Annotated in this window: 49 protein-coding genes, 3 tRNA genes and 1 pseudogene (2 of these 53 cut by a window edge); 34 read left to right on the top strand and 19 right to left on the bottom strand. The window is 45.9% G+C overall.

Annotated elements, in window-relative coordinates; translation table 11 throughout:
- Nucleotides 1-637, bottom strand: the 5' portion of a protein-coding gene (locus ACESPU_RS15400) for a DedA family protein (RefSeq protein WP_048928165.1). 11 nt of this gene lie to the left of the window's left edge; the window shows 637 of its 648 coding nt (coding positions 1-637); the start codon lies at nt 635-637; its stop codon lies beyond the left edge, outside the window.
- Between the two features lie 701 nt (nt 638-1,338).
- Here ACESPU_RS15400 and ACESPU_RS15405 point away from each other — a divergent pair.
- Nucleotides 1,339-2,280, top strand: a complete 942-nt coding sequence (locus tag ACESPU_RS15405) for a ribose-phosphate pyrophosphokinase (protein ID WP_008772599.1) — start codon at nt 1,339-1,341, stop codon at nt 2,278-2,280.
- 80 nt (nt 2,281-2,360) lie between these two features.
- Here ACESPU_RS15405 and mnmA read toward each other — a convergent pair whose 3' ends face one another.
- Nucleotides 2,361-3,437, bottom strand: coding sequence for a tRNA 2-thiouridine(34) synthase MnmA (gene mnmA, locus ACESPU_RS15410; protein ID WP_005868490.1), 1,077 nt, complete (start codon nt 3,435-3,437; stop codon nt 2,361-2,363).
- A 170-nt stretch (nt 3,438-3,607) separates the two neighbouring features.
- Between mnmA and ACESPU_RS15415 the strand changes: the two genes are divergently transcribed.
- The 13 genes from ACESPU_RS15415 (at nt 3,608) to ACESPU_RS15475 (ending at nt 15,989) form a co-directional block, all read left to right on the top strand.
- Complete coding sequence (locus ACESPU_RS15415; RefSeq protein ID WP_057326599.1) at nt 3,608-5,668, top strand: dihydrofolate reductase; 2,061 nt, start codon at nt 3,608-3,610, stop codon at nt 5,666-5,668.
- A gap of 3 nt (nt 5,669-5,671) precedes the next feature.
- Nucleotides 5,672-6,367: a DNA alkylation repair protein gene (locus tag ACESPU_RS15420; RefSeq protein ID WP_048928168.1), complete on the top strand. Its 696-nt coding sequence runs from the start codon at nt 5,672-5,674 to the stop codon at nt 6,365-6,367.
- A gap of 55 nt (nt 6,368-6,422) precedes the next feature.
- On the top strand, nt 6,423-6,884 hold the full coding sequence (locus ACESPU_RS15425) for a Fur family transcriptional regulator (RefSeq protein ID WP_048928169.1): 462 nt from the start codon (nt 6,423-6,425) through the stop codon (nt 6,882-6,884).
- A gap of 33 nt (nt 6,885-6,917) precedes the next feature.
- The gene (locus ACESPU_RS15430) at nt 6,918-8,189 is read left to right on the top strand and encodes an adenylosuccinate synthase (RefSeq protein ID WP_005858796.1); all 1,272 of its coding nucleotides are present in this window, start codon (nt 6,918-6,920) and stop codon (nt 8,187-8,189) included.
- A gap of 120 nt (nt 8,190-8,309) precedes the next feature.
- On the top strand, nt 8,310-8,996 hold the full coding sequence (locus ACESPU_RS15435; protein ID WP_005868492.1) for a zinc metallopeptidase: 687 nt from the start codon (nt 8,310-8,312) through the stop codon (nt 8,994-8,996).
- 175 nt (nt 8,997-9,171) lie between these two features.
- Nucleotides 9,172-10,527, top strand: coding sequence for a histidine--tRNA ligase (gene hisS / locus ACESPU_RS15440; protein ID WP_036618273.1), 1,356 nt, complete (start codon nt 9,172-9,174; stop codon nt 10,525-10,527).
- A 134-nt stretch (nt 10,528-10,661) separates the two neighbouring features.
- Nucleotides 10,662-12,092, top strand: a complete 1,431-nt coding sequence (locus ACESPU_RS15445) for a glycoside hydrolase family 30 beta sandwich domain-containing protein (protein WP_158532362.1) — start codon at nt 10,662-10,664, stop codon at nt 12,090-12,092.
- A gap of 188 nt (nt 12,093-12,280) precedes the next feature.
- Nucleotides 12,281-12,550 (top strand): co-chaperone GroES, encoded by a 270-nt coding sequence (locus ACESPU_RS15450; RefSeq protein WP_005858788.1) that lies wholly within the window; start codon nt 12,281-12,283, stop codon nt 12,548-12,550.
- Between the two features lie 41 nt (nt 12,551-12,591).
- Nucleotides 12,592-14,232: a chaperonin GroEL gene (gene groL, locus ACESPU_RS15455; protein ID WP_005858786.1), complete on the top strand. Its 1,641-nt coding sequence runs from the start codon at nt 12,592-12,594 to the stop codon at nt 14,230-14,232.
- Between the two features lie 143 nt (nt 14,233-14,375).
- A tRNA-Leu gene (locus tag ACESPU_RS15460) sits at nt 14,376-14,459 on the top strand.
- 18 nt (nt 14,460-14,477) lie between these two features.
- Complete coding sequence (locus ACESPU_RS15465; RefSeq protein WP_008777938.1) at nt 14,478-15,029, top strand: RNA polymerase sigma factor; 552 nt, start codon at nt 14,478-14,480, stop codon at nt 15,027-15,029.
- A gap of 47 nt (nt 15,030-15,076) precedes the next feature.
- Nucleotides 15,077-15,469 carry a hypothetical protein gene (locus ACESPU_RS15470; RefSeq protein WP_286757059.1) on the top strand — a complete coding sequence of 131 codons (393 nt, stop codon included), beginning with the start codon at nt 15,077-15,079 and terminating at the stop codon, nt 15,467-15,469.
- A 46-nt stretch (nt 15,470-15,515) separates the two neighbouring features.
- Entirely contained in the window at nt 15,516-15,989 is a 474-nt protein-coding gene (locus ACESPU_RS15475) for a hypothetical protein (RefSeq protein ID WP_005858783.1), read from the top strand.
- Nucleotides 15,990-16,099: 110 nt separating this feature from the next.
- Here the strand turns inward: ACESPU_RS15475 and mazG are convergent, their stop codons facing one another.
- From mazG to ACESPU_RS15490, 3 genes are all read right to left on the bottom strand, one after another.
- A complete protein-coding gene (mazG, locus tag ACESPU_RS15480; protein WP_122143983.1) occupies nt 16,100-16,885 on the bottom strand; it encodes a nucleoside triphosphate pyrophosphohydrolase in 786 nt (261 codons plus the stop codon).
- A 70-nt stretch (nt 16,886-16,955) separates the two neighbouring features.
- Nucleotides 16,956-19,043 carry a cytochrome c biogenesis protein CcdA gene (locus ACESPU_RS15485; protein ID WP_122143982.1) on the bottom strand — a complete coding sequence of 696 codons (2,088 nt, stop codon included), beginning with the start codon at nt 19,041-19,043 and terminating at the stop codon, nt 16,956-16,958.
- Nucleotides 19,044-19,064: 21 nt separating this feature from the next.
- Nucleotides 19,065-19,979, bottom strand: a complete 915-nt coding sequence (locus tag ACESPU_RS15490; RefSeq protein WP_122143981.1) for an RluA family pseudouridine synthase — start codon at nt 19,977-19,979, stop codon at nt 19,065-19,067.
- A 367-nt stretch (nt 19,980-20,346) separates the two neighbouring features.
- On the opposite strand from ACESPU_RS15490, the gene ACESPU_RS15495 reads away from it, so the two are divergent.
- The 7 genes from ACESPU_RS15495 to ACESPU_RS15525 all read left to right on the top strand — a co-directional run bounded on the left by ACESPU_RS15495 (nt 20,347) and on the right by ACESPU_RS15525 (nt 29,653).
- Nucleotides 20,347-22,968 carry a valine--tRNA ligase gene (locus ACESPU_RS15495; RefSeq protein WP_057326602.1) on the top strand — a complete coding sequence of 874 codons (2,622 nt, stop codon included), beginning with the start codon at nt 20,347-20,349 and terminating at the stop codon, nt 22,966-22,968.
- Between the two features lie 180 nt (nt 22,969-23,148).
- A complete protein-coding gene (locus tag ACESPU_RS15500; RefSeq protein WP_122380460.1) occupies nt 23,149-25,140 on the top strand; it encodes a sensor histidine kinase KdpD in 1,992 nt (663 codons plus the stop codon).
- Nucleotides 25,141-25,164: 24 nt separating this feature from the next.
- Nucleotides 25,165-27,021, top strand: a complete 1,857-nt coding sequence (locus tag ACESPU_RS15505; protein ID WP_233570176.1) for a sensor histidine kinase KdpD — start codon at nt 25,165-25,167, stop codon at nt 27,019-27,021.
- Nucleotides 27,022-27,092: 71 nt separating this feature from the next.
- Nucleotides 27,093-27,944, top strand: coding sequence for a sugar phosphate isomerase/epimerase (locus ACESPU_RS15510; RefSeq protein ID WP_008772587.1), 852 nt, complete (start codon nt 27,093-27,095; stop codon nt 27,942-27,944).
- Nucleotides 27,945-27,982: 38 nt separating this feature from the next.
- Nucleotides 27,983-29,017 (top strand): DUF6340 family protein, encoded by a 1,035-nt coding sequence (locus ACESPU_RS15515; protein WP_158532356.1) that lies wholly within the window; start codon nt 27,983-27,985, stop codon nt 29,015-29,017.
- Nucleotides 29,018-29,079: 62 nt separating this feature from the next.
- On the top strand, nt 29,080-29,541 hold the full coding sequence (locus ACESPU_RS15520) for a hypothetical protein (RefSeq protein WP_008772585.1): 462 nt from the start codon (nt 29,080-29,082) through the stop codon (nt 29,539-29,541).
- 39 nt (nt 29,542-29,580) lie between these two features.
- A tRNA-Thr gene (locus ACESPU_RS15525) sits at nt 29,581-29,653 on the top strand.
- Nucleotides 29,654-29,891: 238 nt separating this feature from the next.
- On the opposite strand, the gene ACESPU_RS15530 is transcribed toward ACESPU_RS15525, so the two are convergent.
- Nucleotides 29,892-29,968: transfer RNA gene (locus ACESPU_RS15530), tRNA-Ala, on the bottom strand.
- Nucleotides 29,969-30,054: 86 nt separating this feature from the next.
- Between ACESPU_RS15530 and ACESPU_RS15535 the strand changes: the two genes are divergently transcribed.
- Both ACESPU_RS15535 and ruvC read left to right on the top strand, forming a co-directional pair.
- Entirely contained in the window at nt 30,055-30,369 is a 315-nt protein-coding gene (locus ACESPU_RS15535) for a DUF4286 family protein (protein WP_005868538.1), read from the top strand.
- On the top strand, nt 30,366-30,923 hold the full coding sequence (gene ruvC, locus ACESPU_RS15540; RefSeq protein WP_005858764.1) for a crossover junction endodeoxyribonuclease RuvC: 558 nt from the start codon (nt 30,366-30,368) through the stop codon (nt 30,921-30,923). The genes ACESPU_RS15535 and ruvC overlap by 4 nt, the downstream gene beginning before the upstream one ends.
- Before the next feature lie 98 nt (nt 30,924-31,021).
- On the opposite strand, the gene gdhA is transcribed toward ruvC, so the two are convergent.
- A complete protein-coding gene (gdhA, locus tag ACESPU_RS15545) occupies nt 31,022-32,356 on the bottom strand; it encodes an NADP-specific glutamate dehydrogenase (RefSeq protein WP_005868539.1) in 1,335 nt (444 codons plus the stop codon).
- 195 nt (nt 32,357-32,551) lie between these two features.
- Here gdhA and ACESPU_RS15550 point away from each other — a divergent pair, with 195 nt between their 5' ends.
- A complete protein-coding gene (locus ACESPU_RS15550) occupies nt 32,552-35,506 on the top strand; it encodes a PEP/pyruvate-binding domain-containing protein (protein ID WP_005868540.1) in 2,955 nt (984 codons plus the stop codon).
- Between the two features lie 80 nt (nt 35,507-35,586).
- On the opposite strand, the gene ACESPU_RS15555 is transcribed toward ACESPU_RS15550, so the two are convergent.
- The 6 genes from ACESPU_RS15555 to ACESPU_RS15580 form a co-directional block, all read right to left on the bottom strand.
- Nucleotides 35,587-36,618 (bottom strand): endonuclease/exonuclease/phosphatase family protein, encoded by a 1,032-nt coding sequence (locus tag ACESPU_RS15555; RefSeq protein WP_373133488.1) that lies wholly within the window; start codon nt 36,616-36,618, stop codon nt 35,587-35,589.
- 15 nt (nt 36,619-36,633) lie between these two features.
- Nucleotides 36,634-37,371, bottom strand: coding sequence for a nucleotidyltransferase family protein (locus tag ACESPU_RS15560; RefSeq protein ID WP_005858756.1), 738 nt, complete (start codon nt 37,369-37,371; stop codon nt 36,634-36,636).
- Entirely contained in the window at nt 37,368-38,798 is a 1,431-nt protein-coding gene (locus ACESPU_RS15565) for a phosphotransferase (protein ID WP_005868544.1), read from the bottom strand. The genes ACESPU_RS15560 and ACESPU_RS15565 overlap by 4 nt, the downstream gene beginning before the upstream one ends.
- 181 nt (nt 38,799-38,979) lie before the next feature.
- Complete coding sequence (locus tag ACESPU_RS15570) at nt 38,980-40,314, bottom strand: NADP-specific glutamate dehydrogenase (protein WP_008779376.1); 1,335 nt, start codon at nt 40,312-40,314, stop codon at nt 38,980-38,982.
- 165 nt (nt 40,315-40,479) lie between these two features.
- Nucleotides 40,480-40,662 carry a hypothetical protein gene (locus ACESPU_RS15575; RefSeq protein ID WP_005868546.1) on the bottom strand — a complete coding sequence of 61 codons (183 nt, stop codon included), beginning with the start codon at nt 40,660-40,662 and terminating at the stop codon, nt 40,480-40,482.
- A gap of 13 nt (nt 40,663-40,675) precedes the next feature.
- Nucleotides 40,676-41,065: a DUF2007 domain-containing protein gene (locus ACESPU_RS15580; protein WP_005858748.1), complete on the bottom strand. Its 390-nt coding sequence runs from the start codon at nt 41,063-41,065 to the stop codon at nt 40,676-40,678.
- 86 nt (nt 41,066-41,151) lie between these two features.
- Here ACESPU_RS15580 and ACESPU_RS15585 point away from each other — a divergent pair, with 86 nt between their 5' ends.
- The 4 genes from ACESPU_RS15585 (at nt 41,152) to ACESPU_RS15600 (ending at nt 46,037) form a co-directional block, all read left to right on the top strand.
- Nucleotides 41,152-42,084 (top strand): tyrosine-type recombinase/integrase, encoded by a 933-nt coding sequence (locus ACESPU_RS15585; RefSeq protein WP_373133489.1) that lies wholly within the window; start codon nt 41,152-41,154, stop codon nt 42,082-42,084.
- 509 nt (nt 42,085-42,593) lie between these two features.
- Complete coding sequence (locus tag ACESPU_RS15590) at nt 42,594-43,643, top strand: transcription termination/antitermination protein NusG (RefSeq protein ID WP_217772966.1); 1,050 nt, start codon at nt 42,594-42,596, stop codon at nt 43,641-43,643.
- An 83-nt stretch (nt 43,644-43,726) separates the two neighbouring features.
- Nucleotides 43,727-44,107, top strand: coding sequence for a hypothetical protein (locus ACESPU_RS15595; RefSeq protein ID WP_217772967.1), 381 nt, complete (start codon nt 43,727-43,729; stop codon nt 44,105-44,107).
- 16 nt (nt 44,108-44,123) lie between these two features.
- Nucleotides 44,124-46,037 (top strand): nucleoside-diphosphate sugar epimerase/dehydratase, encoded by a 1,914-nt coding sequence (locus tag ACESPU_RS15600; RefSeq protein ID WP_121961428.1) that lies wholly within the window; start codon nt 44,124-44,126, stop codon nt 46,035-46,037.
- Nucleotides 46,038-46,338: 301 nt separating this feature from the next.
- Here ACESPU_RS15600 and ACESPU_RS15605 read toward each other — a convergent pair whose 3' ends face one another.
- From ACESPU_RS15605 to ACESPU_RS15630, 6 genes and pseudogenes are all read right to left on the bottom strand, one after another.
- The gene (locus ACESPU_RS15605) at nt 46,339-46,470 is read right to left on the bottom strand and encodes a smalltalk protein (protein ID WP_005868555.1); all 132 of its coding nucleotides are present in this window, start codon (nt 46,468-46,470) and stop codon (nt 46,339-46,341) included.
- A gap of 252 nt (nt 46,471-46,722) precedes the next feature.
- Nucleotides 46,723-47,213 (bottom strand): annotated as a pseudogene (locus tag ACESPU_RS15610) (DNA-binding protein).
- Between the two features lie 120 nt (nt 47,214-47,333).
- Nucleotides 47,334-47,759 (bottom strand): D-Ala-D-Ala carboxypeptidase family metallohydrolase, encoded by a 426-nt coding sequence (locus tag ACESPU_RS15615; RefSeq protein WP_008779379.1) that lies wholly within the window; start codon nt 47,757-47,759, stop codon nt 47,334-47,336.
- Between the two features lie 101 nt (nt 47,760-47,860).
- On the bottom strand, nt 47,861-48,055 hold the full coding sequence (locus tag ACESPU_RS15620; protein ID WP_005868558.1) for a DUF4248 domain-containing protein: 195 nt from the start codon (nt 48,053-48,055) through the stop codon (nt 47,861-47,863).
- Between the two features lie 85 nt (nt 48,056-48,140).
- Nucleotides 48,141-49,931, bottom strand: a complete 1,791-nt coding sequence (locus ACESPU_RS15625; RefSeq protein ID WP_217772969.1) for a DUF3987 domain-containing protein — start codon at nt 49,929-49,931, stop codon at nt 48,141-48,143.
- Nucleotides 49,928-50,470 (bottom strand): BT4734/BF3469 family protein, encoded by a 543-nt coding sequence (locus ACESPU_RS15630; protein WP_005858738.1) that lies wholly within the window; start codon nt 50,468-50,470, stop codon nt 49,928-49,930. Before ACESPU_RS15630 ends, ACESPU_RS15625 begins: the two co-directional genes overlap by 4 nt.
- Nucleotides 50,471-50,579: 109 nt before the next feature.
- Here ACESPU_RS15630 and ACESPU_RS15635 point away from each other — a divergent pair, with 109 nt between their 5' ends.
- The 6 genes from ACESPU_RS15635 to ACESPU_RS15660 all read left to right on the top strand — a co-directional run.
- Nucleotides 50,580-50,780, top strand: coding sequence for a hypothetical protein (locus ACESPU_RS15635; protein WP_005868570.1), 201 nt, complete (start codon nt 50,580-50,582; stop codon nt 50,778-50,780).
- Nucleotides 50,781-50,927: 147 nt separating this feature from the next.
- Entirely contained in the window at nt 50,928-52,484 is a 1,557-nt protein-coding gene (locus tag ACESPU_RS15640) for an ATP-binding protein (protein WP_373133490.1), read from the top strand.
- A 168-nt stretch (nt 52,485-52,652) separates the two neighbouring features.
- Nucleotides 52,653-53,963 (top strand): UDP-glucose/GDP-mannose dehydrogenase family protein, encoded by a 1,311-nt coding sequence (locus ACESPU_RS15645; protein WP_121961424.1) that lies wholly within the window; start codon nt 52,653-52,655, stop codon nt 53,961-53,963.
- 9 nt (nt 53,964-53,972) lie between these two features.
- Nucleotides 53,973-55,031, top strand: coding sequence for an NAD-dependent epimerase (locus ACESPU_RS15650; RefSeq protein WP_121961423.1), 1,059 nt, complete (start codon nt 53,973-53,975; stop codon nt 55,029-55,031).
- Nucleotides 55,032-55,702: 671 nt separating this feature from the next.
- The gene (locus ACESPU_RS15655) at nt 55,703-56,956 is read left to right on the top strand and encodes an oligosaccharide flippase family protein (RefSeq protein WP_121961422.1); all 1,254 of its coding nucleotides are present in this window, start codon (nt 55,703-55,705) and stop codon (nt 56,954-56,956) included.
- A 215-nt stretch (nt 56,957-57,171) separates the two neighbouring features.
- A protein-coding gene (locus ACESPU_RS15660) for an ATP-grasp fold amidoligase family protein (RefSeq protein ID WP_158563022.1) crosses the window boundary here: on the top strand, nt 57,172-57,671 show its 5' portion. 370 nt of this gene lie beyond the right edge of the window; only the first 500 of its 870 coding nucleotides appear in the window; its start codon is at nt 57,172-57,174; its stop codon lies beyond the right edge, outside the window.

A 57,671-nucleotide genomic window follows, 5' to 3' on the forward strand; every position in this document is an offset into this window, starting at 1 on the left:
TCCGTGCTTTTAGTTTTGCCCGTACTACCTCTATTACGGCAGGAAGTATGGATATGAATATAATTGCTATGATCAATATCTTGAGGTTCTGCTGTACGAAAGGAAGATCTCCGAAAAAGTATCCCGTATAGCAGAAAAGCAGCACCCAGAAAGCGCCGCCTATCAGGTTGTAGATCATGAAATAGTAATGATGCATTTTACCCATTCCGGCTACAAAGGGAGCGAAAGTACGGACAATCGGTACGAATCGGGCGATGATTATGGTTTTGCCTCCATATTTTTTGTAGAACTCATGCGTTTTGTCCAAATGGCTTTTCTTGAATATCTTGGAGTTGGGATTGTTAAATAGTTTACGACCGAAAAAATGACCTATCATATAATTACAGGAGTCTCCCAATACTGCCGCCGCGAATAATATCAAGGCTAAGAGATTTATCTCTAGAGGCATACCGGGTAACGCTGTTATCGCTCCGGCGACGAACAAGAGGGAATCCCCGGGCAAGAATGGGGTGACTACCAATCCCGTTTCACAAAAAATGATTAGGAATAATATCGCGTAGGCCCAAGTATGATATTCTTGTACGATCTCGATCATATGCTGATCGATATGTAAGATGAAGTCTAATAAAAATTCCATTTTAGATTGATTATTAATTGATAAGAACTATCCTATATGACCCAATAAGAAAACAAAATAGATGTTTATTCTGTTCCCTTTGAGAAATCTAGAAAATAAGAATAGTGAGAAAGCAGACATTAAAGTGCTATCTTCTACTTTTTTGATGGAAATAAGGGGGAAAGAGAGTTTAAATGAGAATACGTCTTAGGGTATAGATATAGTACCCATAGGAGAATTTAAGGGGATTTATACAAAATGAAATGAATGTTTGTCTTTCTTTAGGATATTGAGTTTTTATAAACCGTACGATCCTTTCCGCGGATGAGGATAGGTTTGTCCTTGAGTTTTTTGATGTGGAGGTGCTGCGGAATAGTGAAGAAGCCTTGATATAGCCATCTTCCATCTTATAGCTTTGTTTTCCGTTGTATAGCTTTTTTTCGTATCGTTCGATATCTGTTTGGGGGATATTGTATTCCGTCTTGTCTTCATTCGGAGAGTACATGGTGTAAATATCCTTGTATTTCTGTTGGTTCTCGGGAGTTGATGAAGAACCCGAAGTCAGAAATACACTTACCAATACGAAGAAATAGAGTAAATACTTCATCATTGCGGTTGCAAATATAGAAAGTTTTCCAAATATAAAGAGGTTATTGTAAATAAGTTTTGTACTTTTGCGGCACAATTCAAATCTATTCACTTTAAGATAAATATTCGGAATAATGAGTGCACAAACTCCTTTCTTGGTGTTTTCGGGAACGAACTCCCGGTATCTTGCAGAGAAAATTTGCAACAGTTTAGGTTGTCCTCTGGGACAGATGAATATCCAGCACTTTGCCGATGGTGAGTTCTCTGTTTCTTATGAAGAGTCTATCCGCGGTAGAGATGTATTCTTAGTACAATCTACATTCCCTAATTCAGACAATCTGATGGAGTTGCTTCTGATGATTGATGCGGCTAAACGTGCTTCCGCACATTCAATCATCGCTGTAGTCCCTTACTTCGGTTGGGCTCGTCAGGATAGAAAGGATAAGCCTCGTGTTTCTATTGGCGCTAAGTTGATCGCTGATATGTTGAGCACGGCAGGTATCAATCGTTTGATTACGATGGACCTTCATGCGGATCAGATCCAAGGATTCTTTAATGTGCCGGTGGATCACTTATATGCTTCTTCCGTATTCTTGGATTATATCAAGACGTCTTTGCCTTTGGATAACTTGTGTATCGCGACTCCGGATGTTGGTGGTACGAAACGTGCCAGCAGCTATTCTAAGTATTTAGGCTTGCCGATGGTCATTTGCCACAAATCTCGTTTGCGTGCCAATGAGGTGGCCGAGATGCGTATTATCGGTGATGTGACGGGCTTGGATGTCCTTTTGGTTGATGACATGGTGGATACGGCCGGAACAATTACGAAAGCCGCGAACTTGATGTTGGAGAATGGTGCGAAGTCTGTTCGTGCTATCGCCAGCCACGCTGTGATGTCTGATCCGGCTTCTACTCGTGTAGATCAGTCCGCTTTAACGGAAATGATCTTTACGGATTCTATTCCTTACGCTAAGAAATGCGAGAAAGTAAAGGTGTTATCTGTCGCTGACATGTTTGCAGAGGCGATCCGTCGTGTATGTAGTGGTGAGTCTATCAGCTCTTTATATGCTATTTAATAGAATAAGATAGAAAAATAAAAACGGTCGCTTCCTTTTGGAGGCGACCGTTTTTTATTTAGAATAAATCTGAATATGTGTTACTTGGTCTCATCAATAATCATGCCGCTGCCCAGACATAAGTGATGGTCTTTGTCGTAGATTACACTGTATTGGCCAGGAGCGATACCTTGAATCTTTTCGTCGGATTCTACACGATATAGATCTCCGATACGACGGATGTAGCCATGCGTAAATTCCGGGGTATGACGGATCTTGAAAGTGATTTCTTTCTCACCCTCAAATTCTCCCCATGGATCTTCCGTGATGAAATCGAAGCCTTGCATATTGATCACCTTACCATATTGCGTTTCCGGGTCGTAGCCGTTGGAGACATAAATGATATTTCGCTTAATGTCTTTTTGGATAACGAACCAAGGGCCGCCACTTAATCCCAATCCCTTACGCTGGCCGATCGTATGGAACCAATATCCATTGTGTTTACCCAAGACCTTACCTGTCTCTAGTTCCACGATTTTTCCCGGGCGTTTCCCTAAATAACGCTCTATAAAGTCGTTGTAGTTAATCTTGCCTAAGAAGCAAATGCCTTGGCTATCCTTACGCTTGGCGCTCGGCAATTTCTGGGCCTCGGCGATGGCACGTACCTCGCTTTTCATTAAATGCCCGATCGGAAACATGAGTTTCTGTATCTGTAGGCGGGTGATTTGCCCTAAGAAATCAGTCTGATCTTTTACCGGGTCCTTGGCGGTAGAAAGCCATATTTTGCCGTCTATCTCCGTGGTCGTGGCATAATGACCGGTAGCGATCTTATCGAAATCCTTGCCCCATTTTTCCTCGAAACAACCGAACTTGATATATTTATTACACATCATATCCGGGTTAGGGGTAAGACCGCGTTTGACAGATTCGATCGTATAGCTTACCACCCGATCCCAATACTCGTCGTGTAAGGAGACGATCTCGAACCGGCATCCATACTTGCGGGCGATATATGAGGTGATCTCGATATCCTCTTCCGCCGGGCAATCGATATAGCCATCCTTGTCTTCCATACCGATACGGATATAGAAGATGGTCGGATCGTATCCTGCCTCTTTGAGTTGATGCACTACGACAGAGCTGTCTACTCCTCCTGAAACTAATGCCGCTATTTCCATTCTCTTTTTTGTCTTTGCTTTTGAACTTACAAAAGTAGAGAAAAAATCTCAAACCTTTGATATTGACTGTATATTCTCTATCTTTGCGGTTGGCCCTTATTGGAATGCGGGCCTTCAAACTATGTACTTTAGATGTAATATATTATAGGAAAAGCAAATCGTAGTAAGATATGAAAAAAATAATGTTATCGCTTATGACAGCTATGGTTATGACGGCTTGTACAGGCCAACAGTCGGATACGGCATCTCAAAATTCCGATAAGGAGTTCAATTATGTAGTGGATCAGTTCGCTGATCTGGAGATTCTTCGCTATAAAGTTCCGGGTTTCGAATCCCTGTCCTTGCGACAAAAGCAACTATTATATCATCTTTCCGAAGCGGCCTTGATGGGACGTGATATATTCTTCGATCAGAATGGACGCTATAATCTGGCGATCCGCAGGACACTGGAGGCTATTTATACGAATTATAAGGGAGATCGGGAGGACCCTCAATTCAAGGCTTTGGAAACCTATTTGAAACGGGTGTGGTTCTCCAGTGGTATCCATCATCATTATGCCTTGGACAAGTTTGCCCCGGGGTTTTCTCCTGAGTTCTTGATGGATTGTATTCACCAAATCGACGCTAAGAAGTTACCTCTTCGTGAGAATCAAAACGTGGATCAGTTCATGATCGAGATCGCTCCGGTAATCTTTGATCCGGGCGTTATGCCAAAGCGTAGCGTACAAAGCGGTGACGGTGATCTGATCAAAGCATCTTCTAATAATTATTACGGGGGAGGCATCAGTCAAAAAGAGGTAGAGGACTTCTATGCGCAAATGAAAATGGGAAAGGATACCATTTCCCCGATTTCTTACGGGTTGAATAGCCGTTTGGTAAAAGAGAACGGTACGGTCGTTGAAAAGGTTTGGAAAGTAGGAGGGCTTTATTCCGCCGCAATAGAAAAAATCGTAGATCAATTGCGACAAGCCTTGCCTTTCGCCGAGAATGATACGCAGAAAGCGATCATTGGGAAATTGATCGAATATTATCAAACGGGCGATTTGAAGACGTTCGATGCTTATTCGATCCTTTGGGTAGAGGATACAGCTTCGGAGGTGGATTTCGTGAATGGCTTTATCGAGACTTATGGGGATCCGTTAGGAATGAAAGCAAGCTGGGAGTCTACCGTAAATTTTACGAATAAGGAGGCGACTAAGCGTACGAAAATCATCAGTGATAATGCGCAATGGTTTGAGGATCATTCTCCGGTAGATAAGCGTTTCAAGAAGGAGAAGGTGAAAGGAGTCAGTGCTAAGGTAATCACGGTATCTATGTTGGGAGGTGATTGCTATCCGGCTACCCCGATCGGTATCAATTTGCCAAATGCGGATTGGATTCGTCGAGATCATGGCTCGAAGTCTGTTACGATAGAGAATATCACGGAGGCTTATGATAAGGCATCTCAGGGAAATGGCTTTAGCGAAGAGTTTGTATGGAGTGACGTGGAGCGGAACGGTATGAAACAGTACGGTTTCTTAACGGATAATCTACATACGGATTTACATGAGTGTCTGGGACATGGTTCCGGTAAATTGCTGGAAAACACGGACCCGGATGCGCTGAAAGCCTATAGCTCTACACTGGAGGAAACCCGTGCGGATTTGTTTGGCCTGTATTATTTGGCAGATCCGAAGCTGGTGGAGCTGGGATTGCTTCCGGACGGCGAGGCTTATAAATCGGAATACTATAAATATATAATGAATGGCTTGATGACCCAGTTGGTTCGCATCGAGCTAGGCAAGAATGTAGAAGAGGCGCATATGCGTAACCGCCAGTTGATCGCTAAGTGGGCTTACGAGAAAGGGAAGGAAGCGAATGTGATCGAACTGAAAAAACGGGATGGCAAGACCTATGTGGTTGTGAATGACTATCCGAGGTTACGTGAGTTGTTTGGGACATTGCTTGCTGAGATTCAACGTATCAAGAGTGAGGGTGACTATGCGGCCGGAAAGAATCTTGTTGAAGGATACGGCGTGAAAGTAGATCCGGAGCTGCATGCGGAGGTCTTGGAGCGCTATGCTAAGTTAAACTTGGCTCCCTATAAAGGTTTTGTCAATCCTGTGATGAAAGAGGTAAAGAACTCTAACGGTGAGGTTACTGATATTGTCTTGGACTACACGGAAGGTTATACAGATCAGATGCTTCGTTATGGCCGTGATTATTCTTTCTTGCCGACTTATAATAATTAATAGATGGAAAGTTTACAAGACGAGATAAGGGAGATCCGCAAGCAACTTCGTTTGGCGATGAACGGGGTGATTTCTACGAGTATGCGTGAGAAAGGTATCGTATATAAGTTAAATTTCGGGGTTCCGTACCCCGAAATAAAAGAAATCGCCCGCAAGCATAAACCGAATGGAGAACTGGCGGCGGCTCTATGGAAAGAAGATATTCGTGAGTTTAAGATATTGGCGACCTTTCTCCAACCCGCCGAGAAGTTGCCTTTGGAGGAAGCGAAACGTTGGGTCAAGGAGATTCCTTATTTGGAGATCGCGGAGCATTGTTGCCGGAACTTGTTCGTTCATCTGCCTTATATGGAGGACTTCACGTTAGATCTGGTTGCTGATAAGAAAAATGAGTTCGCTCGCACGGTCGCCTTTCTTACTTGGACCGAGAATTTCAAGCGAGGTGGTAGCTTGTCTTCTGTGGTTTTAGGATCTTTTTTGGTAGAAACCTTAAGCAGCTTAGCGGAGACTAAGGATTTTAAGTCTACGCTGAAAGAGAAACAAGCGTCTATTCAAGCCATGAAGTTTTATGGGCGTCAATCCGAGGGGAATGCGGAAAGGATCCTAGACGGTTTCAAGGAATTTCAGGAGGCTGTGGGAAACACGCCGGAATTACAAGAAATCTATAATGAATTAAAATTCGAGTTTGAATATTATCGGTAAGGCTTTGCGTTTAAAATAAATGCGCTAACTTTGTCGTTTGTGCGGTCTTTAGGAGATGGAAGCGAAAGTTTATACGGAAATACGTGCGTTGTTTACCGAATATCTAACGGAGAAGAAACTGCGGAAAACCGAGGAGAGATATACTATATTCAAGGAAATATGTGCTTTTCCCGGTCATTTTGATGTGTGTATGCTTTCGGATCGGTTGGAGCAAGACAACTTCCATGTCAGTAAGGCAACACTCTATAATACGTTGGATGTACTGGTTGATGCCGGTTTGGTGGTGCGTCATCAAATAACCGTCCAGTCGGTGCAATATGAGTTGAGGATTTATGCCGATACGCATTTGCATTTGGTTTGTACGAGATGCGGGGCCATCCGGGAGCTGCGAAACAGTGCGTTGAAAGCGGATATGAGAAACTTGAAAGTTTCTCGTTTTACGCCGGAGTATTATTGTTTGTACATTTATGGCCTGTGCAGTAAATGCAAGTTTAAGCAGCAAAGGTCAGTTAAATAAGAATATTAATAGCCTATAATAAATATAGAAAAGATGAAAGTAGACGTTTTGTTAGGATTGCAATGGGGCGACGAGGGCAAAGGCAAGGTTGTCGATGTGCTGACTCCGAATTACGATGTGGTAACTCGTTTTCAAGGAGGCCCTAATGCCGGACATACATTGGAGTTTAACGGGGAAAAGTATGTGTTACGTTCGATTCCTTCCGGTATTTTCCAAGGTGGAAAAATAAACGTAATCGGTAACGGTGTCGTTCTGGACCCGTTATTGTTCAAGCAGGAAGCGGAATCATTGGCAGCGAGTGGTCACGATATCACCAAGCAGCTTTATATCTCTAAGAAAGCTCACCTAATTTTACCTACTCACCGGATCTTGGATGCCGCTTATGAGGCCGCAAAAGGTTCCGGAAAGATCGGTACGACAGGAAAGGGTATCGGCCCGACTTATACGGATAAGATTAGCCGTAACGGTGTTCGTGTGGGCGATTTATTGCATAACTTCGAAGAGAAATATGCGGCCGCTAAAGCAAAACATGAAGCGATCTTGCGTTCATTGAACTATGAATATGATATAACCGAGATGGAGGCTCAATGGATGGAGGCCTTGAACTACCTTAAACAATTCAAATTGATAGATAGCGAGCATGTCATCAATAACTATTTGAAGGAAGGTAAGTCGGTCTTGGCGGAAGGCGCTCAAGGTACGATGCTGGATATAGACTTCGGTTCTTATCCATTCGTGACTTCCTCTAACACGATCTGTGCCGGATGTTGTACGGGACTGGGTGTTTCTCCCCGGAATATCGGTGAGGTATATGGAATCTTCAAGGCTTATTGTACACGTGTAGGTAGCGGTCCGTTCCCGACCGAGTTGTTTGATGAGGTGGGAGATAAGATCGGTCAATTAGGCCATGAGTTCGGTGCGGTTACGGGACGTAAACGTCGTTGTGGCTGGATTGATTTGGTAGCCTTGAAATATGCCGTGATGATCAACGGTGTAAGCCAATTGATCATGATGAAGAGTGATGTGTTGGATACCTTCGATACGATCAAGGCTTGCGTGGCTTATAAGATGAATGGTGTCGAGACTAATGAGTTCCCGTATGAGATCGATGATACGATCGAACCTGTATACGTGGAATTACCGGGTTGGAAGACGGACATGACGAAGATGCAGAGCGAGGACGAGTTCCCGGAGGAGTTCAACGCTTACCTTTCTTTCTTGGAGGAAGAACTGGGTGTGCCTGTGAAGATCGTTTCCGTAGGACCGGATCGTGAACAGACGATTGTCAGATATACAGAAGAATAAACTCGTTATAAATCGTACAAAATGGCAGAAGACCACATTCCTCAAGGGGTGTCTCCTGCCATTTTTGTCTTTGGCAAACTTTTTGTCGTTGTTTTATAAAACTAAATAAGATAGAAATTTATGAGTATGTATTGGATTATATTTATTGGATTTGCGCTATTGAGTTGGCTGGTGTCATCCCGCCTTCAGGGCAAGTTTGAGAAGTATTCGAAAATCCCTATGCCGAATGGCATGACAGGAAAAGATGTCGCTGAGAAGATGTTGCATGACAATGGTATCTATGATGTAAAGGTGATTTCTACACCCGGACATCTGACGGACCATTACAATCCCGCTAACCAGACGGTGAACTTGAGTGAGTCGGTTTATTATAGCAATAGTATCGCCGCCGCTGCGGTTGCCGCCCATGAGTGCGGTCACGCTGTGCAGCATGCTACCGCTTACGCTCCGTTGAGAATGCGTTCGGCTTTGGTTCCGGTTGTTAGTTTCGCCTCTAATATCATGACATGGGTGTTGCTGGGTGGTATGTTATTATTGCATACGTTTCCTCAGCTATTGTTATTCGGTATAATCTTGTTCGCTACGACTACGCTATTTAGCTTTATCACGCTTCCGGTCGAGATCAATGCCAGCCAACGTGCTTTAGCGTGGTTGAGCAATGCCGGTATAACAAATGCTTATACGCATGATAAGGCAGAGGACGCTTTACGTTCCGCCGCTTATACGTACGTGGTCGCAGCGTTAGGTTCGCTTGCTACATTATTATATTATATAATGATATTCTTGGGGGGAAGAAGCAGGGATTGATAAGTCTCGGAGGAGGCTTTCCTCGAATGCCCATTATAAAGATGTTAGAATGCCCATTGTAAGATGCTTATAACTGCGATTGTAAGCTCCTTACAGTGGGCATTGTTATTTTCTTATTTATTTCGAGCAAAAACATTACCTTTGCGGACAGAATAATCATTTAAAACATAAGATCATGCAAAAACCTTCCATACCCAAAGGTACCCGGGATTTTTCGCCGGAGGAAATGGCGAAACGTAATTATATATTCAACACGATCCGTGAAGTATTTCACTTGTATGGCTTCCAGCAAATAGAGACTCCTGCCATGGAAAACCTTTCTACATTGATGGGGAAATATGGTGAGGAAGGGGATAAGCTCCTTTTCAAGATATTGAATTCCGGAGATTGTTTCGCGGGCATCTCAGATGAGGAGTTAATGGAAAAGAACCCGTTGAGATTTGCTGCTAAGGCTTGTGAGAAAGGCTTGCGTTATGATTTGACCGTTCCGTTCGCCCGTTACGTGGTACAACATCGTAATGAGATCAGTTTTCCGTTCAAACGTTACCAGATCCAACCGGTTTGGCGTGCCGATCGTCCGCAAAAGGGACGTTACCGGGAGTTCTACCAATGTGATGGCGACGTTGTGGGTTCTGATTCCTTGATCAATGAGGTGGAACTGATCCAGATTATGGACGAGGTGTTCCATCGCTTTGGCATTCGTGTGTGTATCAAGATGAACAATCGTAAGATCCTTTCCGGTATTGCCGAAATCATAGGTGAGGCGGATAAGATCGTAGACATTACGGTAGCTATCGACAAGCTGGATAAGATTGGCTTGGACAACGTGAATGAAGAGCTTCGTTCCAAGGGTTTACCCGAGGAGGCGATCGAGCGTTTGCAGCCGATCATTATGCTGCAGGGTTCAAATCAAGAAAAGATCGCTACCTTGAAAGAGGTATTATCTGCGTCTGAGACTGGTTTGAAAGGTGTAGCCGAATTGGATTTTATCTTGGAGCGTATCTCTCATACGCCAATTCGTGCGGAATTAGAGCTTGATCTGACATTGGCTCGTGGCTTAAACTATTATACAGGTGCGATTTTCGAGGTGAAAGCCTTGGACGTACAGATCGGTAGTATCACGGGTGGTGGTCGTTATGACAACCTGACAGGGGTATTTGGCATGGAAGGCGTATCTGGTGTCGGTTTCTCTTTCGGCGCTGATCGTATCTTTGATGTATTGAACCAATTGGATTTATATCCGGAAGGGTCTTTGAAGACTACACAGCTTCTATTCGTGAACTTCGGACAGAAAGAGGAGATTCATTTATTGCCGTTGATCGCTAAGGTTCGCAAGGCGGGGATTCGTACGGAGCTATATCCTGAGTCTACTAAAATGAAAAAGCAAATGGGATATGCGGACGCTAAGAAAATCCCGTTTGTCGCGATAGTAGGAGAGAATGAGATGGCCGAGAATAAAATCAACTTAAAGAATATGCTCACGGGTGAGCAAACCCTTGTGACTATCGAGGAGTTGATAGAACGCTTTTAGAGAATAGTGGATTATGGAACACGGACTACACGGATGACACGGAACACACGGATAAATACTAATACCGTGTGTTCCGTGTCATCCGTGTAGTCCGTGTTTAAATGGTTCTAAACTTATAAATTAATGAAACGACCATGAAAATACCTGTTTTTATACTCTCAATATCTTTATACTTTTCTTCCTGCTCTTTCACCCCCCGTGCCGAGTGGGTAACAACAACCGAGAATACCCCTTGGGCTGAGCAACCCGATCTGATCTCCGCCCTTGCGGATACGATACCTAATATTGATATAACAATTCTAACAGAAAAGCATCAACAACAAATTGATGGTTTCGGAGCCTGTTTTAATGAATTAGGTTGGCTTTCCTTGAGTAAGCTGGAGCCAAGTGTACGTGAGGAAATCATGGAAGAGCTTTTCTTCCCCGGAGTCGGAGCCAACTTCACGATTTGCCGGATGCCTGTAGGAGCAAATGATTTCTCCCGTGATTGGTATTCGTATGACGAGGTAGATGGTGATTTCACGATGGAACATTTTACCATCGCCAATGACCAACAAACCTTGATCCCTTTTATCAAGAACGCCCAAAAGTATCAACCAGATTTACGCTTGTGGGCTTCCCCGTGGTGCCCTCCAGCTTGGATGAAATATAACAAACACTATGCCTCTGCCTATACGGGTGAGAATTATGACGAGAAGTATCGAAATGGTTTGCCGGCCGATAAGGTCGGCCATGAAGGTACGGATATGTTTATCCAAGACCCTCTTTACCTGAAAACCTATGCCCTCTATTTCTCTAAATTTATCGAGGCCTATAAGAAACAAGGAATTCCAATCTTTGCCGTAATGCCCCAAAACGAGTTCAACTCTGCGCAAATATTCCCGAGTTGTTGTTGGACATCGGCTTCTTTGGCTAATTTTATCGGTAATTATCTCGGGCCGGCCATGCAGGTTCAAGGAGTGGAAATTATGTTCGGCACGATGGAACGAGCGAATGAGTCGCTTGTTGATACGGTATTGACAGATCCTGTTAGTGGTAAATATGTAAAAGGTGTCGGTTTCCAATGGGCGGGTAAGGGAGCTATCGCCGGAATCCACAAACGTTATCCCGGGTTGAAGCTTTACCAAACCGAGCAAGAATGTGGAGATGGCAAGAACGATTGGAAGGGTGCCATGTATTCTTGGGGGTTGATGCGACATTTTCTGGATAATGGCGTTTCTGCCTATATGTATTGGAATATATCTTTGGAAAATGGAGGGATCAGTCGTTGGGGATGGGAGCAAAACTCATTGGTTGTCGTAGATCCGCAAACCAAGAGCTATCGATATACTCCGGAATACTACGTGATGAAACATGTCAGCCATTATGTCCAGCCCGGTGCGTATAAATTAGAAACGGAAGGAGCTTATACGAATCTGCTGGCATTCCGTAACCCGGATAACAGTATCGCCTTGATTATCGCCAATGAGACCAGTGATGATCATTCTCTTTCCATTCGCATCGGCGATCGAGTCTATACTCCGATCGTAAAAGCATATTCCATGAATACGCTGCTGGTCGATTGATTATCCTTTTGAGAGATGCAAAAAGACAAGTTGTCAGTTATCTCTTCGGATATTTGTCCATTTCGTCCGAAATATTGTCAGTCGAACCCGGGTGAATTCGTTTGGCACACTATTCGCATAGGCTTAGGCGTGAACATAAAGTTCATAACTAAAAAAGTAATATTATTAACATTTAAAATACCAAGAAAATGAACATTAGACCATTAGCAGACCGCGTGCTGATTAAGCCGGCCGCTGCGGAAGAGAAAACATTAGGTGGAATTATTATTCCTGACTCAGCAAAGGAAAAACCTTTAAAGGGTGAGATTGTAGCCGTAGGTAACGGAACGAAAGACGAGGAGATGGTTGTAAAGGTTGGTGATAACGTATTGTATGGTAAGTATGCGGGTACGGAAATCGAACTAGACGGTGAGAAATACTTGATCATGCGCCAAGCAGACGTTTTAGCTATTATCTAATTCATTTTTATAAACAACAATATTAAAAAAGAAATACAATCATGGCAAAAGAGATTAAATACGATATGGATGCCCGCGACCTTTTGAAGAAAGGTGTGGATGAGTTGGCTAATGCCGTTAAGGTAACATTAGGCCCGAAAGGTCGTAACGTAATTATCGAGAAGAAATTCGGAGCTCCTCACATCACGAAAGATGGTGTAACGGTTGCTAAAGAAGTGGAATTGACTTGCCCGTTCGAGAACATGGGTGCTCAATTGGTTAAGGAAGTGGCTTCCAAGACAAACGATAACGCCGGTGACGGTACGACTACAGCTACGGTTTTGGCTCAGTCTATCATTGGTGTCGGTTTAAAGAACGTTACTGCCGGAGCGAACCCGATGGATTTGAAACGTGGTATCGACAAGGCTGTCGCTAAGGTTGTAGAGAGCATCGCTAACCAAGCTGAGGCTGTAGGTGATAAGTTCGAGAAGATCGAGCATGTAGCGAAGATCTCCGCAAATGGTGACGAGGCTATCGGTAAGTTGATCGCGGAGGCTATGCAACGTGTGAAGACTGAAGGTGTTATCACGGTTGAGGAAGCTAAAGGTACTGAAACTACAGTTGACGTAGTTGAGGGTATGCAGTTCGACCGCGGTTATATCTCTCCGTACTTCGTAACGGATACAGAGAAGATGGAGTGCCAGATGGAGAATCCGTATATCTTGATTTATGACAAGAAGATCTCCGTATTAAAAGACCTTCTTCCTATCCTTGAGCCGACCGTACAGAGCGGACGTCCTCTTTTGATCATCGCTGAGGATATCGACAGCGAGGCTTTGGCTACATTGGTAGTGAATCGTCTGCGTGGTTCCTTGAAGATCTGCGCTGTTAAGGCTCCGGGCTTCGGCGACCGTCGTAAGGCTATGTTGGAAGATATCGCTGTATTGACAGGCGGTACGGTTATCTCTGAGGAGAAAGGTTTGAAATTGGAAGGTGCTACAATGGATATGCTAGGTACCGCTGAGAAGATCACGGTAGACAAAGATACCACTACCATTGTAAATGGTGCTGGTGACAAGGAGGCTATCCAAGCTCGTATCGGCCAGATCAAGATCCAGATGGAGAATACGACATCTGATTATGATAAAGAGAAATTGCAAGAGCGTTTGGCTAAGATGGCCGGCGGTGTAGCTGTTCTTTACGTAGGTGCTCCTTCTGAGGTTGAGATGAAAGAGAAGAAAGACCGTGTGGATGACGCATTACACGCAACTCGTGCCGCTATCGAAGAAGGTACGGTGCCCGGTGGTGGTGTTGCCTATATCCGTGCTATCGATGCATTGGAAGGTATGAAGGGCGACAACGAGGACGAGACTACAGGTATCGAGATCGTTAAGCGCGCTATCGAGGAGCCGCTTCGCCAGATCGTAGCTAACGCTGGTAAGGAAGGTGCCGTTATCGTTCAGAAAGTGAAGGAAGGCAAGGGCGACTTCGGTTACAACGCTCGTAAGGACTGTTTCGAGAATTTGTGCGAGGCTGGTGTAATCGACCCGGCTAAGGTAACTCGCGTAGCATTGGAGAACGCTGCTTCTATCGCTGGTATGTTCTTGACTACAGAGTGTGTGATCGCAGAGAAGAAAGAAGAGACTCCGGCTATGCCTCCGATGAACCCGGGTATGGGTGGCGGAATGGGCGGTATGATGTAATCGACTCCCGTGATTAATGATATGGGCGGCCGTTCCGGAAGGGACGGTCGCTTTTTTTATTTTCATTTGCTTGCTAATTGGAAAAAACGATTACCTTTGTATGCGCAATACCGATAGGTTGCGCTTCAGAATGATTAAAAAAAGCCCAGGTGGCGGAATTGGTAGACGCGCTCGTTTCAGGTGCGAGTGGTTTTGCGATCGTGCAGGTTCGAGTCCTGTTCTGGGCACTTCCCAAAATAGAAAAAATGCAATCCTATACAGAAGACGAAATTGTAGTACAGCTCCGGGACCCGGCCCGACAACGTGAGGCCTTCGCCAAGGTCGTAAGCTTGTATGGCGAGAAGTTGTATTGGCATATACGAAAGATGGTACTGGATCATGAGGATGCGAACGACTTACTCCAAAATACATTTTTGAAAGCTTGGACGAACATCGAGCTTTTTCGTGGTGAGGCCAAATTATCTACATGGCTTTATAAGATCGCGATCAACGAGTGCATTACTTTCCTGAATAAACAGCGAAATATGAATAACGTATCTATCGACGATGCGGATACCTTTTTGCTGGATCGTTTGAAAGGTGATGAATACTTCGATGGTGACGAGATACAGGTAAGATTGCAAAACGCTATTCTTACCTTGCCGGAGAAACAACGCTTGGTTTTCAATATGAAGTATAACGAGGAGATGAAGTACGAGGAGATGTCCGAGATACTAGGTACCTCTGTCGGGGCTTTGAAGGCCTCGTATCATCATGCGGTGAAAAAAATCGAGGAGTTTTTAACAAAAGAGGTTTAAACCTTTTGCCCGAATCGCTGTCAAAGCAATATAAAAAGAGAAAAAGTATGAAAAAAGAAGAAAACAACCTAGATCGCTTGAAAGGAACTAATCCTTTCACTGTACCGGAAGGGTATATGGAAGGGCTTACGGAGCGGATCATGAGTCAGCTCCCCGAGAAGCCGGAGGAGAGGGCGAAACGGATTTCCTTGATGGATCGTGTTCGTCCGTGGTTGTACATGGCTGCGGTATTCGCTGGTCTTGGTTTGTTTTTCAAGGCTATCGTGGGAATAAACGGTTCCGATGGTAGTACTGCGTCTGATTCTTTACTGGTCCGGACGGAAGTCCCGACAACGGCTTTAGACGCTATTGAAGCGGAAGAAGATGAGGAGTATTTGGAGTATTTGGAAGCTCAATACGCTAATTATCTTTTAGAAGAGGAACTTTCCTATTCTGAATAAAGTTTAAAATAGTAATTTTATCGAAGATTTTTGTAATAATACTTGTATGAATAAAATATTTTTCATTACATTTGTAGCGATTTCGGTTCTACTCTCTTTCAATGCTACGGCACAAGAGAAGAAAGAGCAAAGACATTTTGATAGAGAAGCATTCGAAGCAAGGCGGAATGCTTTTATTACGGCTGAAGTTGGCCTTACACCTGAGGAAGCTGCACAATTTATTCCTTTATGCAATGAGTTGCGACAGAAAAAATTTGAGGTAGGTCGTGAATGTCGTAAGTTATCAAAAGAAATTCGACATAAGGAGAATCCGACAGATGCTGATTATAACAAAGTGATAGACGAATGTCTGGATGTTGAGATAAAAGAGGCACAGTTGGAAAAAGAGTATTTTGAGAGATTCAAGAAGATACTTTCTCCCGAAAAGGTCTATAAATACCGAAATGCGGAATATAAGTTTGTCCGGAATTTTATGAAGAGTGGTCGGGACAACAAGAAGGAAGAGAAACAGAAAAAGTAAAATATTATCATTATTTGTGTTTTTTGTTTAGATTTAGTTTTGGCGTTTAAGTTAAGGGAGGGGTGGCGACGTGATGTCGGTTCCCCTTTTGTTTTGCCCTTATCCTTGCTTTATAAGCCTTTGGCCTTGGCCTCATTCCACAGTTGATCCATTTCCTCCAATGTCATATCTTTCAAGGAACGACCTTCTTGGATCGTATGTTCCTCCAGATAATTAAAACGGCGGATAAACTTCTGGTTCGTGCGTTCCAATGCGTTGTCCGGGTTTATTTTGTATAGGCGGGCAGCGTTGATCAAGCTAAAGAAGAGATCTCCGAACTCAGCTTCCATCTTATCTGCGTCCATCCTGTCTATCTCGGTTTTCAACTCATTAAATTCCTCCTGTACCTTATCCCATACTTGATCCCGTTGTTCCCAGTCGAAACCTACGTTACGGGCCTTATCTTGGATACGATGCGCTTTTACTACGGATGGGAGGGAAGCGGGAACACCTTCCAGCACGGTTTTGTTACCCCCCCTTTCTTTCAATTTAAGCTGCTCCCAGCTTTGCTCTACCTTTTGGGCGGTATCGGCGGAGGTATCTCCGAATACGTGTGGATGGCGGTAAATCAGTTTCTGGCAAAGGCTGTCGCAGACATCCTTGATATCGAAAGCTTCTTTTTCCTCGCCGATCTTGGAGTAAAAGACGATGTGCAATAACAGGTCTCCTAATTCCTTTTTTATGTTTGTGTTATCCTCACGCATCAGGGCCTCGCATAATTCATAGGTTTCCTCGATCGTATTCGTGCGGAGGCTCTCGTTTGTCTGTTTACGATCCCATGGGCATTTTACTCGTAATTCATCCAGAATGTCGAGTAATTGCCCGAAGGCTTCCATCTTCTCTTCTCTAGTTGCCATATTATTTACTTATTCGATAATGATTGTAAAAGAAAGAGGGCCGGGTTCTACCCTGCCCTCTGTATGTGTTTTATTGTTGTTCTTTCTTGAATTCTTTCAATCCGTTTTGAAGGAACTGGATGTATTTGGAAACATCCTCATTGAATGCGTATGAAGGTCCGAGCGGCTGTCCCTCGTCATTCAATAAGATGTAGAATGGCTGGGCGTTAGAACCGAACTTGCTTCGTTGCAAATAACTCCATTTATCACCGATCGTCTTCAGCTTACGAGTCTTTCCGTTCTCTTGGATCTCGATGGGTTGCGGGAGTTTCGTCTTATCGTCTACCATGAGAGTGATTAGCACGTAATCATTTTCTAGCATTTGCTTCACCTTAGGATCCGTCCAAACGGAAGCCTCCATCTTACGGCAGTTTACGCAACCGAAACCGGAGAAGTCGATCATGACGGGTTTATTTACCTTCTTGGCATAAGCCATACCGGATTCATAATCGTCGAATGCGGCGTGTACCTCGTTTTTGTATAGATTGAAATCTTGTGTATACAACGGAGGAGCGAATGCGCTGATCGCCTTTAACGGAGCGCCCCAAAGTCCCGGAACCATGTAAATGGCGAAAGCGAAAGAGATAATCGCCATAAACAGACGAGGAACAGATACATATTTTACTTCGCTATCATGGCTAAACTTGATCTTTCCTAATAAATAAACACCCAATAAGCTGAAGATCACGATCCAAAGCACGATAAAAGCCTCACGGTCTAGTAAACGCCAACCATACGCTAAGTCCGCTACGGAAAGGAACTTCAAAGCCAATGCCAACTCCAAGAAGCCCAATACGACCTTCACTGAATTCAACCATCCGCCGGATTTCGGCATACTTTGCAGCATATTCGGGAAGATGGCGAAGACACTGAACGGGATGGATAACGCCAAGGCGAAACCAAACATACCGATAGCCGGTCCTACCGCCGTACCCATAGAAGCTGCCTGTACCAACAAGGTTCCGATAATCGGACCCGTACAAGAGAAAGATACCAATACCAACGTAAACGACATAAAGAAAATACTCAATATACCGGTCGTTGAATCGGCCTTGCTATCCAATTTACTGGTCCATGACGCAGGTAATACCAGCTCGAAGGCTCCGAAGAAGGAGACTGCGAATACTACCAGCAACAAGAAGAACAGGATATTAAAGATCGCGTTCGTTGATAAATCATTCAATGCGCTCGCTCCGAAGATACCGGTAATTAACAAGCCCATAACCAAATAGATTACGATAATAGATAATCCATAGGTGATAGCGTCGCGAATCGCTTTCTTACGATCTTTCGTACGTTTCAGGAAGAAGCTAACCGTCATAGGGATCATCGGCCAAACGCAAGGAGTCAATAAGGCGATCAAACCACCTAAGAAACCTGCGAAGAAGATGAATAACCAAGAGGTATCTGCCGCCGATACCGTAGAATCACCGAACGCTTTCAATTGGTCGATCACCGGAGACCAAAGATTCGGGCTATCGGTTAAGCTGTCGGACGCTTTGGGAGATGTCATAGCCGGTGTCTCTTTAGCGGCAGGGTCCGGAGTGTTCAACTCGCTAGCATCTTCCGCTACGACTTGCGTATCCGGCTGTATGGCCGTGGCGTCCTCTTTATCCACCTCTGTAGTCGAGCTGTTAGCTGCCAGAGCTGGATCTAGATGGATACTTTTCTTATCGAAAGAGAAAGGTATTTGATCTGGGGGAAGGCAAGTCTCGTCATTACAAGCCATAAATTCCACCTCGCCCTCTACCTTGAATTTAGCGGGATCGGTAATTTTTAGTTTTTGGATGAACGATACCGTACCCGGATACCAACGAAGGTTCATGGCGAATTGCTCGTCGTAAACCGTGGTCGGCTTTACAGAAGGAACCGGTTGGCCAATCAGTTCAGCTCCATTCAATGTCTCGAATGTGAAAGATGTAGATACAGGACCTCCTTCCGGCAGGTTCATGTCATACAGGTGCCAACCTTTGTCCGCCGTGGCGGTAAAGACGATCTCTTTCTCGGGTGCGCCACCCTTGTCGTCTAGTTTAATTTTCCATTTGACAGGCGTAAGTATTTGTGCCTGCGCTACCAGCGCTAATAGCGCCAGCATGATCGAACTGATGAGTTTCTTCATTTTTATTATTTATTGCTAAAGTTACTTTGCTGTTGATGAAAAGATCTCCGGAATCCGGGTCTCAAAACGCATTTCCTCTCCCGTTACCGGGTGGATAAAACAGAGTTTACGGGCATGAAGCATCAAACGTCCCGCAGGATTCGTCTCCGCTCCATATTTGGTGTCGCCGGCTACCGGGTGACCGATAGATTGCATCTGGGCGCGGATTTGGTTCTTACGTCCCGTTTCCAGTTCCAGTTCCAGAAGCGAATAGCTATTGTTCGTTTGTAACAGTCGGTAGCGTGTGATCGCTTCCTTCCCGTCACCATCTTGTGTCACGTACACTTGCATATGCTTGTTCTCCACGAGGTTGGATACGATCAAATCCGTGTCTTTCTCCGGCCGTCCCTCTATCACGGCCACGTAGGTCCGTTGCGTGATAGCCTCGCTCCAGTTGGACTGTAGTTGCTCTTTTACCTTCTGGTTCTTGGCGAACATCATGATACCCGATGTGTCTCGGTCCAGACGGTGCAAGACGAATATCTTGTTGCGAGGGTCGCATTCTTTCAAGTAATCGCTCAGGATACGGTAGGCCGTACGCTCTTTGATACGATCGGTAGATACGGATAGCAAACCTTCCCGCTTGTTGATCACGATGAGGTCATCATCTTCCCAAACAATTCTAAGTAACGGATTGTTGAATTCCACCTTCCCTCTTCCATAGTTGATCCCGACCGTATCGTTAGGGTTCAGCGGGGCATCGAACTGCCGGGTGACTTTCCCGTTTACCGAGATCTGTCCCCTGCTCAATAATCCTTTCACGGATGAACGGCTTTGTTCTTTTAATAACTCGAACAGGAAAGGTAGCAAAGTGTTACTTTCACCCACCGTTACCTGTCGTTCTTTAGAGGGTTTACGTCGATTATCCCCTCCTTTATACTCAGATCGCTTTCTCATATCTATTTTTTATAGTACGCGAAGATACAGGCATTTACGCGAAACTGCAATAGCGTGGAATAGAAAAACCGTTATAAATAGTTTGCTTGTTATAGGAATAAACCTTCAAATCCCCGGATGTAAAAGTAATTGCCATTCACTCTATTTTCAAAATAGCGGCGTGGTCCTTATAAATCACGTCGTGATCTGTACAATCCACGGCTTGGTCTGTATAAACCACGTCGTGGTTTGTAGAATAGTGGCGTGTCCGACAGGGAATGCCTATTGTCTCGGCCGACTATATTTCCCGATGCTCAGCGTTTTTTGTCTATATTTTTTGTACTTTCGCGGATCGAGAAATGTGTAAAGACTAATTAGTTATAAAAATATGGAAATCGCTAGTAAGTACAATCCCGCTGAAGTAGAGGGGAAGTGGTATCAGTATTGGTTGGATAACGGCTTCTTTAAGTCAAAGCCAGACGGCCGTGAGCCGTATACGATTGTAATCCCGCCCCCTAACGTCACCGGCGTATTGCACATGGGACATATGCTTAACAATACGATCCAAGATATCTTGGTTCGCCGTGCCCGTATGATGGGTAAGAACGCTTGTTGGGTACCGGGTACGGACCATGCTTCGATCGCTACGGAGGCGAAAGTGGTGAATCGTTTGGCCGGGCAAGGAATCAAGAAGACCGATCTGACTCGCGACGAGTTTTTGCGGCATGCTTGGGAATGGAAAGAAGAGCATGGCGGCATTATCTTGAAGCAACTTCGTAAATTGGGTGCTTCCTGCGATTGGGATCGTACGGCGTTCACGATGGACGAGAAACGTTCGGAGAGCGTTATCAAGGTTTTTGTCGATCTATATAAGAAAGGTTTGATCTACCGGGGTGTCCGTATGGTGAATTGGGACCCGAAGGCGTTGACGGCCCTGTCCGATGAGGAGGTTATCTATAAGGAAGAGCATAGTAAGTTGTACTATCTTCGCTATAAGATCGTAGGCGAGGAGGGATACGCCATTGTCGCCACTACCCGTCCGGAGACGATTATGGGAGATACGGCGATGTGTATCAACCCGAACGACCCGAAGAACCAACATCTGAGAGGAAAGAAAGTGATCGTTCCGCTGGTAGGCCGTGAGATTCCGGTGATCGAGGATGATTACGTGGATATAGAGTTTGGTACGGGCTGTTTGAAAGTGACCCCTGCGCACGATGTAAACGACTATATGCTGGGCGAGAAATATAATTTGCCTTCTATCGATATATTCAACGATAACGGTACGTTGAGCGAGGCCGCCGGCCTGTACGTGGGCATGGATCGTTTCGATGTCCGCAAGCAAATCGAGGAAGACTTGCGTAACGCTGACCTTTTGGAGAAGGTAGAGGCTTACGAGAACAAGGTGGGTTTCTCGGAGCGTACGAACGTGCCTATCGAACCGAAATTGTCTATGCAATGGTTCTTGAAGATGGAACATCTAGCCCAGATCGCCTTGGAGCCGGTCATGAACGACGATATCAAGTTCTATCCGCCGAAATTCAAGAATACCTATCGCCATTGGATGGAGAATATCAAGGACTGGTGTATCAGCCGTCAGCTTTGGTGGGGGCACCGTATCCCAGCTTACTTCTTACCGGAAGGCGGTTACGTGGTAGCCGAGACGGAAGAGAAAGCTTTGGAACTGGCGAAAGAGAAATGCGGTAACCCGAATCTGACCATGTCTGATTTGCGTCAGGACGAGGACGTATTGGATACTTGGTTCTCTTCTTGGCTGTGGCCGATCTCCCTGTTCGACGGTATCAATAACCCGGATAATGAGGAAATCAATTATTACTATCCGACCAGTGATTTGGTAACCGGACCGGATATTATTTTCTTCTGGGTAGCCCGTATGATTATGGCCGGCTATGAGTACAGAGGGAAAATGCCGTTTAAGAGCGTCTACTTTACGGGTATCGTTCGCGATAAGCTGGGACGTAAGATGTCCAAATCTTTAGGAAACTCTCCCGATCCGTTGCAATTGATCGAGCAATACGGTGCGGACGGCGTACGTATGGGCTTGATGCTCGCGGCTCCTGCCGGAAATGATATTCCTTTCGATGATGCTTTGTGCGAGCAAGGACGTAACTTCAATAATAAGATATGGAACGCTTTCCGCTTGGTGAAGGGCTGGACGGTAGACGATACGATCGCCCAGCCGGAGGCTTCCGCTATCGCCGTGAAATGGTTCAAGATGCAGCTGGATAAGACAATCGCCGAGGTAGACGATTCTTTCAGTAAATATCGTCTGAGCGAGGCGATGATGGCTGTCTATAAATTGTTCTGGGATGAGTTCTCCTCATGGTATCTGGAGATGGTAAAACCGGGGTATCAGCAGCCGATCGACAAGGCTACTTATGAGGCTACACTCGGTTTCTTCGATGCCTTGCTTCGTTTGCTTCATCCTTTCATGCCGTTTATTACCGAGGAATTATGGCAAGCCCTTGAGCCTCGTAAGGAAGGTGAGAGCTTGATGGTTGCCCAAATGCCGGAAGTAGCTGTTGCGGATAGCGCTTATTTGGATGCTTTCGAGATCGTGAAAGAGATCGTTGGCGGTGTCCGTACAATTCGTTTGCAAAAGAATATACCGAATAAGGATGCGCTGGAATTGCAGATCGTGGGTGAGCACAATGAGGCATTCAACGCTGTGATCGCTAAGATGTGTAACCTCTCTTCCATCTCCAAGGTAGAGGAGAAAGCGGCCGGCGCTGTATCGTTCTTGGTACGTACGACTGAATATGCCGTACCTTTAGGCAATCTGATCAATGTGGAAGAAGAGTTGGCTAAGCTTCAAGAAGAATTGAAATACCAAAAAGGTTTCTTGACTTCTGTCATGAAGAAATTAGGCAATGAGAATTTCGTAAGCAAAGCCCCGGCGAAAGTAATCGAGATGGAGAAGAAAAAGCAAGCCGATGCCGAATTGAAGATTAAGTCTATCGAGGAAAGTATCGCCGCCTTGACAAAATAAAGAGAACAGCTGTTTCTTTGAAATAAGAGCCTATATCAATCTTTCTTTGATTGATATAGGCTTTTTTGTTGATTGAGTTGAAAATTATAATATTAAACTTGTAAATAATGATACGCTGTTGTCTAAATTTTACTAACTTGCCACACGTTAACTAATTGATGTCTATTTTGTAAACTTTAAATGCGAAACATACTGTTAATAATATATTTATCTCTTACCCCAATATTTGTAGCTACTGCGGCCACTGATATCGATAGCATGGAATGTGTGCTGGCAAAAATGCCTTCGGGTGACAGGCTTGTGAAGTTGGATGAACTTGCTAGTGATAAAGGACAAGGGCTGGATTATAAATATTATGCGGATAGATTGCTCAAGGAGGCGGAGTTGAGTAAGGATGATACTTATAAAGGCAACGCTTTGTTCCAGATCATCCGGTATTATTATTCCCGGAATATAGACAGTATGCATTTTTTCATAAAGAAAGCCGAGCCTATTTATTTAGCCCAAAAACGTTATGAGGATCTTTGCCGGATTAAAGGATGGTATATTTACGCTTTATCGAGTAATGGCGAGAAGGAAAGGGTGCTAGAGAATGTACAGGCATTGAAAGATCTATCCAGCGAACTTGATTTTCCGGATGGTATCGATATGGCGAATCAAGCCCTGGCGGATTTTTACTTCAGTACGGGATTTGACGCGGAGGGAATCGCCTTGTATGAGGAGGTTTTCCTGGATATGGAGAAAAGGGATTCCCCATTGGCCAAAAGGATTACCGTTATCCGGCATTTACAAAATGAAAATATCCAAGCATCGAAGAGACTGTTTTATTTAAAGAAATTGAAAGAGTATATCGTGGAATGCGAAGAAAAAGGAATAGAGGAATTAGACGAAGATACTCCTTTATATTATGTTAAATATCTCTATCACCGTAGTTACGCCTTGCTGGGTATTGATAAGAAAGATGTCTCCCTCACATCTTACCATCTAGTTCGTGCAGAGAAGTTGGTTAAAGACTGTAACATGAGGAATGAATATCTCTCGATTTCTAATATCCGTTTACTCTATTATCGGATATCGGGCGATTATGAGCGGGGGAAAGCATTGGCTAATGAGTTAATTGATTATTGCTTACAACGTAAGAGGGCGGTATCCGTATTGGGATTGATGAAGGATAAGGCCATAATATGCTATAATTCAGGTCATGGAATGGAGGCTGCGGATGCGTATCGCGAGTATATCAGTTTGAAGGATTCAGTGACTAATGCTGCATTTTATAATGATTTAGCGAATTTACGAGCTCGTCATGACGTGGATAAATTGGAATTGGCAAATAAGAAGATGGAATTGGAGGCGGCTCATTCACGTACGAAATTATTGGTGATGGGTGGAGGGCTTGTTCTATTGTTGCTGGTTTGTTGCTCTTTGGGGTATATTTCTTATTCACGGCATAAATATGGATTGCAATTGAAACAGGCAAAAGATAAGGCGGAGGAAGCCGATCGTCTGAAATCGGCTTTCCTTGCCAATATGAATCATGAGATACGTACTCCATTAAATGCCATTGTCGGTTTCTCACAAGTATTGGTTGATGAGGAGGATCGGGAAACAAGACAAGAGTTTGCGGACATTATCCAGAATAATAACGAGCTGTTGCAGCGGTTAATCGCGGATGTCCTGGACCTATCCAAGATCGAGTCAAATTCGATGCCTCTCATTTATAAGGACCAAGATATCCCTACCTTGATGAAAGAGATTTATAGCATGATCCTATTGCGTATGCATGAGGGGGTGGAGCTTGAATTATATGATTGTGAGGAGCTGGTTATGGAGACTGACCGGAATCGTCTGACTCAAATCCTGACAAATCTGTTGACGAATGCGATCAAGCATACACAAGAGGGATCTATTCGTTTCGGATATAAGAGATCGGCTTTATCCGTGGAGTTCTTCGTGCAAGATAGTGGAGAAGGAATACCGGAAGATAAGATCGATACGATATTCAGCCGTTTCGTGCAATTGGATAACTGGAGTAAGGGGGTTGGCTTGGGGCTCGCTATTTGCCAAGGCTTGGTTGAACAGATGGGTGGAAATATCCGGGTTACTTCGAGGGTAGGTGAAGGCTCTGTCTTCTATGTGACTTTGCCATTGATACGGCCGAGGATAAGCTCGTAGTGATAATTATTATAATCTTGCGGTATGAGACAACTACGTATTATTTTCCTATTCCTGCTTTTACTGTCATCCGTTCGTATATTGGCGGCGGGGAGTGATAGCTTGCGCCGGCAGGAGGCGGACGAATTGTATAGGCTAATTCGCTATTACTATTCGAAAAATACGGATAGTATGCGCTATTTCATACAAAAGGCGGAGCCTGTGTTTTTGGAGGTAGGGCGTATTGAGGACCTGTTTCGGGTAAAAGGCTGGAATATCTATACCATGACGAGCCGCCGGGAGGATGATGGGGTTCTGCGGGAGGTGAATGCGTTGAAGGCCCTTTCTAAAGAATTGAATTTCCCGGAGGGTGCCGATATGGCGAACCAAGCGTTAGCGGACTTTTATATCGAGACGGGATTCATGAGTGAAGGTATCGCCTTATACGAAGAGGTGCTTCAGGGAATGGAGGAGCGTGACACCCCTTTGCCCAAGCGGATTTATATCATTCGCCAGATATTGAACAAAGGGAGGATGGTCGAGACAAGGAAACGCTATCTGGAGAAGTTGAAAGCCTATATCGACTATTGTGACGGGAATGGGATTACGGAATTGAATGAAGAGATGTCGGTGAATTACCTTAAGTATCTCTATCACCGTTCGTATGCGGTTCAAGGTATCGAGATGAATGATGCCAAATTAGCCCATTCGCATTTAATATTGACCAAACGTTGTGTGGAAGAGGCGAATTTAGTTAGAGAGACTCAAACGGTTATGAACTTGGAGCTGGACTATTCTATATTTATAAAAGACTATGACAGGGCTCTAACCTTTGTCGATACGTTACTCTCTATCGTTAGCTCTGAAAAGAAGAATACCCAAATACTATTGATGTTGGCGAAAAAGGCGGATATCCTTTTACAGAAAGGGGAGGGGATAAAATCCGCTAAGACCTATCAAATATATACGCATTTGAAAGACTCGCTTATGAGCGCCGAATTTTATGCGGATTTGGCTATGCTGAGGAACCAGCATGATGTGGATAAACTGGAATTGGCAAATAAGAAGATGGAACTGGATGCGAGCCATCTACGTGCTAATTTATTGACAATGGGGGGAGGTCTTGCGATTTTGATGATCATCTGTTGCTTCTTGGGATATATCTCGTATTCCCGGCATCGGTACGGATTGAGGCTAGAGAGGGCTAAGGAAAAGGCGGAGGAAGCCGATCGCCTAAAGTCCGCATTTTTAGCGAACATGAATCATGAGATACGGACACCTTTGAACGCTATCGTAGGTTTCTCGCAAGTATTGGTGGATGAGGAAGACCGGGAGACAAGGCTTGAGTTCTCAAATATCATCCAAAGTAATAATGAGTTGTTGCAGCGGTTGATCGGGGATGTGCTCGATCTTTCTAAGATCGAGTCAAATTCCATGCCTCTGATTTATAAGGAGCTGGATATTGGTTTACTGATGAAAGAGATTTATAGCATGATCTTGTTGCGTATGCCGTCGGGCATAGAGTTGCGACTGAGCGACTGCGAGGCCTTGGTGATGGAGGCTGATAAGAACCGCTTGACACAAATCCTTACGAATTTGCTCACGAATTCGATCAAGCATACCGAGAAGGGGTTCATCCGTTTTGGATATAAGAGAACGGCGGCTTCTGTCGAGTTTTTCGTGGAGGATAGCGGAGAGGGAATACCGAGAGATAAGATCGATTCCATATTCAGCCGTTTTGTCCAATTGGACAGTTGGAGCAAAGGCGTTGGACTGGGATTGGCTATCTGTCGGGGATTGGTAGAGCAAATGGGAGGAAAGATATGGGTTACCTCTGAGCTGGGAAAAGGCTCGATCTTTTATGTAACTTTGCCACTGATTCGTCCGAATGCTGGCTCGTAAAGATCTTTTTATTATCTTGCGGGGTGAAAACTGTTTATGATGATAGTATACATTATTATATAATATAAACCATGAAACACTCAAGACGTTTATTTTTTAAGCAAGGATTGGCCGGGGCTCTCTTGTTGGGAACTTCCGCTATCGCTAAGGCCGGTTTGCCGGACCCTGTAAAGCCAAAAGCCCCGAAGGCCGTAAACCCGTTCCATCTGGGAATGGCGGGATATACTTTCGTTAATTTTGATTTAGATACGACGTTGAAGACGTTGGAACGATTAGATATCCATTATCTTTGCATCAAGGATTTCCATTTGCCGTTGAATAGTACGGATGAGCAGATTAGGGCTTTTCATGATAAATGCGCTGCCCATAAAGTGACGGGATATGCCGTAGGTCCTATTTATATGAAGAGCGAGGAAGAGATAGACCGTGCGTTTGATTATGCGAAGCGGGTAGGAGTGAAGTTGATCGTCGGTGTCCCGAATTACGAGCTTTTACCCTATGTGGATAAAAAAGTGAAGGAGTATGATTTCCATTACGCCATCCACTTGCACGGTCCTGATATTAAGACGTATCCCGACGCTACGGACGTTTGGGAGCATACGAAGGATTTAGACCCCCGTATCGGTATGTGTCTGGATGTCGGACATGACTTGCGAAACGGCTGTGATCCTGTGGCCGACTTGAAGAAATACCATACCCGGGTGTTTGATATGCATATCAAGGACGTGACGGATTCTTCGAAGGCGGGAGTCGGGATCGAGATCGGTCGTGGAAAGATCGACTTCCCTGCGCTGATCCGTATGATGCGGGAAGTTAATTACACGGGAATGTGTAGCTTGGAATACGAGAAAGACATGAAAGACCCATTCTTGGGGATCGCGGAGTCTATCGGCTATTTCAAGGCTGTGAGTGATTTGACATAATGTGGGGGCGTAAATCGCCCCCTTTTAAATAGATGAAGATGAGAAGCATTCTTTTTATAGGTATAGCGGGTTTGTTGTCCGCTTGTAGCACGATTAATTATGTAGGTATCGAGACGTATAATCCTGCGGAGGTGACATTTCCAGAGAATGTCGCTAAAGTACTTATCGTAAACAATGCCGTCCCCCAACCGGAGGATGCGGGTTACGAATACACCTTGCAGGGAGAAAAGCAGGATACTTGCAAAGCGAAAGCGGATAGTGCGCTGTTTGACGCTTGCCGTACTTTAGGGGAGGCTATCGTGGAGGCTTCTTATTTTAACGACGTATTGCTTTACCATGATGCGGTTCGAAAAGATAATCAGGCGTTTCTGGATACGAAACTTACCCAAGGGCAAGTAGCGTCGCTATGCGATGAGACCGATGCCGATGCGGTTATCTCCATCGACCGCTTGCTGTTCGATATGAAGAAAAGCGTAGGTACCTTGGGCGAAGGGTATGTAATGGGAATGATCGACGTGCAGATGGCTGGCGTGATACGCAGTTACGTTCCCGATCGTGAGGCTCCACTGGCGACGGTACATATGAAAGATAGTATTTATTGGGCGGAAAGTGCGGATTATATGCCGATCTTGGATAAGGTATTGCCCTCTCCGGAGAATGCTTTGCGTGGGGCCGGTAAATATTTCGGGGCGAAGGTCTACGCTAATTTTGTTCCTCATTGGGAGAAGGAGACTCGTTGGTACTTTACCGGAATGGGTTCACGTTGGAAAGAGGCTTCCGCTTATGCGGCTAATGAGAAATGGGATATGGCAGAAGATCGTTGGTCCGGGCTTTACCGGGGTACGGAAAACTGGAAAAGCCGGGCGAAGGCGGCCTCTAATCTGGCCCTATGCCATGAGATGAGAGGAGATTTAAAAGAAGCCTATGAGTGGGCTCATAAATCATACGATTTATTCAAGCGTAATAGTGGTGATAATGATAAGAGTACCAAATTATTGGAACTCTATGTGCAGGCGTTGGCCGAACGAATTCGTTCCGATAAGAAACTAAATGTGCAATTTGGTGAGGATTAACGGCGTTATTCGGTGAATTATTATTACTTTTGACGCATATTCGAATAAAGGAGAATTAATATATGAACGCAAATATAGCAAAGGTTCAATCCCTCATCGAGAATGCTTTTACGTCGGCTATTGAAAAGCTGGCCAAGGATGAGTCCGGTAATTTTATAAGCGACTTATATGTGCAGGCCGATGCGGAAAGCGGGGAACTGCAAATTTATGATGATGAGGAGCATTTGATCGAAAAGATCGTTATCTTCGATTGGGTGAACTCGAACGAGGAGGAGAACGCATTCAATAAGCGGGTTGCCGCTTCGGTGAAGGCGGTCCTTACGATCTTATCCACCAAGAATATTTTTGACGCTCCCCGGTTCATGAAACCTCTTTCTGTTAGCTTGACTGATGAAGATTTTGTTGTGATAGAGGAACTTCTCTTCATAGACGATGATGTGCTTCGTCTGGACGATCCTCTATTAAAAGATTTAGATGCGGATTTAGATGATTTTTTAGCGAATCTTCTTGCAGATGTCAAATAAACCCTGTATCTTTGCGCCCGAAATAAAGAAACAAATGTTGCCGAAATAGCTCAGCTGGTAGAGCAACGCATTCGTAATGCGTAGGTCGCCGGTTCAAGTCCGGCTTTCGGCTCACAAAATTAGGCAGTTATCTTTTTAGGTAACTGCCTAATTTTGTTTGATAAGGCTGCGGTTCTAGCGAGGTTTGGGAGGTAAGGTTAAACTGGGTGTTAAACCGGAAATGCAATGAACGCAACAGCGTTATTATTTGCGTCAAATTTGCGTCACCAAATGCAACAAAACGCCAAAACAAAACGATTTTTATCAATAAAAAAAGCGGCTACTTGTTTTGTAACCGCTTAATTTATTATTGGTGGAGCATATCGGACTCGAACCGATCACCTACAGACTGCCAGTCTGTCGCTCTAGCCAGATGAGCTAATGCCCCGTCTTGTTAATTCATGTGCAAATATAAGGCTTTTCTTGATATATGCGCTATCTTTGTATAAGAAATTTCAAGAGAAAGGAAAGAAGATGATAGTTTATAATACGACTTTTCATATCCATAAGGATATCGTGGATGAGTGTCTGGAATATTTGAAGAATAGTTATATACCGAAAGCCTCCGAGAGCGGTATCCTTTATAGTCCTTATTTGAGACGGATCTTGGATTCGCGGAATGAGGAAGGTGAAAGTTTTTCCGTACAGTTTCATACGAGGGATATCGATTCGTTGAATGAGTGGGTGCGTAAGGAAGGCGGAGCCTTGCAGCAAGATTTGATAGGACGTTATAAAGAGAAGATCGCTGGATTCTCTACCCTGTTGGAAGATATAGAGCTACCTAAATGATCAAGGACCGTATTATATTAGGCATAGACCCCGGTACGATCGTGATGGGATACGGAATCTTGAAGATCGAGGGGAATAAACCGAAGCTGGAAGCTATGGGAATCCTGCAATTGAATAAATATGAGGATCATTATCTCCGTCTGCGTAAGATATTCGAACGGGTCTTGGCCTTGATCGATCAATACCATCCGGATGAGTTGGCTATCGAGGCGCCTTTCTTCGGGAAGAACGTACAGAGTATGTTGAAACTCGGAAGGGCACAAGGAGTAGCGATGGCGGCGGCCTTGGAGCGGGATATCCCGATCTTCGAGTACGCCCCTCTAAAAATCAAGCTCTCGATCACGGGGAATGGAAATGCGGCGAAAGAACAAGTGGCCGGCATGCTACAACGCTATCTGAAGATACCGGATGAGTCTATGCTTCCGCAATTGGACGCTACGGATGGGTTGGCGGCGGCTGTTTGTCATTATTTCCAAACCAATAATCCGATCTCGGAAAAGAAGTATACGGGATGGAAGGATTTTATCGCTAAGAACCCCGGGAAAGTCCGCTGATATGAGCTTAAAAAACATAGTTATGAAATTCTCAAACCATAACTAAGGTTCAAAGAATTCATAACTATGTTTTTATTTAGCCTAAACTGACCTTATTCTTATACGATACCTTGAGCCATCATAGCTTTCGCTACTTTCATGAAGCCTGCGATATTTGCGCCTTTTACATAATTGATATATTCGCCATCTTTACCGTGAGCTACGCATTGTTCGTGGATTGCGCTCATGATCTGATGTAATTTAGCGTCTACCTCGGCGGCGGTCCATGAGATATGCATAGCGTTCTGAGTCATCTCTAATCCGGAAGTAGCTACACCACCGGCGTTGACAGCCTTACCCGGAGCGAATAATTGCTTATGCTCGATGAACAAGTCTACAGCCTCAGCCGTACAACCCATGTTAGAAACCTCAGCTACGCACAAAGTCTTGTTCTCGATCAACTTACGAGCGTCAGCCTCGTTCAACTCATTCTGGGTAGCGCATGGCAAGGCTATATCTACTTTTTGTTCCCAAGGTTTCTTGCCGGGATAGAAGGTAGAGCCCGGGAATTCGTCTGCGTAAGGAGCTACGATATCATTTCCGGAATTACGCAATTCCAACATATAGTCGATCTTCTCGCCGGAGATACCCGCCGGATCATAGATATATCCGTCAGGACCGGAGATAGTAACCACCTTAGCGCCCAACTCGGTTGCCTTTGTAGCGGCACCCCAAGCCACGTTGCCGAAACCGGAGATGGCGACCGTCTTGTCCTTGATATCGATTCCGTGAGTCTCCAACATTTGATGTACGAAGTAAAGAGCGCCGAAGCCGGTAGCTTCCGGACGAAGGATAGAACCTCCGAACTCCATGCCCTTACCCGTGAACGTACCTGTGTTCTCGCGAGCCAATTTCTTGTACATACCGTACATATAACCAACCTCACGGCCACCTACGCCTATATCGCCAGCCGGAACATCCCTGTCCGGACCAAGATTACGCCATAATTCAAGAATAAACGCTTGGCAGAAACGCATGATCTCGGCATCGCTCTTTCCTCTCGGAGCGAAATCGGAACCGCCTTTGCCACCACCCATCGGAAGGGTTGTCAAAGCGTTTTTAAATGTTTGCTCGAATCCTAAGAATTTCAAGATAGACAAGTTAACGGACGGGTGGAAACGGATGCCTCCCTTGTACGGGCCGATTGCGTTGTTGAACTGAACACGGTATCCCAAGTTAACTTGTATCTCACCTTTATCATCTACCCAAGGCACACGGAAAGTGAAAATACGTTCCGGCTCAACTAGGCGTTCAATGATTTTCGCTTTCTCAAATTCCGGATGTTGGTTGTACACTTCCTCAATTGATAAAAGCACTTCTTTTACTGCTTGCAAATACTCCTTTTCTCCCGGATGTTTTGCCTCTAGCGCTGATAAAATAACTTCAGTCTTCATAGCATTTATATTCTTTAAAAGGATAACATTCTGTTGGCAAATGTAGGTAATTCTTTGGAATGACCAAGAGTTTCGCTTACTTTTTATCAGTGAAAACCTAAAAATCTTCAGTTAGAGTCAGAATGCGTACTTTCATGTTTCAATAGTTATTATTTTTCCTTACATTTGACTCGAATAATTCTATCAGAATCTATTATGAGCGGTATACCGAACTTAAAAGACTTGGTGTTCAGAGACACCCCGTTTGCCAATCTAATGAATAAGCGTATATATAATGTATTGCTTATCGCTACGAAATATGATTCCTTCATGCTGGAAGATGACGGGCGTGTAGATGAGCAGATATTTAACGAATATACTTCCTTAAGCCTCCGTTACCCACCACGGTTTACGCAGGTGACTACCGAGGAGGAGGCTTTGAATGAGTTGAAGAACCGGAACTTCGAATTGATCATTTGCATGCCGAATATGGATAACCGGGATATATTCGCTGCGGCGAGCGAGATAAAGGTGCATTATCCGAATATCCCGATCGTTGTATTGACTCCTTTCTCGAAAGAGGTGTCTAAGCGGATCGCCAACGAGGATCTGAGCGCTATCGATTATGTGTTCAGCTGGTTGGGTAACTCGGAGTTGTTACTGGCGATTATCAAGTTGATCGAGGATAAGATGAACGCTCCGGACGATACGGCCAGCGTGGGCGTACAGATCATCTTGTTGGTGGAGGATTCCATTCGTTTCTATTCGTCCGCTTTGCCTCATTTATATAAGTTCGTGTTGGAGCAGAGCCAAATGTTTGCGAAGGAGGCGTTGAACGATCACCAGCGTACGTTGCGTATGCGTGGCCGTCCGAAGATCAAATTGGCCCGGAATTACGAGGAGGCGGTACGTATCTTTGATCAGTATCGAGATAATATGTTGGGTATTATCTCGGATATGAGTTTTATGCACAATGGCGTGAAAGATCCGTATGCCGGTTATAAGTTTGGACAGTATGTACGAAAAACGGGTTTGATCATTCCTTTCGTGTTGGAGTCTTCGGAGGCCAGCAACCATGTGTACGCGAAGGAACTGAACGCCTCGTTTATCGATAAGAATTCCAAGAGTTATCCGCAGGATTTGAAAAAGAAGATCATGCAGCGTTTCGGTTTCGGCGATTTCGTGATCTTGAATCCGCATACGAAAGAGGAGATCATGCGCATCAAGGATTTGAAAGACCTTCAAAAGAAAGTCTTTCAGATTCCCGACGACTCGCTGGTTTACCATCTCTCCCGGAATCATTTCTCCCGTTTCTTTTATTCCCGTGCCATGTTTCCGCCCGCCGAGGTTTTGAAGCATGTGGACGTGAGTGACTATAAGGATATGGATGAGGCCCGGAAATTGATTTTCGACTTGATCGTGCAATATCGCCGGATGAAGAACACGGGTGTCGTGGCGGTTTATCAGAAGGATCGTTTTGATGAGTATAGTAATTTTGCCCGTATCGGCGACGGTTCGCTGGGAGGTAAGGGTAGAGGTCTTGCCTTTATCGGTGCGATGGTGAAGCGATACCCTAAGCTGGAGAGTGATAATTTTGCCGTGAATATCCCGAAGACGGTCGTGATCTGTACCGATATCTTCGACGAGTTCATGGAGACGAACGAGTTGTATCCGGTAGCGCTGGGCGATGCGGACGACGAGACGATCCTCCGGTATTTCTTGCGGGCCAGCTTGCCCTCCCGTTTAATCGAGGACTTGATGGCTTTCTTCGATGTGGTGAAAAGCCCGATCGCCGTGCGTTCCTCCAGCCTGCTGGAAGATTCGCATTATCAACCTTTCGCCGGGATCTATTCTACGTATATGGTACCTAAGATCGAGGAGAAATACGATATGCTCCGTACGGTGAGCGACGCTATCAAGGCGGTGTATGCCTCTGTCTTTTATAAGGATAGTAAGGCGTATATGACGGCTACCTCGAACTTGATCGATCAGGAGAAGATGGCTATCGTCTTGCAAGAAGTGGTGGGCTCCCGTTATAATGATCATTTCTATCCGACGATGTCGGGCGTGGCCCGTTCCTTGAATTTCTATCCGATCGGTAACGAGAAGGCGGAGGATGGGATCGCGAATATCGCCTTGGGATTGGGTAAATATATCGTCGATGGCGGGCAAACCTTGCGTTTCTCTCCCCGACATCCCCATAGCATTTTGCAGATGAGTACGATGGATTTCGCTCTCAGGGAAACGCAGACTCGTTTCTATGCCTTGGATTTGAAGAATATGGCGGAAGCTTTTTCGGTGGATGATGCCTTTAACTTGGTGAAGCTGGGCTTGAAGGATGCTGACGCTGAGGGTTCCTTGAAATATATTGTCTCTACATACGATCCGTACGATCAGATTATCCGTGACGGTTATTACCCGGGCGGTCGTAAGATCCTTTCTTTCGTGAATATCCTACAGCATGACGTATTCCCGCTGGCGGATACGTTGGATCAGATCTTACGGATCGGGCAGCAGGAAATGGGCCGTCCGGTAGAGATTGAGTTCGCTGTCAACATGGACCCGTCGGATCATACAAGGGCGACTTTCTATCTGTTGCAAATCCGTCCGATCGTAGATAATAAAGAGATTATGGACGAGGATCTGAGCTTGGTGAAGAACGAGGAAACCATCCTTTCTTCTACCAGTGTTTTGGGGCATGGCATCGTTGGCGACGTACAGGATATTATCTATGTGAAGACGGGCGCTTTTAATTCATCCAATAATCAGTTGATCGCTTATGAGATCGAGAAGATGAACCGTTCGTTTACCGATCAGGAGAAAGGATACGTATTAGTCGGTCCCGGTCGATGGGGGAGCAGCGACTCTTGGTTGGGTATTCCGGTGAAATGGCCGCATATCAGTAACGCACGGGTGATCGTGGAGTGCGGATTGGAGAATTATCGGGTAGACCCGAGTCAAGGTACCCATTTCTTCCAGAACCTGACTTCGTTCGGAGTGGGCTATTTTACGGTTAATCCATTTAAGGGAGATGGTTGGTTCGATGAGGCGTTCTTGAATGCGCAACCTGCCGTAGAGGAGACGGAATATCTTCGTCATGTACGTTTTGATGCTCCGATTACGATTAAGATGGATGGGAAGAAAAGTCTTGGCGTGGTATTGAAACCATAAAAAGATAGCGTTTCAAGAGAAGATAGTTGTTTGTGGATTTGCGAGACGAGCCGGTAAGACGGGTCTCGCGAATCCATTTTTTATTTCAAGTGGAAAGTGGCAAGAACCGCTTTGTGGTCGGTAGGCCAGATTCCAAGGGGAGTCATGATCGGGTCGGAGGTCTCTTCCGTCTCTCTTTGCCCACGGAGGATGTCACCTTTCGGACCGATGATACATACATCTGTAAGCGTTAATCCCTCGAATGGAGCGTAATGGATGAAATCGATGCGATCTCTATCGTCCGCTTTCGGCGACCAAACCAATTTCTCTAAAGCGATATCCTTACAGTCCGCCGGGCAGGTAAGTCCCGGATGAGTTACAGGGTTCGGGAAGATCTCACGGTACGTATCTTTGAAGCCGTCTTTCTCCAGCATGACGGATACGTGCCAAGGAACAACCAATCCTTGGTGGTCTCTTATATCTTTGGTCGCCTCGGTCCAGTCCAGATGAGAAGGCTCGTTAAAGTCCCCTCCGAGGATAACGATCCGTCCGGCTTCCCGATCCTTTTTCGCCTCTTTCAGGAAGCAAGCGATAGCGTCGTCACGGACAGATTGCTCGTTCAACCATAGGAGTGTGTCCAGATTGGTGACAGGAGGTTCCTCGTCCCATGTATTTCCGTCGTATCCACGGGCATCGTAATAAGCGCAATTGCGATAATCCAGATGGGCGGTGTAAAGAGCTACCTCGGTATCGCCGATGTGGGTAATGGCCTTGTACATACTACCCCTGTCATCGTTCAAGGGATAGACGGTCGTGCTATCCGTGATCGGGTAGCGGCTTAACAGACCGGAATCCTCGGTGTAGAAAGAATAGTACGTTTGTCCTCTTTGCTGCAACGCTTCCACGATCCGGTCGCAAAAACGGGTCTGATGATAATTACGTACCTCGCTTAACGTAACGAAATCGGCGTTACTTCTTACGATCTCGTCAGCGATAGCGTCAAAGCCTCCTTTTACGACAGCGCCTTCCTGCCAGATGTTGAATTGAAGAACCTTGAAAGTCTTCTCTTGCTGGCAAGAGCTGAGGCCCAGCGCGATCAACAAGAGTAAGTAGATAAAACTAGTTTTTTTCATGTGTGGAATATTTTGTTAGATGTTTTGTCGTAGCCATTCCTCGGCGGCGGCCAAGGTTTCCGGCTTGCCGATATCCAATAGTTTTAGGTTATCCGCCATATAAGCCCTGATATCGGTTTTGGCGCAAATAGCCAGATAGAAGTTAATGATAGAGAACTTTCCGGTCCATTCTTCCATCAGCTCCAATATCTTGGGCGAGAGTACGTGGATTCCGCTAAAGGCGTACTCGTTGTGTTGATCCGGGTCAAAATAGGGATAGTAAGATTTTACCTCGCCGGTCTCATGATTACGCCAACCACACAGTCTATTCTCCTTATTAAATAATAGATAACGTGAGGTATTGCGCTGGCTGACGAGTAAGGTAGCCAACGGGTTCGTTTGTACATGGGTATCGTATAGTTTCTTGAGATCCACGTTCGATAAGATATCGACATTATGTATCAAGAAAGGCTCGTTCCCGCATAAAAGAGAAGTGGCCTTCTTGATTCCTCCTCCCGTATCCAGCAGATAATCGCTCTCGTCCGAGATTTCGATCCGGACACCGAAGTTGTTGTTCGCCTCCAGAAAATCCACGATCTGGTTGCCTAAATGGTGGATATTGATCACGATCTGGTCGAAACCGGAGGATTTCAGTTTCAGTATGACGTGTTCTAGCATCGGTTTGCCTCCGATAGGTATAAGCGCTTTTGGCGTGTGATCGGTTAACGGCTTCAGTCTGGAACCAGTACCGGCCGCGAAAATCATAGCTTTCATAATGTAGGGTTAAAGAGTTGTTCTATATTTTGTTCTCTATGTACTAAATGTACTTTTACTCCGAACTTGGTGTTAAGATGTTCCGCCAGATGTTGTGCGGAATAGACCGAACGGTGCTGTCCTCCCGTACATCCGAAACAAATCATCAAATTGGTGAATCCACGATCCATATATCGTTTTACCGAGGCGTCTACGATATGGTAGACATGCTCGAGGAAGTTCGTGATCTCCCCGTCATCCTCCAAGAACTGGATCACTGGCTCATCCAAACCGGTGAAATGATTGTAACGCTCGTATTTACCGGGGTTGTTTATCGCACGGCAATCGAATACGAATCCACCTCCGTTCCCGCTAGGGTCGTTCGGGATTCCTTTTTTATAGGCGAAGCTCATGACTTTTACTTCCAGCATATGTTTCTGGATATCATCCGTGAATTGTTTCAACCCGGTAAGCTCACGAAGGACGGAGCATAAATAGGGATATTCCGGATAGTCATTCTTCAATAACTGCCGCAGGTTCTCGATCGCGAACGGGACGCTTTGGATGAAATGAGGCTTTTTCTCGAAATACCCCCGGAAACCATAAGCCCCCAATACCTGCAAGGTCCTAAACAGGACGAAATGGCGCAGCTGGCTATGGAAGTAAGCCTCGTCTACCGGGATATATTTACGTAGGGCCGTGATATAATCCGATAGTAATTCATTCCTCAGATCCTCCGGATATTTCGCTTTCGCCTGCCAAAGGAAGGAAGCCACGTCGTAATAAACCGGGCCTTTTCGTCCACCTTGAAAATCAATAAACCAAGGCTCTCCGTCCTTTACCATAACATTGCGTGACTGGAAATCACGGTATAGGAACGTGGCGGATGAACTGCGTAACAATACGTCGCTCATCTTCAAGAAATCATCTTCCAGACGGTTTTCTTGAAACTCCATCCCGGTAGCCTTTAAGAAACAGTACTTGAAATAATTCAAGTCCCAAAGGATAGACCGTTGGTTGAACTCGGCTTGCGGATGGCAATACGAGAAATCGAAACCGTCGGACCCCAAGAACTGGATGTCGGGGAGTTTGGTGATCGTCTTGTGTAATAAACGGCGTTCCTCCTCGTCGAATACACTGCTTTTACGGCCTTTCTCGATGGCGTTGAAAAGAAGCGTATCTCCTAAATCTTCTTGGATATAAAATGAATGGTCGTCCGAGCTGGCATATACTTGCGGTACGGGTAAGCCCTTCCCCCGGAAATGTTTTGCCATATAGATAAAAGCCTCGTTCTCCTCAATAGAAGTGCCACTAACTCCAATCAACGTCTCAGGACCTTTTATCCTGAAATACCGGCGGTTAGAGCCGGATGACGGTAACTCCGTTATTTCCTCTGCCGGTGATCCGGTATATGATTGGTATAGCTTCCTAAGTTCTTCTGTTATCATACTTATCGATTTACGGCACTAAGATACCGCTTTTTAATTGAAAATTGAGAATTGAAAATTGAAAATTGGGACTTCGTTGGAAATAAGAAAGGGGAATAGCCTCTCAAAGCCTATCCCCCTCGCTTATATGATCATCAATCTCTCCTCTCTAACTAATTTTCAATTCTCAATTTTCAATTACCTAGAGTATTCCTTGTGCCATCATAGCCTTAGCTACCTTCATGAAGCCGGCTACGTTGGCGCCTTTCACGTAGTTTACGTAACCATCCTCTTGCTTTCCGTATTTTACGCATTGCTCGTGGATACTTTCCATGATACTCTGAAGTTTCTGGTCTACTTCCTCGCTGCTCCAGCTTAACTTCTGTGCGTTCTGAGTCATCTCAAGACCGGAAACGGATACACCACCTGCGTTAGCGGCCTTACCCGGAGCGTAAAGGATCTTGGCCTCAAGGAATGCGTCGATAGCTTCTGGTGTAGAAGGCATGTTAGCACCCTCGGATACGGCGAAGCAACCGTTAGCCAATAAAGTCTTGGCATCGTCGCCGTTCAACTCATTCTGGGTTGCGCTCGGCATAGCGATGTCACATTTCTCTCCCCAAGGACGAGCGCCTTGTACATATTTGCATCCGTATTGCTCCGCGTATTCACGGATACGGCCACGATACAAGTTCTTCAACTCCATGATATAATCCAGTTTCTCACGGTCGATACCATCCGGATCATAGATATAACCGTCGGAATCAGACATCGTGACAACTTTCGCTCCAAGACTGATTAATTTCTCTACCGTATATTGAGCCACGTTTCCGGAACCTGATACACAAACTACCTTGTCCTTGATGTCAATGTTGCGGGTTTTCAGCATCTGCAACAAGAAATATACGTTTCCGTAACCTGTAGCTTCCGGACGGATCAAGGAACCTCCGAACTCGATACCCTTACCCGTGAATGTACCCGTATTCTCACGAGCCAATTTCTTGTACATTCCATACATATAAGCCACCTCACGTCCGCCTACACCGATATCGCCGGCGGGAACATCCGTGTCCGGACCGATATGGCGCCATAACTCAAGGATGAAGGCTTGGCAGAAACGCATGATCTCAGCGTTTGACTTTCCTCTCGGGCTAAAGTCGGAACCTCCTTTACCACCACCCATCGGCAATGTAGTCAGTGAATTTTTAAACGTTTGCTCAAAAGCCAAGAACTTAAGGATCGATTGGTTTACGGAAGCGTGGAAACGGATACCGCCTTTGTACGGGCCGATAGCGTTGTTGTGCTGGATACGGTAACCCATGTTCGTCTGGATTTGTCCCTTATCGTCCATCCAAGTTACACGGAAAGAGAAAATGCGATCGGGGATACAAAGGCGCTCGATCAAGTTGCTTTTCTCAAATTCCGGATGCTCGTTGTAAGCTTCCTCGATAGTCCCTAAAACCTCTGATACTGCTTGATGATATTCCGGTTCGTTCGGAAATCTTCTTTTCAAGTTGTCTAAAACTTCACTTGCCTTCATGACTGAATTTTATATTTAGAATGTTATACCATTTTGTTATCCGTACGCCGTTTGTTTAACGACGTGGCAAAGGTAAGCTAATTTTTGACACTAGCAAATAATTGAAAGAGAAAATGCGTAAAAAATATCATTTAGATATATTAAGTTTGAAAAAACGACGAAATGTTATTCATCTCTATGCTTGAAACTCTTATAGATCGGAACGAACACAATGATAGCGGAGGCTACAAGGGCAAATATGACGTCGAAATTGATCGTTTCGCTGTATACAAGCAGCATGTAGCATAAGACACCCCATAGTAAGGTGATACATACGGCTTGACTATTTGTTATCTTTCTGCGTGCCATTGATTACATTTGTTTAGTTTGAGGAAATAAGCGATCCGAAATAAATCACCAAAGCCAAAAAGACAGCTATGATGACGAATAGGATCATGATTTGTTTCTCTAAGGGATATTTTCGTAGAAAAGGGATATGACGTGCGAATCCGGCGACTTGTTCTACCGGTTCCGCTTGCTCGTCTTCCCGGGGCAGGTCGTAACCGCCTTCCTCCATGATCTTCATGGCTCGGGGAACGTCGCTTTCCAGAATCTCCACCCGTGCGCCGCCTACGTCTACGTAACCGGCCATGATCTGGCTGCTTAACTCATTGCGGAGATAACATTCTATCCCTTCCGACCTCAACAGGGCCATCAGCGGTTGGGCATCCGCCGGATAGGTGAACCGGGCTATTTCTACGATCTTGTCCATGGTATTTGTTTTTCTGCAAATGTAAGTAGACAATCACGAATTAACCGTGTTTTTTATTGTAATTTACTTTTTTTATACGTGAAAATATGAAACAGTATGATTTAGCGGGGGGTATGCGGATGTATATAGCCCGATTGAGAGAGCAAGGACGTTATTCGTCCGCCAAGAGTTATCAAGATGCCTTGAATTCATTCCTGCGTTTTTGTGGGCAGGAGGTGATTCCTTATACCCGTATCGACCGGGAAATGCTTTTGAGGTATCAAGACTATTTGCAGGACCGGGAATGCTCGTGGAATACGGTATCTACCTATATGCGTAGAATTCGCCGTGTGTATGGGTTGGCGATGGAGAATGGGGAGGCTCCTTTTTCCCGTTATTTATTCAAGGGGATTTTCATGGGAGTGAAAAGCAAGCAGAAGAAGGCATTGCCTGCGAAATCCTTGCGTTTGTTGATGACCGCTCCGTTGGATGATTCGGGGCTGCGGAAAACGCAACAGGCATTGTGTCTGATGTTCTTGTTTTGCGGTATGGCGTTTGTCGATTTCGCTCATTTGAAAAAGTGTGATATCCGGAATGGTGTCTTGAGGTATAAACGCCAAAAGACGGGTACGCCGATGTTGGTCGAGATACAGCCTGTGGCCAAGGAGTTGTTGACGGCATTGATGGCCGGCACGCTTCGGGATTCTCCCTATGTATTCACTTTCTTGAGCGGGACGAAAACGGGTGAAGAGGCCTTCCGGGAATATACCTCTGCCTTGGCTGATTTCAACAGGTCCTTGAAGGAGCTGGCAAATGCCTGTGGTGTGACGGAAATGGTTACCTCGTACTCGATCCGTCACTCTTTCGCCACGGCATTGAAGGAACAGGGTGTACCGATCGAGATGATCAGCGAATTGCTGGGACACCAATCGATCAAGACCACGCAAATCTATTTGAAGAGTTTCTCTTTGGATAAGATGTCTGCGGTGAACAAGGCTTGCTTCGAGAGTATATATAATAATGTATCAAAGGTGGGGTAGGCGATCGGCTACTTGGGAAGTAGCGTAATCTTCCACGCCGCAAATTTAGTAAAAAACACCGAATAACAAACAATTTTTAGGCTTTGTGTAAGCTTTGTTTGTTTTCTAAATTTGTCTTTCCTCTATTTTTCGTTTCTATTCGTGGTGTATGGACACGACAATGGAGACGAAACGACCCCATATTTCCTGTATCATCACGTCACATCATAAAAATCGTACGAACATCGTGTAGAGACGGGGCACGCCCCGTCTCATCCCCTCAAATGGGTATTTTAAATTACTGCCAGACGGTGGGAGACGGAGCACGCTCCGTCTCTACAACTGGGTAATAATGATTTTCTCACTTTTTACGCTACTTCCCAAGTAGCCTATCTTCCGTGTCCCGATAGAAGAGATATTGACATGGTTTCTATTGCTTTAAAATTTTCGGGAATAGAAAAGAGTATTTGATTTAAGTATTAGATTATCAGTGTATTAATAGAATATGCTGATATGGCATTGAAGTATCTATGGGTCATGATCTTCCTCCTTTACCATTGCGTGATGTCCATGCAGTAAGATGGTATGTATTATCTCTTCCCGCTTGTCACAAAGGTCCAGCCAAGGGTTTGCGGAAGGAGTTAGATCGCAGGGTGCGTTTGGGCGAGCCTACGTTCGATTTTTTCGCCCCCTCTTTTGTGGAGATGCATCGTCGGGAAGGGCGTTTGGTGGAGACTCACCGTCCGTTGCTCTACAATTATGTGTTTATCCGCTCTTCTGTGTATGAGATCTTCCGTTTGAAACGGGATTTTCCCTTGTATAATTTCCTGCCTAGCGTGGATGGCCGTGGCTCGTATCCTTTTGTCTCCGATCGTGAGATGGAAAACTTGCGTTGGGTTGCTCGTTCTTACTCGGATGAGCTTCCGGTGTATGTGCCGGAAGCGGGTTATTTGCGTAAAGGTGACCGGATACGCATCACGGATGGTCGTTTCAAAGGTGTTGAGGCAAGTGTAGTAATACAGCCCGGTGTTGGCGAACGGGAAGTAATGGTATGCGTGGACAATTGGATGTGGGTTCCTTTATTGCGTGTTCAGCCGGGCGAGTATGAGGTGATCGGCTTGGCCGAGGAAGGCAAGCATGTATATACCCGTTTGGACAATTCCCGGATACAAAATGGTCTTCATGAGGCGTTGGGCCGTCATTGGGGGGATGGTGGCGTTACGGCTATAGACCGTGAGCTGGCGACCGAGACCTTGCGTGCTTATGGGGAGTTGCAGCTGGATTCTGCCGTGATGCGGTGCAAGCTCTATTCTCTCTTGTTGCCCGCCTATACGATACTTGGGGACGAGGAGCGGCAAAAGTCGTTGATCGGAACGATCGTCTCGTTCTTACCCTTGATCCGTGCGGAGCAGTCGTTGGCATTATTACTGCTTACGCTTTATGGCTGTACGGATAGCAGTATTTATTATTATCGTGCGCACGAGTTGATCGATCCGTGGAGCCGGGAATCCTCCCCGAAGAAGAGTAAATTATCCTTGATCCGTCGGTTAGCCGACTACGACCGCTGGCTAAAACATTAACAGTTGACAAGTGACAGTTAATGGTTGATTCACCGCTGTGCGCAACTGTCAACAGTCACTTGTGAACTGTCTACTAACGAAGTATGAGTGAAGTTCCCTCCGGTATTCGCTTGGTCATGTTACTAAACGAGCGCCTGAACGAGATCATGGATCGTGAGCGTGCGAACCAAAACTCAATACACCTGTATTGTACGGGTCCCTACTGGGTAGCGTTCGAGCGTTCGGCCTACCAGTTGTATCGTGCGTTCCCGGATAGCGAGACCACGCCGCTGCGCCTGTACGCCTACCCGTTCCCGATCGTGATGGTGTCCGTGACGGATCGCTCGTTGCGTTCGTACGCCCGTAAACATATTTTGAGGCGGGACGAGACGGATTACGTGGTGCTGACCGTCCCCGAATCCTCCTTGACCGACTACCGAAGATGGCATGCCGGTGAGGTGGAGGGCTTGCCCCAGCTGACATGAACCCCAAATTTTATTCATGATGAACCTTTTTTCTAAACTCTCAACGTGGTATTTCTCAAGGAAAGCGTTGCCGTATTGGAGTATTATCCTGCTGGATTGCTTGGTGATCCTGTTTTCAGGCTTGCTGGTATATGCCTTGAATAACGGGATCTTCGCCACGATGGGCATCTTTTGGCACCTGTCGCTCACGTGGGGTGTTTGCCTAGTGCCTTATCTGGTGGGCTTTAGGCTGTTCCGTACGTATTCGGGCATCATTCGTTACTCTTCCTTCGTGGATTTGCAACGGGTGGGCTTTGCCGTGCTGTTTGGTGTGGTTTGCGTGGTGACCTTCCAAGAGTTTACGGATTTTTCGCCTTACTTGGTGTATATCCGTAAACGAGACCTTGTGCTATCCTCCCTGCTGGCGATGAGCTTGATGTGGGCGATGCGTGTGTTCGTGAAGTATTTCTACGTGACGACCTTTCGCCAGTCGAAGGCTGAACGTGCCTTTATCTTCGGCGTGAAGCAGGGCGGTATCAGTTTGGCGAAGAGCATCCAGAACCAAGATCCCGCACAGTACGTGTTGGCAGGCTTCGTCTCGGAGGCCGGGAACATGCAGAATCGTATATTGATGGGAGTGCGTGTGTACCCTTTCGATGAGGAGCTGATCGATGCCATGCGCCGGGAGCGGGCGACGATCCTTTTCGTCTCCCCCTTGAAGAGCGACTCCATTCGGGAACAGCCGGATATGGTGGCCCGTTTGGCGGAGGCGGGGATCAAGATCTACGTGACCCCGGCGGCGCAAGAATGGGATGGCAGGAGCGATTTGACGCATACACAACTCCGGAAGGTTGAGATCGAGGATCTGCTTCCCCGGGAAAAGATAGAGATAGACATGGAGGCGGTGGGCCGCTTGCTTCGTGGTCAACGCATCCTGATAACGGGAGCCGCCGGCAGCATCGGTGGCGAGATGGTGCGCCAGATCGCCTCGTTCGCTCCGGATCGCTTGATCTTGGTAGATCAGGCGGAAACTCCCTTGCACGACATCCGCTTGATGATGGCGAGGGATTGGCGGGATATCAACGCCTATACCTTGGTGGCGGACATCGCTAACAAGTCTCGCATGGAGGAGATCTTCTCGGAGCATCGCCCCGCCTATGTATTCCATGCGGCGGCTTATAAGCATGTTCCGATGATGGAGGATAATCCTTGCGAGAGTGTGGGTAACAACGTGGACGGTACCCGTGTGATCGCCGACTTGGCCGTGAAGTATGGCACGAGGAAATTCGTGATGATCTCCACGGACAAGGCGGTGAATCCTACGAACGTGATGGGTTGCTCGAAACGTATCTGCGAGATTTACGTGCAGAGCCTCGACAAGGCGATCAAGGAGGGCTATGTGGAAGGCGTGACGCAGTTCGTTACGACCCGCTTCGGCAACGTGCTGGGTTCTAACGGTTCCGTGATCCCATTGTTCCGTGAACAGATTGCCAAGGGCGGTCCCGTGACAGTGACGCATCCGGATATCATCCGTTTCTTCATGCTGATCCCGGAGGCCTGCCGGTTGGTATTGGAGGCGGGTACGATGGGTAACGGTGGGGAGATCTTCGTCTTCGACATGGGCAAGCCCGTGCGTATCATCGACTTGGCGAAACGTATGATTCAGCTTTCGGGCGCCAAGAACGTGGGGATCCGTTTCACGGGCCTTCGTGCCGGCGAGAAGCTGTACGAGGAGGTACTGAACGACGAGGAGATCACGCTGCCTACCTTCCATCCGAAGATCAAGATCGCCAAGGTACGGGAGTACGATTATGATACGGTTTGCCAAGATATAGATGAACTCGTCGGCCTAGGCCGCTCGAGGGACGATATGGCCATTGTAGGCAAGATGAAGGCGATCGTCCCCGAGTTCAAAAGCCGGCACTCCAAGTACGAGGTCTTGGATGGATAGCTTGTCGTTACTTTTCTCTTGAAAGAAAAGTAACCAAAAGTTCAAGGCTTAACCGGACGGGCTACTCCGAGACCTGCGCTCGCTGTCGCGTCCCAACTCGCTTCGCTCAGACAGGGACGCTCCTGCCGCTAGCTTCGGTCTCTCCGCTTTACGCCCGTCCGCTTAGGCCGGATGTAGAGCCTTCCGGCTCTGTGAGGAGGTCTCACATCCCCCTCTTTTGTAAGTATTATATTATGTATATGATATGCGCACATGTACTTAAATGTAAAGAGGGATGTGAAGAGTGAGAGCCAACTTTAAACTAGAGCATCTGGCAGGCTTGTAGTCCGAATGCTCCGGCGATTGTGGTGGCCACGGCAATGATGACTTTTAAGATAATGCTCCAAACGCTCTTCTTAGAGGTTTCCGGAGCAGGATAGGTTTGTGTGATCATGATGGTTGAATTTTTGATTTATAATTTATGAATTGAGAATTAAAATACCACGGAGGATATAAGAGGAAAGCGACGCTTTCCTTTGGACGGCCTCAGCGGACGGGCGTAAAGCGAAGAGACCGAAGCGAGCGTCCGGAGCATCCCTGTCTGAGCGAAGCGAGTTGGGATGCGACAGCGAGCGCAGGTCTCGAAGTAGCCCGTCAGCGTCAGCCTTGACCTTTTGGTTACTTTTGGGTCAAGCCAAAAGTAACACTAAATCTCGTCAGGCGACTCGGAGTCCGAGGAGCCGTTCTTACCGGAGATATCCACTGTTGTCTTACCGGCCTTCTGGGCCTTGATGACGGCGGCTTGGGCGGCCCGGGTGGGGACGAGGTTGAACTTGAGGCCTTGGAAGATGACTTGAAGTTCCTCGCCGGGGACGAACTGGATGTTCACCCCTTGATATAGTCGGAGGTGAACAGGTCGGCACTCGGCGCTCCCCCGGAATTGATCTGGAGGCGGAAGGCACCCAGATCGCCGAAATTCACCTGCTTACCGGCTTTCAGACCTTCCAGCATGCACTCGGTGGTGGCGATGAGCACGGCCGAAACGTCGGCTTGGTGCACTGTGCATTTACTCGCTATCAGGGTAGATAGCTCTTTTAGACTGAGCTCGCCGTTGGTTTGCGCCTTGGCGTAGGCTTTCTTGGGTTCCTCTTTTTTCAACGGGTTGCCCATCATGGCAATGGAATAGTTTAATGACATAATCGTAAGATATTTTAAGTGATACATAAAGAACTTGGGGGATGATGAGTTGAGTCCTCACGCTTGATGACTTGGCTTTTCGTGCTCCTTGATTTAAGTCTTCAGTTTGAAAGACTTAAGTCAATTAGGCGACTTTTCTTTATCGATAACCTGACAGCGAAGGTTGCCGGGTACGTAAGAGATATGGATCCATCGGGCGCCGGGCTCTAGAATGAGCTGAGTGAACTCGAGTCCGCACAGCTCGTGCGTCTCTTGTATCAGTCGGAACAAGAGGCGATGATCATCTGGAGAGCCGGCTATCAGGTCGGCGGCGCAACCGAGGAGGTGGTGACTGTGCTTGGCTCCCCCGATAAGGATGTTCAATTCGGGGCAGCGATAGCCGCTACTGATGACGATGGGGCTGCCCCAGACCCGCCGTAGCGGGTCTAGTAGCATTTCCACTAGGATCGTGACCATCCTCCGGGCCACCGGGGTGAGGCTGTTGTCGATCCCGTCTCGCCGGGCCGTGGCGGAGTCTTCAAACTCTTGATAATTAAAGTAGCGCATAGGGGACAAGGTTGATGTTTTTGTTTCTGTAGCAAAGATACGATAGGCGGAAAGCCCGGATATACCATTTGTTTCCACCTATTCGCTCTAGGAGAAGAATTTTAGGGTTCCCCTAAAAAATCATAGAATATCTGTACTTGCTTCGGCGTGATGGAGCGATCTTTCGAGTGATAACCATGACGGATAAGGGCCTCTTTCAGTCCTTTCACGTCACGGATATATCGGTTCAACTTATGCAAAGCGTTCGAAGGGGTGCCTGTCAGGCAATATTGACGGGCGAGATCTATTTTTTTCATCTGTATTGAATTTTAAAATGACTATAGGAGAGTTTCAAGTTTCAAGGTTTCATGAACCCTCTTTCCTCACACACACGTACGTACATTATAAGGGTTTCAAGTAAATCCCTTTATGCTCGCCATGCAGGAGGGCTCCGGAGTCGCATAGTCGGCGTAGCCATGTCTTGGCGGTGTTCTTGGGGATGTTGGCATGCTCGGCGGCCTCCATCCATTGGACGGTGGTGAACTCGTCCGGCATGGAGCTGAGCAGACTGTCCTTTTCCGAGAGGCCTCGGCTGGTGATCTCGCCGGTAGGCAGGAATGAGAGGATATGGGTGGCGTGGAGGTAGAGCGGCTCCGCCATTGTCAGAAGGGCGGCGAAGTCATCGTCGGTGATATGGAGTTCCCAGCCTCCGATGATCTTGTCCTTTAGGTTGTCGCTGTTGATGCCTTGGGCCGGCAGCAGTAATTCCGGTTGTTCCAAGGCACGAAGCATGGCTACCACCTCCATGAAACGTACGAGGTTGATGGCGAGGCGTACCACGGAACTGTTCATCTCCTGCCCGTTGGATTGCCGGGCACGCAGGAAAAGACGTACGAAGCTGTCGTTGAAAGCGGCTTGTTGCCGCTCGTCGAGGCGCAAGGTGATGGTACCCCGGCACTTGAGCTGATCGATCGTGGCCTTCCACTCGTAGCCCATCCGGTGGAATTCCTTCTCGGCGTCTACCTCGTCGACGGAGAATTGGTCGATCCATTCCCGGATCTGCGATTTGTAGTAGAAGACCTCACGGCTGAAGAGCCCGTTCTCGCCCGAGGGGATAAGCGGCGCTACCTGTCCGGGCGTACCCGAGAGCACCATTGAGAGGAAGGTGGAGTCGCATTCCCGGTATTCGTTATCGGTCCGTCGGTTGAACGAGAGCCCGGCATGGTCGAAAGCGTTACGGAGCGTATCGCTCCAATGCCCGTAATCACCCCCGATAGCGGTGGTGATGGTATCCGCCTCGGTCTCGAAAATGATACCGGTGCCGTCCGAATCGATGATATTTTGCAAGATACCCGTCCCGGTATTGTTGCCGGAGATGATAAACATACTGTTTTTAGGCATCTGGGGCATCTCCATCTTGGCTTTCTCCTTGCCTAAGGCATGATAGGCCGCCAAATCTTGGCGGTACTGTTTCATCGCTAGGTCCACTTGTTGGCGGATCTCCCGGTGGATAGGCTCGATAAACTTACGCAGCCACGCCATGATGCCCTTACCCGATGCGGGCGGAGCGATCACGAAGAGCTGGATACAGGGATAGATCCAATGCATCCCATAGAGGCAACGCACCGTCTTGCCCAAGGTGGCGCCTAGGGCGGTGAGAGCCGTGAGCAAAAGGATATCCCGCTGCTCGGCATTATCGGTGAAACCGAGGATGTCCCGTAGCAACGAGGGCCATGGATAGCCGGGTACCAGCCGTGGCAGGGAGGTGTAAGGCTCGCTGCCGATGTGGAGTGGGGCGTCGTTTGCCTCGGTTTCCCGATCGCTGGTCTCGTGGGCTTGATCTACCGTATCGGCTGTATTATATGTACTCACACGTGTGTGTGAGGAAAAGGGTTTCGTGAAACCTTGAAACTTGAAACCTATTTCCACGCCCGCCAGCTTGGCCAAGTGGAAAGCGGTGCCCAGATGGACATTCTGGTTTCCGGTGCGCAAGGCACTGGAGAAAAGCTTGTTGGCGTGTAGGGCGTTGAACTTGGGCGATGGCTCGCAGAGACTGATGAAGTCGCTACGTCCTGCCTCCCCGCAATCGGTGGCGATGGCGAAAGCCAATTGTACATACTCGGCGTAAGTGGGGGCGATGTCGGCATGGGCCGCCCGTACCGCTTCTACTAGTTTGGAAAGATCGTTGTTCATGGTATGAATATTTTAGCGTTAGAATCGTGAGACAAGAAACAGCAGCGGGCGATATCCTTGCCACAGGTATCCACCTCACCTTTGAAGGTGTCGGCATACAGGAGCTGTATGTAACTCATGGCCCATCGAACGGTCTCGTCTCCGGGTATGAAAAGTTTCACTCCAAGTCCTCCGGGGCTGACAAAGGCGAGGCGGGTCCCGAGATAGGGGTCCTCGAAGAGGTGGTCCCGGAGTTGTTCCGCCTCCTCGAGAGAGGCGAGATGGTCGATATCGACCACTACCAACCCCGAGGCGGAGATGAGAGCGTCGCTCTTACGACGGGAAAAAACGCCGTGGGGCGTTACGAACGGCAGTTGTCGCTGTTTGAGTTGGCGGTATTCCGCTACCCTGCCTTCCCGGATGAAGGCGCGTAATTCGTTGGTAACCGTTTCGAGAGATTTATCCTCGGTGATCCATCGGTACACTTCCCGTAGTGTACAGTTCCCGGTAGGAAGCGTGTTGGTGATGGGAGGAAGAAAGTAAGACATTTGTTGGTCCATATCAATAGGATTTCAGATTAATTTTCTAAAGCTATTGCTAATAATTGATTCTGCGTTTCAGCCTATAGGCTGAAATATCGGATGATTGTTTAATAAAAATTAGCATAGTATGAAGGAAAATTTAGATTTGAACCAGATTTTATTTGATGAGTTAGTGGAATTTCCACGTAAGCGGTTAGGAATCTCCATCCGTGAGTTTTGTGCGGAGGCCCACGTAGGCACCGCCACCTACAGCAAAGCGAAAAAAAAAGAGTATCAATCCCCAGAGTCTGACCCGCTTGGTACAAGAACTATGCGTAGAGATGGATGAACCGGAGTTCATGGGGTATGGGGCCGGGGCGCTCAAGGAGGTGTATAGGGCGATGAGGCGTGGAATAGAAAAATAGAGGGTTGAAAATTGATCGTTTAGGGAAATAACGTTATATTTGTCTTGACGAACCAATAAACAGAGACGAAGATGGAAGGGCGGCGATTATATCCGATAGGGATACAGACATTCTCCAAATTGAGAGAGGGGAATTATGTGTATGTAGATAAGACGGAATTGGTCTACCGAATGACACACGGCGCGTCTGGTTATATATTCTTGAGCCGTCCCCGCCGCTTCGGGAAGTCGTTGCTTACTTCTACGCTCCATAGTTATTTTGAGGGGCGAAAGGAATTGTTCGAGGACTTGGCCATCGAGCGCCTGGAGAAGGAGTGGACAAGGTATCCGGTGCTTCATTTCGACATGAGCACGGCGAAGCATATGGACAAGGATCGGCTTCTGAGTGAGCTGGAGAGGAAATTGTATGGTTACGAGCAGATATACGGACGTGATGAGAGCGCTATTTATACGAACCAACGTCTGGAAAGTCTCATCCAACGTGCCTACGCCCAGACCGGTCAAAAGGTGGTTGTCTTGATCGACGAGTACGACGCTCCCTTGCTGGACGTGGTGCATGAGGAGAAGGAGCTGCCGAGGCTTCGCGACGTGATGCGTAACTTCTATAGTCCGCTGAAAGCCTGCGATCCTTATTTGCGTTTCGTATTCTTGACAGGTATCACGAAGTTCTCTCAATTGAGCATCTTCAGCGAGTTGAACAATATCAAGAATATCAGCATGCTCCCGGAGTACGCCGCCCTCTGTGGCATCACGGAGGAGGAGATGCGTGAGCATATGGGTGAGGGTATCGGTCGTTTGGCCGACAACCTCGGCGTTTCTCCGGAGGGTGCCTTGGGTGCCTTGAAATCGAATTATGACGGTTACCATTTCACGTGGCCGTCGCCCGATATATACAACCCGTTCAGCCTGTTGAACGCCTTGGCCGACAGTAAACTAAATTCCTATTGGTTCGGTAGCGGTACGCCCACCTATTTGATCGAGATGCTGAACAAGTATCACGTGAAACCCCAGCAAATAGGCGCACGCAAGGTTTTGGCAGAGTCGTTTGACGCACCCACGGAACGGATGGTCGATATTACGCCATTGCTCTATCAGAGCGGTTACATCACGATAAAGGACTATTCCTCGCTCACGAATTTGTACACGCTTGACATCCCCAATAAAGAGGTTCGTATGGGATTGATGAAAAGCTTATTGCCCAATTATTTGCATCAATACACAGCGGATGGACTTACTACGGTAGCCCTTCTTTTCGAGGCGATCTCTGGAGAGCGGATGGACGATGCCCTGCGTTTATTGCAGACCTTCCTGTCCACCATCCCCCAATGTGACAATACGGATTACGAGGGCCATTACCAGTCCTTGCTTTACACGATCTTCAGCCTGCTAGGAATGTATGTGGACGTGGAAGTCCGTACCCCGAAAGGCCGTGTGGATATGGTGATGCGCACACCGACAACACTCTATGTCGTGGAATTGAAGTTAAACAGGACTGCGGATATAGCCCTTGAGCAAATCAATTTGCGCAATTACCCGGAGCACTTCGCCCTTTGTGGGTTGCCGATCATAAAGGTTGGGATTAATTTTGATAGTGAGCGGCATACGTTGGGGGATTGGGTTATTGAATGAAGTAAACGCAATCGTACTTTGCTTATAGGCATCCTATAAAATCACATTGGTTACGAGCCAATGCTAAATTTTCTACGTTTAATTTTTACATAAAACCAGATAGGTACTATAAAGGTGCCTATGTATTGGTGTATGCTTTAAATTGAGTACTAACTAAAATATACAGACATGAATATTGCTATTGTAGGCACGGGCTATGTAGGCTTGGTGTCAGGCACTTGTTTTGCCGAGATGGGCATAAATGTCACTTGTGTGGACGTGAACGAGCAGAAGATTCAGTCCTTACTTAACGGGGAGATTCCCATCTATGAGCCGGGATTGGAAGATATGGTGAAGAAGAACGTAGCGGCTGGTCGTATGCGTTTTACCACGGATCTGACTGTTTGCTTGGATGACGTGGAGATTGTTTTCTCTGCTGTAGGTACACCTCCTGATGAGGATGGTTCGGCCGACTTGAAATATGTGTTGGAGGTGGCGAAGACCTTTGGCCAACATGTGAAGAAATATACCATCTTGGTGACTAAATCGACGGTTCCCGTGGGTACGGCACAAAAGGTGAAGGCTGCTATCCAAGCGGAGTTAGATAAACGGGGTGAACAAGTCGAATTTGACGTGGCTTCCAATCCTGAGTTCTTGAAAGAGGGAGCCGCTATCAAGGACTTTATGGCTCCCGATCGGGTAGTGGTCGGTACGGAGAGCGAACGTGCCCGCAAAATCATGTCTAAACTTTATAAGCCATTCATGTTAAGTGGTGAACGGATGATTTTTACCGATATACCTTCTGCGGAGATGATCAAGTATGCCGCTAATTCAATGTTGGCAACCCGTATCTCTTTTATGAACGACATCGCCAACCTGTGTGAGCTGGTCGGAGCTGACGTGAATATGGTGCGTAAAGGTATAGGTTCCGATACCCGTATCGGTAAGAAATTCCTCTATGCCGGGTGCGGCTATGGAGGCAGTTGCTTCCCGAAGGACGTGAAGGCTTTGATCAAGACCGCTGAGCAGAACGGCTATCCGATGCAGGTTTTACAAGCGGTGGAGGCGGTGAACGAGCGCCAGAAGTCCATTCTTTTCGAGAAGTTGTTGAGGTATTTTGGAGGAGATATCCAAGGTAAGACTATCGCCCTATGGGGGTTGGCTTTCAAGCCGGAGACGGATGATATGCGGGAGGCTCCTGCCTTGGTTTTGATCGAGAAGATCCGTCAAGCGGGTGCTACGGTACGAGTGTATGACCCGATCGCCATGACGGAATGCAAGCGTCGTATCGGGGATCAGGTAATTTATTGCAAAGATATGTATGAGGCGACGCTCGATGCGGATGCGTTGTTACTGGTGACCGAGTGGAAGGAGTTCCGCATGCCTAGCTTGACTGCATTAAGCCGAATTATGGCGAATAAAGTCGTGATCGATGGTCGTAACATCTATGATGCGGAAGATATGCGTGAGAATGGTTTCGTTTATTACAAAATCGGATAAGGGGAGTTTATGAGAATATTAGTGACCGGGGCGGCAGGCTTCATCGGTTTTCATACCGTGAAGCGTCTGCTGGAACGGGGTGACGAGGTAGTAGGTTTGGATAATATTAACGACTACTACGATATCAACCTCAAATACGGGCGATTGGCAGAGACCGGGATCAACCGGGAGGCTGTGGATTGGTATAAGTTTACGCAAAGTGATCGCTATCCCCACTACCGTTTTATCCGGATGAATCTGGAGGATACGCAGGCTATGCAGATGTTGTTCGCCAACGAGGGGTTTGATAAGGTGATCAATTTGGCAGCCCAGGCGGGGGTGCGTTACTCTATTACCAATCCGCAAGTTTATGTGAGTAGTAATTTGGATGGCTTCCTAAATATCTTGGAGGGATGCCGTCATCATCAGATAAAGCATCTGGTTTACGCCTCCAGCAGTAGTGTATACGGTTTGAATGGCAAGGTACCTTTCTCTGAACATGACAGTATTGCCCATCCGGTGAGTCTTTATGCCGCCACGAAGAAGAGCAACGAACTGATGGCGCATACCTACAGTCATTTGTATGGTATTCCCTCGACAGGATTGCGTTTCTTCACGGTCTATGGTCCGTGGGGGCGGCCTGATATGTCTCCCTTCTTATTCGCTGATGCTATCTTAAATGATCGTTCTATAAAAGTGTTTAATAACGGTGATATGCTTCGAGATTTTACATACATAGACGATATAGTCGAAGGGGTGATCAGAGTATTGGATCATACGGCTACCTCCAATCCTGTATGGGAGGCGCAAAAAACAGATCCAGCCACGTCTTCGGCACCCTATAGGGTCTATAACATTGGTAATTCTCATCCTGTTAGGTTGATGGACTTCATTGCTGCCATAGAGACTGCTTGTGGCCATGAGGCAAAGAAAGAGTTTCTTCCCATGCAACCCGGAGATGTTTACCAGACGAATGCGGATACGACTCTGTTGCAAATGGAGATGGGATATAAACCTCGCACGCCAATAGAGGAAGGGGTGAGGAAGACGGTAGAATGGTATAAAGGGTTTTATAAGGAAGTTTGGTGATCGGTAAAATCTTTCTTCTATCTAAATACTTTTACCGGAAAAGCTTCTGCTATAGGAACAAATAAGTTATGTTTGTGATTGAATCGTGATAGGAAAGAGATGAATTCAATTTTGTGAGATCAACTAGATGCGATAAAGGAACTATGCAAGCGTTACAAGGTACGTAGCTTGTTTTTTCCTGTTCTGTGAAGATTTCGAGATTTACGAAGCACAACCGATATTGATCTCTTGATAGAGCTCGATCTGTCCATTACCATAGAGGAGTGTTGGGAGAGAAAAGGGATTTCATCGCTTACGAGCAAAACAAGTTGTTGCGTCGGACAGTAGAACGTAACTGGAATTATAGGGGAAGCTATTAATCGTTTATTGGATATACAAATTGAAAATGGGAGAAGGAACATTGATTTAAGAGATTTTGTCATATATGGTTATATAAGGTGGACAATACGATTATCTGGAGTGTTATCAGTAAAGATTTAACGAAACTTAAGCAACAAGTAGACTATCTCCAGGGATAGATAACAATATTGTAGAAGACTCCTATCTTTTGAAAGATACCAGAAAACATTCAAAACAATCCGACTTTTTGACAAAATTTGTAAGAGAAGTGTTGTAATGTGGCTTTCCGTATGGGATATGTCAAAATTGGGCACTAACATAAGCTATTCAGAATGTTGCGACAAGCTAAAAAATTATATTTGCATTATAAGATTATTTGTGATAATTTTTTATTTGTGGCATTGGTTCAAGGGTTTGAACTAATTGCTCCATTGATTACCTATCCTTACCTTGTGGGTGTATTAGGGATGGATCTCTATGGTATGGTGCTTACGGCACAGGTGTTGGTAAGTTATGCCACGTTACTTATTGAATTTGGTTCCAATTCAGTGTGTGCTAAGAGCGTGTCTATTCATCAGGATGATAAGGAGAAACAATCGGAAATTGTTTCTTCCGTATTGACTACCCGCTTTTTGCTTTGGGGGATCAGTTTCTTTGTCTACATGGCAGTGGTGTGGGGTATTCCTGACTACAGGACGCATTGGCAGTTGTTCCTGTTCTCTTATCTGTTAACTTTACAGGAGCTCCTATTTCTTCAATTCTTTTTTCAAGGAATTGAGAAGTTGAAGTTTGTTTCCTTATTGACTATCATAGTCAAGTTTGTGTTTATCTCTTTGGTGTTCATTTTCGTGAAGGACCAAAGTCATTATTTATATGTTCCCATATTTTATGGTGTGGGATATGTATTAGCCGGATTGATTGCACTGTACATCGTGTTTTGTAAAATGGATATCCGTTTTGTCATGCCTAGCTTCAAACAGCAATGGGGGTACGTAAAAGAATGTTCTCCTATTTTAGCGACGAATTTGGTCTGTACTATTAAAAATAAATTTAACTATATGTTTGTGGGAGTATTTCTCGGTATGGGCGATGTCGTGATTTATGATTTAGGACTTAAACTGATGGGGGTGATTTCAAAACCCACCAGTGTCATAACGACGGTGTTGTTACCGCAATTTGCTAGGAATAAAAGTGTGAGGAATCTGAAAATTACGATGGTTTTAGTTTTTGTTATTAATCTTGTGATGGTAACTTTTCTTAATATATTTATGGAATCAATTGTGGACTTTTTCTTACATCGACACATCGATATGATACCTTTACGCCTGTTTTCATTGGTGCCATTATTTTTGGGTGTATCTGTCTTTTTGGCAACTAATTTTATGATCGCATTTGGGCATAATAGGTATTTCTTTTATTCAATTTTAGTAACTACATTTGCTTATTTAATCTTATTGTTTTTAGTTTGGATAACAGGGTATACACGTTCGTTGTATAGCTTTATTTTTATTGCTCTTATTACCTATATAGTCGAATTAATTTATCGGTTGTATGTTTTTAGAATGTTGAATGTGAGCAAATGTTAGAAAAAATAAATATGAATTTATTAATATTTCATTGAAATCGGAACAAGTTAAACATTAATCAAATAATTCTAAAAAAAGGAAATATTGAGTTCTTTAATATTGTTTTAATTGGTTTTTTGATAGATTTTTTTGTCTGTAAAAAGAGTTGTTTTAAAGACTGATTTGTTTATTTTAATGAGATGGTATTGAGTCTTTATATATTAATGTGAATGGATATGGCTAGGTATATAAAATTATTGAATGCTTTAATCTATCGTACAAAGAGATGGATGCCGGCTAAACTTTATCTTTCAATACGCTATTATTTGATATTTGGAAAGTCTATTGATTGGGATAATCCTAAGGGGTTTAATGAAAAATTGAATTGGATGAAATTAAACTATCATAACCCTCTATTTACGATGATGGCGGATAAGTATTGGGTAAAATCTTATGTGAAACAATTGATAGGCGAGGAATATGTAGTTCCTTGCTATGGATGCTGGAAAAATGTAGGTGATATTGATTTTAGTAGGTTACCAGAACGTGTATTCTTGAAATCTAATCACGATAGTGGCGGTGGAATCTTGGTCGATAAGAAGAAAGGTATTGATCGTAAGACACTGCATCGTCGGTTTAATCGTAATACGATGGATAGGAGAAATTATTATTGGCATTTACGTGAATGGCCTTACAAGTACATAGAACCGCTTATATTGGCAGAGACATATTTAAA

Origin of the sequence: Parabacteroides sp. 20_3 (assembly GCF_964238835.1) — a bacterium.
Classification (GTDB): Bacteria; Bacteroidota; Bacteroidia; order Bacteroidales; family Tannerellaceae; genus Parabacteroides; species Parabacteroides distasonis.

Excerpts from the sequence above, each read along its gene's own strand:
- ACESPU_RS15605 (WP_005868555.1), bottom strand. The coding sequence starts at position 46,470 with ATGATCACACAAACCTATCCTGCTCCGGAAACCTCTAAGAAGAGCGTT.
- ACESPU_RS15470 (WP_286757059.1), top strand. The coding sequence starts at position 15,077 with ATGAAAAAAGAAGAAAACAACCTAGATCGCTTGAAAGGAACTAATCCT.
- ACESPU_RS15485 (WP_122143982.1), bottom strand. The coding sequence starts at position 19,043 with ATGAAGAAACTCATCAGTTCGATCATGCTGGCGCTATTAGCGCTGGTA.
- ACESPU_RS15595 (WP_217772967.1), top strand. The coding sequence starts at position 43,727 with ATGAGTGAAGTTCCCTCCGGTATTCGCTTGGTCATGTTACTAAACGAG.
- ACESPU_RS15405 (WP_008772599.1), top strand. The coding sequence starts at position 1,339 with ATGAGTGCACAAACTCCTTTCTTGGTGTTTTCGGGAACGAACTCCCGG.
- ACESPU_RS15435 (WP_005868492.1), top strand. The coding sequence starts at position 8,310 with ATGAGTATGTATTGGATTATATTTATTGGATTTGCGCTATTGAGTTGG.
- ACESPU_RS15590 (WP_217772966.1), top strand. The coding sequence starts at position 42,594 with ATGGGTCATGATCTTCCTCCTTTACCATTGCGTGATGTCCATGCAGTA.
- ACESPU_RS15580 (WP_005858748.1), bottom strand. The coding sequence starts at position 41,065 with ATGGACAAGATCGTAGAAATAGCCCGGTTCACCTATCCGGCGGATGCC.
- ACESPU_RS15560 (WP_005858756.1), bottom strand. The coding sequence starts at position 37,371 with ATGAAAGCTATGATTTTCGCGGCCGGTACTGGTTCCAGACTGAAGCCG.
- ACESPU_RS15575 (WP_005868546.1), bottom strand. The coding sequence starts at position 40,662 with ATGGCACGCAGAAAGATAACAAATAGTCAAGCCGTATGTATCACCTTA.
- ACESPU_RS15475 (WP_005858783.1), top strand. The coding sequence starts at position 15,516 with ATGAATAAAATATTTTTCATTACATTTGTAGCGATTTCGGTTCTACTC.
- mazG (WP_122143983.1), bottom strand. The coding sequence starts at position 16,885 with ATGGCAACTAGAGAAGAGAAGATGGAAGCCTTCGGGCAATTACTCGAC.
- mnmA (WP_005868490.1), bottom strand. The coding sequence starts at position 3,437 with ATGGAAATAGCGGCATTAGTTTCAGGAGGAGTAGACAGCTCTGTCGTA.
- ACESPU_RS15615 (WP_008779379.1), bottom strand. The coding sequence starts at position 47,759 with ATGCGCTACTTTAATTATCAAGAGTTTGAAGACTCCGCCACGGCCCGG.
- ACESPU_RS15495 (WP_057326602.1), top strand. The coding sequence starts at position 20,347 with ATGGAAATCGCTAGTAAGTACAATCCCGCTGAAGTAGAGGGGAAGTGG.
- ACESPU_RS15630 (WP_005858738.1), bottom strand. The coding sequence starts at position 50,470 with ATGGACCAACAAATGTCTTACTTTCTTCCTCCCATCACCAACACGCTT.
- ACESPU_RS15465 (WP_008777938.1), top strand. The coding sequence starts at position 14,478 with ATGCAATCCTATACAGAAGACGAAATTGTAGTACAGCTCCGGGACCCG.
- groL (WP_005858786.1), top strand. The coding sequence starts at position 12,592 with ATGGCAAAAGAGATTAAATACGATATGGATGCCCGCGACCTTTTGAAG.
- ACESPU_RS15570 (WP_008779376.1), bottom strand. The coding sequence starts at position 40,314 with ATGAAGGCAAGTGAAGTTTTAGACAACTTGAAAAGAAGATTTCCGAAC.
- ACESPU_RS15655 (WP_121961422.1), top strand. The coding sequence starts at position 55,703 with ATGTTGCGACAAGCTAAAAAATTATATTTGCATTATAAGATTATTTGT.
- ACESPU_RS15585 (WP_373133489.1), top strand. The coding sequence starts at position 41,152 with ATGAAACAGTATGATTTAGCGGGGGGTATGCGGATGTATATAGCCCGA.
- ACESPU_RS15500 (WP_122380460.1), top strand. The coding sequence starts at position 23,149 with ATGCGAAACATACTGTTAATAATATATTTATCTCTTACCCCAATATTT.
- ACESPU_RS15490 (WP_122143981.1), bottom strand. The coding sequence starts at position 19,979 with ATGAGAAAGCGATCTGAGTATAAAGGAGGGGATAATCGACGTAAACCC.
- ACESPU_RS15430 (WP_005858796.1), top strand. The coding sequence starts at position 6,918 with ATGAAAGTAGACGTTTTGTTAGGATTGCAATGGGGCGACGAGGGCAAA.
- ACESPU_RS15555 (WP_373133488.1), bottom strand. The coding sequence starts at position 36,618 with ATGAAAAAAACTAGTTTTATCTACTTACTCTTGTTGATCGCGCTGGGC.
- ACESPU_RS15535 (WP_005868538.1), top strand. The coding sequence starts at position 30,055 with ATGATAGTTTATAATACGACTTTTCATATCCATAAGGATATCGTGGAT.
- ACESPU_RS15520 (WP_008772585.1), top strand. The coding sequence starts at position 29,080 with ATGAACGCAAATATAGCAAAGGTTCAATCCCTCATCGAGAATGCTTTT.
- ACESPU_RS15425 (WP_048928169.1), top strand. The coding sequence starts at position 6,423 with ATGGAAGCGAAAGTTTATACGGAAATACGTGCGTTGTTTACCGAATAT.
- ACESPU_RS15550 (WP_005868540.1), top strand. The coding sequence starts at position 32,552 with ATGAGCGGTATACCGAACTTAAAAGACTTGGTGTTCAGAGACACCCCG.
- ACESPU_RS15635 (WP_005868570.1), top strand. The coding sequence starts at position 50,580 with ATGAAGGAAAATTTAGATTTGAACCAGATTTTATTTGATGAGTTAGTG.
- ACESPU_RS15445 (WP_158532362.1), top strand. The coding sequence starts at position 10,662 with ATGAAAATACCTGTTTTTATACTCTCAATATCTTTATACTTTTCTTCC.
- hisS (WP_036618273.1), top strand. The coding sequence starts at position 9,172 with ATGCAAAAACCTTCCATACCCAAAGGTACCCGGGATTTTTCGCCGGAG.
- ACESPU_RS15510 (WP_008772587.1), top strand. The coding sequence starts at position 27,093 with ATGAAACACTCAAGACGTTTATTTTTTAAGCAAGGATTGGCCGGGGCT.
- ACESPU_RS15620 (WP_005868558.1), bottom strand. The coding sequence starts at position 48,055 with ATGAAAAAAATAGATCTCGCCCGTCAATATTGCCTGACAGGCACCCCT.
- ACESPU_RS15420 (WP_048928168.1), top strand. The coding sequence starts at position 5,672 with ATGGAAAGTTTACAAGACGAGATAAGGGAGATCCGCAAGCAACTTCGT.
- ACESPU_RS15625 (WP_217772969.1), bottom strand. The coding sequence starts at position 49,931 with ATGAACAACGATCTTTCCAAACTAGTAGAAGCGGTACGGGCGGCCCAT.
- ACESPU_RS15600 (WP_121961428.1), top strand. The coding sequence starts at position 44,124 with ATGATGAACCTTTTTTCTAAACTCTCAACGTGGTATTTCTCAAGGAAA.
- ACESPU_RS15505 (WP_233570176.1), top strand. The coding sequence starts at position 25,165 with ATGAGACAACTACGTATTATTTTCCTATTCCTGCTTTTACTGTCATCC.
- ACESPU_RS15650 (WP_121961423.1), top strand. The coding sequence starts at position 53,973 with ATGAGAATATTAGTGACCGGGGCGGCAGGCTTCATCGGTTTTCATACC.
- gdhA (WP_005868539.1), bottom strand. The coding sequence starts at position 32,356 with ATGAAGACTGAAGTTATTTTATCAGCGCTAGAGGCAAAACATCCGGGA.
- ruvC (WP_005858764.1), top strand. The coding sequence starts at position 30,366 with ATGATCAAGGACCGTATTATATTAGGCATAGACCCCGGTACGATCGTG.
- ACESPU_RS15640 (WP_373133490.1), top strand. The coding sequence starts at position 50,928 with ATGGAAGGGCGGCGATTATATCCGATAGGGATACAGACATTCTCCAAA.
- ACESPU_RS15450 (WP_005858788.1), top strand. The coding sequence starts at position 12,281 with ATGAACATTAGACCATTAGCAGACCGCGTGCTGATTAAGCCGGCCGCT.
- ACESPU_RS15515 (WP_158532356.1), top strand. The coding sequence starts at position 27,983 with ATGAGAAGCATTCTTTTTATAGGTATAGCGGGTTTGTTGTCCGCTTGT.
- ACESPU_RS15415 (WP_057326599.1), top strand. The coding sequence starts at position 3,608 with ATGAAAAAAATAATGTTATCGCTTATGACAGCTATGGTTATGACGGCT.
- ACESPU_RS15645 (WP_121961424.1), top strand. The coding sequence starts at position 52,653 with ATGAATATTGCTATTGTAGGCACGGGCTATGTAGGCTTGGTGTCAGGC.
- ACESPU_RS15565 (WP_005868544.1), bottom strand. The coding sequence starts at position 38,798 with ATGATAACAGAAGAACTTAGGAAGCTATACCAATCATATACCGGATCA.